Origin of the sequence: Pseudomonas sp. HAR-UPW-AIA-41, from assembly GCF_002304225.1 — a bacterium.
GTDB lineage: Bacteria > Pseudomonadota > Gammaproteobacteria > Pseudomonadales > Pseudomonadaceae > Aquipseudomonas.
On sequence record NZ_NSLB01000008.1, the window covers coordinates 1 to 55,930 of the forward strand.

A 55,930-nucleotide genomic window follows, 5' to 3' on the forward strand; every position below is an offset into this window, starting at 1 on the left:
CGCCCACGGCGCTGCCGGCAGCGCCGCCGACGCCGGCGCCGATGGCAGCGCCCGTGCTGCCGCCGATCTGCTCACCAACCACGCTGCCGAGCACGCCACCCAGGGCGCCACCGACGGCAGCTTCGGTATTGCTGCCGGCCAGCGCCAGACCGGGAGCCAGGACCAGGGACAGGGAGAGCGGCATAAGCAGTGCAGCGAGTTTCATGGTTCACCTTGCGGGGGGATTAATGACGCGCATGCTGCAGAGTCAGTCGGGCTAGCTCAAGCGGTAATTGCCGGGTCTGCGAGGGGCTTCACGCCCTCGATATCAGGCGCCGCCGACGCGGAACTCGCGGTGTGACGCGCAGTCGGTTCAGTGCCTGAGCCACGCCGGGCTGGTCGTTGCCGGCAAGCCGACAGCGGAGGGGTAGTCGAGGTGGATCAGTTGCCGCCGCTGTAATCCGGCGCGTTCGGCGATGGTCCCGAAATGTCGCTGGAACAGCGCGGCAAAGCTGCCATCAGCCTGAATCAGGCGCAGCCCTTCTTCGAAACGCTGCCTGAGGGCCTGATCCTGCCGGTTGAAGGTGAAGTACACGGGCATTGGGTAAGTCAGCGCCAGGCGCGGTTCAACCATCAGGTTCGGGTACTCGGGGTGGTGTTCCAGATCACCCCAGGCCTCGTGCAGGCCGCGGTGGTAATAGTCGAAACGGCCCTGACTGAGCATGGCCAGCAGGTTGTTCGGGTTGGCCATACCGACCACCGGCAGGCCATTGGCGGCAAACACGCTGAAGTCGCTCCACTGGCTGCCGAAGCCGCCGCGCAGCTGGCGCAGATCCTCCAACGTTTTTACCCGGGCGAAGCGCTCGGCCTGGTCGCGGCGGATCAGCAACAGGCGATAGCCGAGCATGCCCTGGTGCAGGTCCACGGGAATCACGGCAAAGTCGCGCAGTCGTTCAGCGGTCGGCGGGACGAAGGCGACATCCACCTGCTGACTCTGCAGCAGATGCAGGCAGCGCTCCTGCGGTGGGTCGGCCTGCTCGGGGCGGGCAATCTGACGGGCGCCGAAGGTGGCGGCGGTGCGCGCCAGAATCAGTTCGGTCAGCTCCAGACGGTAAGCGTACTTTTCCGGCGCATGCTGGCACAGACGCAGGTCGGCGGCCTGGCTGAGGCAGGAGCAGAGCAACAGCAGCGTTAGCCAGCAGGACTTGAACATGGCGGGTTTCAGCAGGAGCTGCGCAGTTGGCTGACCAGTTCAAGATAGTCCACCACCGCAGCAAACTCCTCGGTTTCCTTGGCCGGTTTGCGGCTGTCCGGCTGCTCGACCGCCAGCAGGTGGGCGACGCCGAACTGCCGGGCGCTGCGCAGAATCGGCAGGCTGTCGTCGATGAACAGCGTGCGTGCCGGGTCGAAGGGAAACTCCTGCTGCAGGGCGAACCAGAACTGTTGGTCTTCCTTGGGGAAGCCATAGTCATGGGAGCTGATCAGGCGGTCGAACCAGGGCGCCAGCTCGACCTTCTCCAGCTTCAGCGAGAGCGAGCCGCGGTGGGCGTTGGTGATCAGAGCCACGCGCTTGCCGGCGCTGCGCAGGGCGGCGAGGAAGGTGTCGGCGTGCGGGCGCAGTTGAATCAGGTGGTCCACTTCGCGCTTGAGCCGGGCGACATCCAGGCCCAGCTCGGCACTCCAGAAGTCCAGGCAGTACCACGTCAACTGCCCGGCGTGTTCGTGGAACAGCGGCAGCAGCTCGGCCTCGGCCTGTGCACGGTTGATGCCGTGGTGCGCGGCGTAGCGCTCGGGCAGGTGTTCGAGCCAGAAGTGGTTGTCGAAGTGCAGGTCGAGCAGGGTGCCGTCCATGTCGAGCAGGACGGTGTCGATGGCGGACCAGGGTAGCGTCGGCATGTGCGCAGTTCTTTGGCGGGCAGTCAGGCGCGCTATGATAGCGCGTCATTCAGGGAGAGCCCCATGCGCCAGAAGCCAACCGTGCTGGCCAGCGAAATCGTTGCCAGCAGCCGCCTGTTCCGCGTCGAGCAATTGCAATTGCGTTTCTCCAACGGCGTGGAGCGCACCTACGAGCGCCTGGCCAGCCGTGGTCACGGCCATGGCGCGGTGATGGTGGTGGCCATGGCCGACGCCGAGCATGCCGTGCTGGTGGAGGAATACTGCGCCGGCACCGACGACTACCAGCTGTCGCTGCCCAAGGGCCTGGTCGAGCCGGGTGAGGACGTGCTGCTGGCGGCCGATCGTGAGCTGAAGGAAGAAGCCGGTTTCGGCGCCCGCCAGCTGGAGCTGATCACCGAGCTGAGTCTGTCGCCCGGCTACATGAGCCAGAAGATTCAGGTGGTGCTGGCCCGCGACCTCTACGAGGAGCGCCTGCCCGGCGATGAACCGGAGCCGATGCGCGTCGACCGGGTCAGCCTGCGCGAGCTCTCCAGCCTGATCCAGCACCCGCAGTTTTCCGAGGGTCGCGCCCTCGCCGCGCTCTATCTGGTGCGCGACCTGCTGATGCAACGAGGAGAATTTCCGGCATGAGCCAGCAACTGTTTCCCGCCCTGATCGATCTGGTGCGCCGCGCCGGTGAGGCCACCCTGCCGTTCTGGCGCAACGACGTGGCGGTGACCGAAAAGTCCGATGCATCGCCGGTGACGGCCGCCGACCTGGCCGCCCATACCATTCTCGATGCCGGGCTGCGTGCCCTGGCGCCCGAGCTGCCGGTGCTTTCCGAAGAGGCCGCCGACATTGCCCTGAGCGAGCGGGCGGCATGGACCCACTGGTGGCTGGTCGATCCGCTGGACGGCACCAAGGAGTTCATCGCCGGCAGCGAAGAGTTCACCGTCAATGTCGCTCTGGTCGAGCAGGGCCGGGTGCTGCTCGGCGTGGTCGGCATTCCGGCCAGTGGCCGCGTCTACTACGGTGGCGCCGGTCTGGGCGCCTGGCGGGTTGATCCGGGGCAGGAGGCCGAGCGTCTCACGGTGCGTCTGAGCCCGGCCGAGGCCTTCACCGTGGTCGCCAGCCGGCGTCATTCCAGCCCGGCGCAGGAGCGCCTGCTGGCCGGTCTCAGTGAGCAGTTCGGTGATCTCGATCTGGTCAGCGTCGGCAGCTCGCTGAAGTTCTGCCAGCTGGCCGAAGGCAGCGCCGACTGTTACCCGCGTCTGGCGCCGACCTCGCAGTGGGACACCGCTGCGGCTCAGGGTGTGCTGGAAGGGGCGGGTGGCGAAGTGCTTGATCTCAAGGGCCAGGCCCTGACCTACGAGGCCCGCGAGAGTTTCCTCAACCCTTCGTTCCTCGCTTTGCCGCAGGCGGCTGCCTGGCGTGACGAGCTGATTCAGCTGGCGCGGGCGCTGGACTGATGAGCACGCCCGCCGAGTCTTTGCAGGCCCTGCTGTACGAGGAGATTCCCCTGTGCCGCGCGATGCAGGTTCGGGTTGAGCGCTGGCAGGACCATCAGCTGTGCCTGGGCCTGCCACTGGCAGCCAATGGCAACCCGCACGGTACCCAGTTTGGCGGCAGTCTCTATTGCGCCGCCCTGCTGGCCGGCTGGGGCTGGCTGCACCTGCGGCTGGCGGATAGCGGTCTGGCTGGCGCGGTGGTCATTCGCAACGCGCAGATCAGCTATCTGCTGCCACTGGAGGGGGATGCGCTGTCGCGTTGCAGTGCTCCCGCTGCCGAAGAGTGGCAGCGCTTTGTCGCGCTGTTTCAGCGTCGCGGCGTGGCCCGGCTGACCCTCAACAGCGAGGTGCTGGATGCTCAGGGGCGGGTGGCCGTGCAGTTCAGCGGGGAATACGTGCTGCAGCGCTGAGTGGTCAGAGGACCAGCTTGTAACCGATGAAGCCTAGCATGGTGGCCAGGCAGGGGCGCAGTACCAGATCAGGAATGCGTCCCGACAGGTGGCTGCCCAGGTAGATGCCGGGCAGCGAGCCCATCAGCAGGTAGCCCAGCAGTTGCCAGTCCATGTTGCCCATGCTGGCGTGGCCGAGGCCGGCAATCAGGGTCAGCGGCACGGCGTGGGCGATTTCGGTGCCGACCAGACGCTTGGTCACCAGGTACGGGTAGAGCAGAAAGAGTGCCACCGTGCCCAGCGCGCCGGCGCCAATCGAGGTGAGGGTAACCATAACGCCGAGCAGAATGCCGGTGCCCACGGTCAGGGCATTGAGGGTGCGGTCGCTGAGGTGGTAGTGATCGCCGGCATGGCGTTTGGCAAAGTCCAGCAGGCGTTGCTTGAACAGGATGGCCAGCGCGGTCAGCAGCAGCACATAGCCCAGGGCATGCTTGATCACCGCGTTCAGCGCTTCGGTATCGCTGTGCAGCGTGCTCAGCAGCCACAGGGTCAGTGCGGCTGCCGGCACGCTGCCCAGGGTCAGCCAACCGGTGATGCTCCAGTCGATGTTGCGGTTGCGATGATGGACAACAATGCCGCCGGACTTGGTGATGGCGGCATACAGCAGGTCGGTACCCACGGCCGTGGCCGGGTTGATGCCGAACCAGAGCAGGATCGGAGTCATCAGCGAGCCACCGCCCACGCCGGTCATGCCGACGATAAAGCCCACCACCAGGCCGGCGACGACGAAGCCGAGAAATCCGAAGTCCATGCTGCTCTACCTGCCGTTGCGGGGCTCGATGAGAAAGGCCGGCATCTTAGCAACGCTTGTTATGCGTTTTTAGACTGATTTGTTTTGTAACTATTCCTTAATCGTCTTTGCTGGTGTTCTGTGCCGGGCTGCCCGCTCCATCCCGGCGATCGTTCAGCTCTGGCTCAGGTCCGCATAGCCCGGGTTGGCGCTGAACTGAATCGGCTGGGCAAAGCCCGGTACACGGATCTGCTGCTGATCGATGGCCAGTTCGTGTTCGTCGATCAGTGCTTCGCCGAAGCGGTAGAGAATGCCCAAATCCCCTTGCAGGGCGCGCTGGTCATAGGCAGCGGCCTCGGCGCGGGTCTGCTCGCGGCGCTGGCGCCAGGCGGCCAGCGTGTCTTCGCCGTGACGGCGTTGCAGCAACTGCTCGACCAGGCACGGCGCCAGCACGGCGGCGCTGGCGTTGTTGCCGCCAAAGCCCTTGGAGTTGAGGAAGGCCACCTGCAGCGGCTGCTGGCGGTCGGCGGTGACGATCTCCAGGTGCTGGCGGTGCACATCGTCGGCTACCCGGTCGATGGTCTTGATCCCCGGCAGAATGCCGCTGGCGAAGGTTCCCAGCGCCGCGATCAGCTGGTCGGCACTGGCGGCGGCCAGGCTGTGGCCGACGTAGGCCTTGACCGCGGTGACCGGCCAGGACTCGATGGCGAACGCGCCGGCAATGCGGTCGAGCAGCTCGGACTCGGTCACGCGGTTGGCCGGGGTGCTGGAGCCGTGGGCATGCACGAAGCTGTGCTGGCGCACGGTTTCCGTGCCGACCAGCGCCATGGTGCTGGCCACGGCCTTGGCCAGGGTCAGGTAGTTGCCCGGGCCGGGGGCGGAAATCGACTTCTTGAAGCCGTCGGCATTGATGAACACATCCGGCACCGCACCGTGGATGTCGGCGCCCAGCTGCAGGGCCAGCTCGTCGTCCATCAGCACCACGTACTGGGTCGACTCGGCCAGGGTGAAGCCGCAGTTGTCGCCGAACGGGCGGCTGGCGCGGCGCAGGTCGACGGTCTCGCTGTCATCGCCGCTGCGCTGCTGGATCTGGCGCAGGGCATCTTCGGTGGCCAGCGCGCCCATGGCGCCGTAGCCGTCGATACACTCGGTGGTGATCGGCGCCTCACTGTTGCCGACGATGGCCACGCGGGTGCGTCCGCTCTGGATGCTCTCCACGGCTTTCTGCAGGTTGTAGAGGAAGGTGGCGCAGGCGCCGGTGACGCTGCCGGTGCTGCCGACGCTGCCCAGCACGTAGGCGTTGATGAAGTCCGCCGGCATGGTGTTGAGCCCCAGCGGCAGCTGCTTGGCGGTCACCCGGCCGCCCTTGAGACGCGACTGCAGCAGGCCGCCGTAGCCGTTCTCGTCGAGCTGGCTCATCACGCTGCCGGAGTATACGGCGATCTCGTCCGGGGCCACGGCGGCGCTGATGGTCGCCCACGGCAGGCCGATGGAGTGCAGGGCGTCGCTGGCGCCGACGATCGCCAGTTGCAGGCCACGCGGGTGGAAGCGCGAGGGGTAGAGCGCGGCGGGGTCGAAGCCGCTGGGCAACTGGCCGGCGGATTTCACCGGCAGGGCACGGAAGCTGTCGACCTTGATGTCGCAGCCGTCGTACAGGGTGACCTGCACCTCGGTGTCGTTGAGCGGCTCGACTATCCAGTCGCTGGGCAGCGGCTCGGGTAACTGCTTGCGCAGGGTGATGAAGACCAGCGGTTTGCCGGCGGTGCCGGTGACGGTGAGGTTCTTCTGCCAGTGCACCGCGTCGACATCCAGGTACTGCCTGTCGATGCGGCGGATCAGGGTGCCGGCGCGGATCTGCTCGCCGAAGCGGCTCTCCAGGGTGGCCAGGTCCAGTGGCTGGCCTTCGCCGTCGTGGTACTGACCGTCACGGTACACCACCAGACCCATCAGCACCGCCAGACCTGCCAGGGTCTGCTGACGCTGGTCGGCAGCGAGGCTGTCCAGAACGTAACGGCGGAAGCCGTGATGGAAGGAACTGCGACCGGCGGCGTTATAGCCCCCAAAGCCGACGATCACCGGTAGACGCGACATCAGACAACCACTCCCAGGCAAAACGGGCAGACGGCCGCGCGGGCGGCCGGTTAAGTGCCTAACCTGACGCAGGCCGTGACTGCAGAGTCACGCCCGCGACCAAGGTCGTACAGCCGCTGCGGCAGGCTTTTGCTAGGGTCGCACGCTGCGCAGATACCGCATCGGAGAGCCCGTGATGACCCCCTACAACCCCTATGAACTCGGCATGCCGCCGGTGGCCGCGAACTTTCAGGCGCTCAGCCCGCTGACCTTTCTCGAGCGCGCCGGCACCGTCTATCCGGAACGTCTGGCTCTGATCAACGGGCCGCTGCGACAGACCTGGGGGGAGACCTATGCGCGCTGTCGCCGGCTGGGTTCGGCGCTGGCGGCGCGGGGCATCGGGCTCGGTGATACCGTGGCGGTTCTGGCGCCCAACGGCCCGGCGATGTTCGAGGCGCACTTTGGCGTGCCCATGTGCGGCGCGGTGCTCAATGCCATCAACACCCGTCTGGATGCCGAAGCCATCGGTTTCATCCTGCAGCACGGCGAGGCCCGCGTGCTGCTGGTGGACAAGGAGTTCGGCGAGCTGGCGCTGCGCGCCGCCAGCCATATGGCTAAGCCGCCGCTGCTGATCGGCATCGACGATCCGACCTATGCCGAGGGCAAGCTGATCGGTCAGCTGGAATACGAGCAACTGCTCGCCGAAGGCGATCCCGAGGCGCCCTGGAGCCTGCCGGAGGACGAGTGGCAGGCCATCGCCCTGAACTACACCTCCGGCACCACCGGCAATCCCAAGGGCGTGGTCTACCACCACCGTGGCGCGCACCTGAACGCGCTGTCCAACATGATCAGCTGGGAGATGGGCCGTTTCCCTGTGTACCTGTGGACCCTGCCGATGTTCCACTGCAACGGCTGGTGTTTCCCCTGGGCCCTGGCCGCTGCGGTCGGCACCAGTGTGGCGTTGCGTCACGTGCGCGCCGAGGCCATCTACCCGGCGCTGGCCGAGCATGGCGTCGATCATTTCTGCGGCGCGCCCATCGTGCTGAACATGCTGGCCAATGCCAGTGACGAGCTGAAGGCGCTGAAGACCCGCCCGGTCAAGGCGATGACCGCCGGCGCGGCGCCGCCCGCGGCGGTGATCGAGGCCATGGAGGCGCTGGATTTCCGCGTCACCCACGTCTACGGCCTGACCGAAACCTATGGCCCCAGCGTGGTCTGTGCCTGGCAGGACGAGTGGGATGCGGCGCCGGCCGAGCAGCGTGCCCGGCTGAAGGCCCGTCAGGGTGTGCGCCAGTTGCTGCTCGACGGCCTGATGGTGGCCGACCCGGATACCCTGCAGCCGGTGCCCAAGGATGGTCAGACCCTCGGCGAGATCATGATGCGCGGCAATCTGGTGATGAAGGGCTACCTGAAGAACCCCAGCGCCACGGCCGAGGCTTTCGACGGCGGCTGGTTCCATTCCGGCGATCTGGCCGTGTGGCACCCCGATGGCTACGTGGAAATCCGCGACCGCAGCAAGGACATCATCATCTCCGGTGGCGAGAACATCTCCTCCATCGAGGTGGAGGATGCCCTCTACCGCCATCCGCTGATCCTCGAAGCTGCCGTGGTGGCCATGCCGCATGCCAAGTGGGGCGAGACCCCCTGTGCCTTCGTCACCCTGCGTGATGGTGCCAGCCTCTCGGCCGAGGAAGTGATCACCTGGTGCCAGCAGCACCTGGCGCGCTTCAAGGTGCCGGGGCAGGTGGTGTTCGCCAGCCTGCCCAAGACTTCCACCGGCAAGGTGCAGAAGTTCCTCCTGCGAGAACAGGCCAGGGCCATGGCTGCGGAGTTGGCGGTGGCCTGAGTCGTTGCTTTACCGGCGGGCGCTGGTGCAGTTGATCAGCGCCTGCTGGGCAAACTCGACGAACGCTGCCTCGTGCTGGCTCCAGTGCCAGTTGTCCAGACGCGGGCCCAGCAGTTGGCGGAAACCGCACAGGTCACTCTGCAGGCTCTGGTGCCAGCCGGGGTCATCGGGGAAGGCATCGAAGATCTGTTCGGCACTGAACAGGTAGAAGCTGAACAGGTTGTCCTGGCCAGCCTCGCGTGCCGGGCCTGAGGTCGAGCCGGGGAGGTCGGGTTCGGCCAGCTCGGGCTTCTCGATCACCAGCTTGAGGTATTCCTTGTAGGCGTCGCGGGCCGAGGCTTCGCGCTGGCTGGCCTCGCTGGCTCGTATCTGCCAGACCGCCACCAGCAAGCCGCCAATGGCCAGCAGCGCAGTGGCGATGGTGCTCAGGTGGGCGAGATGGCGCAGCAGTGCTCGGTCCATAGGGAGGCCTCGGTGATCACGTATCCACTGAGCCTAGTCGAGCCTGCTGTGGGCGGCCGCCCGAGGGCATCGGGCGGCCGCAGGGGATCAGGCCTCGGCCTGGGTGGCGGCGCGCTGGCCGGAGAGCAGGGCGCCGTGCACGGTGGCGAACATTTGCTTGTGGGTCGCCTCACCGGCGAAGAACACGCGGTTTGAGATAGGCGCGGCCAGGTCGTCGCGCATCGCCGGTTTGGAGCCCAGTTTGTAGAAGGAGTAGGCCCCGTAGCTGAACGGATCCTGGCTCCAGCGGGTGATCTGGAAACCGATTGGGTCGGGGATGCCGCTGCCGAACATCTGTTTCAGTCGCGTCATGGCGCCGGCGACGATCTGCGCATCGCTCCACGCCTCGATCTGCCCGCCGAAGTCGCCGGCGTTGAAGCCCAGCAGGATCGGCTGGCCGGTCAGCCGGGCCAGGTTCAGCCACTGGCTCCACTGGCCGTGCTGGGACAGCGGCGGGATATATTCCAGCCAGTCTTCCTGCGGCCAGAACTGGGTCGGGAAACGCAGGTAGCATTTGTTGAAGTTACCCATGCCGAGTTTGCTGATGGCGGTGGTCTTCTTGGTTGGCAGGGCCGGAGTGAATTTGATCGAGCCTTTCTTGAGTACGCCCAGCGGCACGGTAACGATGACGCGATCGGCGCTGAAGCTGCCCTTGTTGGTGGTGACCTTGACTGCAGCGGTGCTGGAGTCGATGGCGCTGACAACCTGCCCCAGTTGCACGTTGAGGCCGCGCGCCAGGTAGTTGACCAGGGTGCGGTAACCGTCGGCGAATACGGCGTCTTCGCCGTTGTAACCGCCCATGCTGTCGAACCAGTAGGTGGAGAGGTCATTGCGGCTGCCCGCGTACTCCTGCTCCACGGTGCTGTTGGTGATGAACGCCAGGAGCTGTTGGTCGCCTGTATCGAGGCTGGCCCAGTCCAGCTGGCTTTCTATGGTGTTGCGCACCGAGCGGTCGATGTCATCGTTCTGGCCCTGACCGATGGCCCACTCATGTTCGTCCTTGAGCGCGGCCAGGCGCGAGGCGCGGGTAGCGTTGATCGGTTTGCCGTCGACGTCATAGTCCACCACGCTGTCGTAGCTGGTGGTAATCAGTTGCGCACCGGCACTGCGGGCCAGTGGGGTGAGTGGATTGCCGTCCATTTCATGAATCCAGGAGGCCCCGAGATCGACAGGAGCGTCTGCCCAGGCGGCGCTGGTCCAGGTGCGGCCGCCTAGACGGTTGCGCGCTTCGAGCACGGTAACCTGATGGCCGCGCCCGGCCAGCTGGCTGGCCGCGGCCAGACCGGCGATGCCGGCGCCGATCACGATGACCCGCTTCGGGCTGGTGGTGGCGCCCAGAGTAGTCCGGCTGGCGGTTGCAGCTGCTGCCATGGCAGCTGCCAATCCGGCGTTTTTCAGCAAAGTGCGACGATTCATCGGGTAACGCTCCTGTCTTGTGCTTGTTGTCGGGGTTACTGCTGCGTGGCCGGGAAGGCCTCGTCATCGGGGTAGGGGAACCATTCCGGGTCGTCGATGGCCTGCGGGGCGATCATCACCATCTTCGAGCGGCGGAATTGCTCCAGCCCCTCGATGCCCAGTTCACGGCCCTGGCCGGTCATCTTGCGGCCGCCGAAGGGCACGCAATCGTTGTCGTTGAGCGGGGTGTTGACCCAGACGATGCCGGACTCGATCTCGTTCACCGCACGCATGGCTTCGGCGAGGTTCTCGGTGTAGATGTTGGCGCCCAGGCCGAATTCAGAGTCGTTGGCCAGGGCGATGGCCTCGTCCAGGCTGCGTACCTTGCACACCGGCGCCAGCGGGCCGAAGCACTCGCCGTGCATGATGTCCATCGCGTGGCTGACCTCCAGCACCGTGGGTTCGAAGAACCAGCCCTGCTCGCGGTCTGCCGGGCGCTTGCCGCCGCAGACGATGCGCGCGCCCTGTTCCACGGCACGGGCCACGATGTTCTCTACCCGCGCCCGCTCACGGGCCGACGCCAGCGGGCCGATGTCCACGCACTCCAGACCGTTGCCGATGCGCAGCTTGCGGGCCTCGGCCGCCAAGGCGCTGACGAAGCGGTCGTAGACATCTTCATGCACATAGAAGCGCTCGGCCGAGGTGCACACCTGACCGCAGTTGAGGAAGGCGGCGAAGGCGGCACCACGGGCGACGATCTCCACCGGCGACGAGGGCATGACGATGAACGGGTCGTTGCCGGAGGCTTCGATCAGCACCGGCTTGAAGCGCAGCGCGGCGCTCTGCGCCACTGCCTGACCGGCCGGCACGCTGCCGGTGAAGGCCACGGCATGGGTGTGTGGGTGCGCCACCAGATGGCGGCCGACGTTGGCACCACCGGTCAGGCACTGCACCAGCCCGGCTGGCAGATGATCGAAGGCCTGCATGACCAGCAGCAGGGTCAGCGAGGTCAGCTCCGACGGTTTGACGATGATGGCGTTGCCGGCGGCCAGCGAGGCTGCGGCCTGCCAGCCGAACAGCAGCACCGGGAAGTTGTAGGGCACGATGGAAACCACGGTGCCCAGCGGCTCCTTGATGGTCATGTGCAGCTGACCGGCGATGGCCGGGCCGGCCACGCGGCCGTGTTCCTGACGGGCCAGTTCGGCGTAGTAGCGGAAGGCCGAGGCCGAGGCGCCAGCCTCCCACTCGGCCTCGCGGTAGGGTTTGCCCATCTCGCGGGTCAGGCATTCGCCCACCTGGGCGCTGAGTTCGCCGAGACGGTCGGCGACCCGGTGCAGGGCGTCGGCGCGCTCCAGAGCGCTGAGCGCCCACCAGCCCTTCTGGGCCTGATTGGCCAAGGCAATGGCCTGTTCCATCTCGGCCTCGGTGGCCTCGGCATAGCTGCCGATTTCGGCTTCGGTAGCCGGGTCGATGATGGCCACGCGGGCGCCGTTACCGGGCAGGTACTGGCCATCGACGAAATGTTGGGCGGAGCGTTCGAGCATCAGGGTGGCTGTGGGTGTCATGTGGGGACTTCTCTCTTGTTGTGGGGATCAGGCCAGGCGGTCTTGCAGGCCGTAGTGCAGGTAAGCCAGTTGCAGGCCCAGGCGCTGCTGCCAGGCCCGGCCGGGCAGGCGCCCCGGCAGGTTGCGGAACACCGCGCACTGCTCGCGGGTGCTGAGTGGCTGGCCGGCGATGGCGCGGGCCAGGGTGCGGCCCATCCAGGGCATGGTGTTGACCCCGGAGCCGAAGCAGCCCAGGGTGAACAGCACGCTGGGATCGTCATCCAGGCGGCCCCAGCTGGGCACCAGCTTGCGGGTCACGGACACCAGGCCACGCCAGAAATAGTCCACCGGCAGCGGACCGGCGTCCGGAAACTTGCGTGCGATCAGGGCGTGCAGGGCCGCCTGCATGCGCGCATCGCGCTGCGGGTCGCCCCAGGTGTCGCTGCGCGCGCCGAGCAGCAGGCGGTTGTCCGGCAGGCGCCGGTAGTAGGTCACCAACATGCGGGTGTCGGACATCGGGCTCAGGTTGTTCAGGCCGATGGCCTGCCATTGCGCCTCGCTCAGCGGAGCCGTGACGAGAATGTTGGAAATGGCCGGGAGGGCTCGATGGCGGAGTCCGGCGGGCTCCTCGCCATCGCGATAGCCGTTGGTGGCGACCACCACCTGACGGGCGCGGACCTGTCCCTGCGGCGTCTGCAGAACGTGCCAGGCACCATCCTTGCGCCACTGCTGCATGGGGCTGCGGGCATACAGGCTGGCGCCATGGCGACGGGCGGCCGTGGCCAGTCCCAGGGTCAGCTGCATGGGATCGATGCCGCCGCCCTCGGTCATGTGCAGGGCGCCGAACTGATCAGGGCCGTCGTGACCTATCTCGGCAAAGGCCTCGCGACTGAGGGTCTGGCAGGGAATGCCGGCCTGGCGCAGCCAGCGGCCTTCTTCATCCAGTTCAGCCAGCGCACCGCGCGAGTGTGCGACCTGGAAAATGCCTCTGCCGCAGGCATCCAGCTCAAACTGCTCGCTCTGCGCCAGTTCATAGACCAGGGCCTGCCCTTCACGCTGGGCTTCGAAGAAGGCGCGGGCTTCGGCTTCCGGCCAACGGCGGAATACCTCGGCGGCCGCCAGCTTGCAGGCGGGCAGGGTGTTGAAGCCGGCATTGCGCCCACTGGCGCCCCAGCCGATATCGCCGGCCTCCAGCACCGTTGTGTCGAGTCCGTGGTCGCGGCTCAAGTGCAGCGCACAGGAGAGGCCTGTATAGCCGCCACCGATGATGGCGACGTCGGTCTGGATATCAGCCTGCAGGGCCTCCAGATGGGGCGCTGGGTTCTGTGCCGCCCAGTAGCTGGTGTGGTACTGGCGGCGGTCGTACAGGCTGGGGTGGAAAATCATGGCGCTCATAGGGTCTCCGCGCTGGCGGTACTGCGTGGGGGCAGCATGCGAGTCGCTCCTCGGGGCTACAACCTGTGTTTTCTGTGCTAGGTTGTTAAAAAAACTAATAGCTGGAGAGCAGCATGGCTGTGCACCGCTTGCCACCCCTGAATGCCGTGCGTGCCTTTGAGGCCGCTGCCCGTCTGGGTAGCTACGTGGCCGCCGCGCAGGAGCTGCATGTCACCCAGCCGGCTATCGGCAGGCATGTGAAGGCGCTGGAAGAGCGTCTGCAGACGCAGCTGTTTCAGCGCACGCCGCGTGGCGTGGTGCTGACCGAGGACGGCTGGCGTTACTTCGAACAGGTCAGCGCCGCGCTGACGCAGATCGCCGAGGCTTCCTACGAGCTGACCTCCCGCGCCCAGCAGCGTTGGTTGCGCCTGCTGGTAGTGCCGGGGTTCGCCGGGCGCTGGTTACGGCATCACCTGGCCGAGTTTCGTGCGTTGCACCCCGGCATCCGCATCGCCCTGGAGCCGAATCCATCCTTCCGCGAGGTGACGGCTGAGCGTGCCGATCTGGGCGTCGCGTTTGGCGATGGCGAGGAGTTTGCTGGTCCACGGGAGGTATTGGTGCAGCCGCAGATCTTTCCGGTCTGTTCACCGGCGTTTCTGCTTGAACACGGGCCGCTGACGAGGGTTGAAGACCTGCTGCGTCTGCCTCTGCTGCACGAGGACGACGGCTACTGGTGGGGCGCCTGGCTGCAGAGCCAGGGGCTGCGTGCGCGGCTGAGCAGCGAGATGTCCTATGTCAGTGCCGATCAGGTGATCGACCTGGCGCTGGCCGGTGCCGGGGTGGCGCTGACCAATGGCCTGCTGGTCGAGGAGGAGCTGGCCAGCGGCCGGCTGGTGCGTCCGCTGGCTAATCAGGCGGTGCTGGAAGGCTACCTGTTGCTGAGCCCCGTGGGAGGCCTGAAACCGGAAGCCAAGCTGTTCCGTCAGTGGCTGTTCGATAAGCTGGCCAATCTCCAGGTATGACTTTTTCTAATAGCCAGGTACCCTAATCGCGTGTTGTGGCGAAGGGGATCGCTCTCCTAATGTCTGGCTGTCCCGACCCCATCGCGAGAGCCTCCATGAAGTCACGATCCTCCGCCCTTTGCCGTGCGTTTCTGGCCAGTGCCCTGTCTCTGGGTGTGCTGAGCGCTCAGGCTGCTTCACAGTCACTGAATGTCCTCAACTGGTCGGAGCTGATCCCGGTCGAGGTGCAGAAGGCCTATGCCCAGCAGACTTCAACCGAGATGACCTACGACATTCTCGACAGCGATGACACGCTGGAGAGCAAGCTCTTGACCGGTAACTCGGGTTACGACGTGGTTTATCCGTCCTCCTCCTACATGGCCAAGCAGATCAAGGCCGGGGCTTACGAGCCGCTGGACTGGTCGAAGATTCCCAACCGTGTGCACCTGGACCCGGTGTTGCTGAAGAAGGTCGAACTGCATGACCTGGGTAACCGCTACGGTGTGCCCTTTCTCTGGGGCACCAACGGCATTCTGGTCAACGTCAAACAGGTGCGGGCCATCCTCGGCGAGGACTTTGACCTGAACACCCAGGCTCTGCTGTTCGATCCGCTGGTGGTGAGCAAGCTGGCCAAGTGCGGCGTGTCTTTCCTCGATTCGCCACAGGATGTGTTCACCATGGTGCTGGCGTATCTGGGGCGTGATCCCAACAGCAACGATATCGAGGACTACAAGGCCGCTTACATGCAGCTGCAGCGCGTCTGGCCGCATATCAAGCAGGTAAACTCGACCTATCGGGATCAGATCACCCGTGGTGACATCTGTGTGGCCATGGCCTGGAGTGGTGATGCCGGGGTGGTCAATCGCATCGTCCGCGAGAACAAGCTGGACATGGATATCCGTTACATCACGCCCAAGGGCCAGACGCCCATCTGGTTCACCATGATGGGGATTCCCAAGGATGCGCGGAACAAAGACGCGGCCTATCAGTGGATCAACTATCTGCTCGATCCCAAGGTGGCGACCCAGGTGACCGAGTACAACAGTTACCCGAGTTCGGTGCAGGAGGCGCAGGAAGCCAGCCGCGCGATTCAGGACGGTCGTTATGCGCCTAGTGAAGCCGAGATCCGCAGCTTCTATGTTTCGGGCACGATCGGGCCGAAAACGATCAAAGTGATGACCAAATACTGGCGGCGCCTGTACAGCAACTAATCTGTGTGTGGGAGTGTTCCAAAGCAGCTTGCCCCGCCTTGTGCGGGGCTTTTTTGCGAGGGTGGTATGACGATCAAACGACGTGATTTCCTCAACGGTGCGGCCCTGGCGGTGGGCGCCGGTCTGCTGCCCTGGCAACTGGTCCGGGCCGCGCAGACGCAGCAGGCCGGCTATCCGCCGGCGCTGACCGGTTTGCGCGGCAGCCATCCCGGCAGCTTCGAGGTGGCTCACCAGATGGGCTGGGAAAAGAAGGTGTTCGACACCGACAAACTGCCCATACAGGAGGAGTACGACCTGGTGGTGGTCGGCGCCGGTATCAGCGGTCTGGCCGCGGCCTGGTTCTACCGCGAGCGGCACCCGCAGGCGCGCATCCTGCTGCTGGACAATCACGATGACTTCGGTGGGCATGCCAAGCGCAACGAGTTTCGTGCCGGAGGCCGGCTGATTCTGGGCTATGGCGGCAGCGAATCGCTGGACTCACCCAAAGCCAATTTCAGCGATCAGGTATACCGCCTGTTGCAGGCGCTGGGTGTGCGTCTGGATCGTTTCGATCAGGCCTATCAGCACCGGCTGTATGAGGAACTGGACAGCGCGGTGTTCTTCGACCAGCAGACTTTTGGTGAAGACCGGCTGGTGGTGGGTGAGCCCGATGCGGAGGCTGAGGATGAACCGGACTGGGCGGGTTTTATCGGGCGCTTTCCGCTGGCGGAGGCTGATCGCGAGGCGTTGCGGGCGCTATACGAGGACGAGGAAGACTACCTCGCAAAGATGCCCGCCGATGAGCGTGAGGATTACCTGGCCAGCCTGAGCTACCGCGACTATCTCAAGCGGCACGTGGGGCTGTCGGAAACGGCCATTGCCTATTTCCAGCAACGCTCCAGTGATGAGTACGGCTATCGCATCGACTTTCTTCCTGCCAGTTATGCCCGGTATGCCGGGTACCCCGGATTTGCCGGGCTGGGGCTGGAGGAGGATGAAGGCGAGGAGGAGCCCTATATCTACCACTTCCCCGATGGCAACGCCGGCGTGGCGCGCCTGCTGGTGCGTGACCTGATTCCGGGCGTGGCGCCAGGGAGCGGCATGGACGATGTGGTGCTCGCTGTCTTCGACTACGGCCGACTGGATGTGCCCGGGCAGGCGGTGCGGTTGCGGTTGTCGAGCACCGCCGTCAGCGTGCGCAACCGTGACGAGGGGGTGGATGTCGGCTACAGCCGCGGCGGGCAGCTCTACCGTGTGCGCGGGCGTCACTGCGTGCTGGCCTGCTACAACATGCTGATTCCCTACATCCTGCGCGACTTGCCGGCGGCGCAGGCCAAGGCGTTGAGCCAGAACGTCAAGCTGCCATTGGTGTACGCCAATGTGGTGATTCGTGACTGGACCAGCTGGACCAAGCTGGGCATGCAGGAGGTCTATTCACCGGGGATGCCATTCTCGGTGGTCAAGCTCGACTACCCGGTAGACCTCGGTGGGTACCGCGCGCCGCGCGATCCGCAGCAGCCGATCTGCCTGCACATGGTGCAGGTGCCGCATGCGGCGGGCGTCGGACCAGACCTGCGCACCCAGGCACGGGCAGCGCGCATGCAGATCTATACCACCAGCTTCGAGCAGTACGAGGCGCAGATCCGCGACCAGTTGCAACGCCTGCTGGGCAAAGCCGGTTTCGACAGCCAGCGCGATATCCTGGCCATCACCGTCAACCGCTGGCCCCATGGCTATTCCTACTACACCAACTCGTTGTTTGACGGTCCGGACGGCGGCGAAGCGGTGATGAAAGCCGCCCGCCAGCCGCTGGGCCGCGTGGCCATCGCCAACTCCGATGCGGGATGGGACCCGTACCTGCACGGTGCCGTCGATCAGGCGTGGCGTGCGGTGGGCGAGCTGGGCTGATGGCGGAACCCGGGGCCGCCAGGCCCCGGGACAGCGTTATTCCGGTCTCTGGAACAGCTGCAGGACTTGCCGGCCCGGTTCTCCGGGCTGCCCGAAGTAGCGCGCGTACAGCGCCTGTCCGGCTTCGTTGCGCTGCACGCGGCTCAGGGCACGGTCCACGGCCAGTTGCCAGTCGGCATCACCGCGCGCCAGTGGCAGGGCCACCGGCAGCACCTCGAAGAGCTTCTCGGGGATCACCAGCTCCCGGCCATGCTCGCTTTCAGCCTGATAGTTGAGCAGTACCAGACGGTCGGCGAAGAAGGCATCGACCTGCCCCTGCGCCACCATGGCTAGCCCCTCGGCATTGCTCTGCACCTCGCGTAGCTCAGACTGCAGTCCCAGCGCACGGATCCGCGCCCGGGCCCAGTCGAGGCTGACGCTGTCCTTGAGCACCGCGAAGCTATGGCGGTTGAGCCCCTGCCGCAGCGTGGCGCGCCATACCGGGCCGCGCTCCTGCGTACCTTCAAGCAGCGGCGCCAGCAGGCTGGCCGGTGCATCGCGGCGGACCACCACGCCCAGGCCGGCGGCAAAGTAGGGCAGGGAGAAACTCACCTGCTCGCGGCGCGTCAGGGTGTCGCCCACCGCGCTGCACACCGTATCGACCTTGCCGCTGGCCACGGCGGGGAACATTTCGCCCACCGTCAGCGCCTGATAACGGAGTTTGAGGTCGGGCAGGCCGAGGTCCTGGCGCAGTTGAGCGGCCAGCAGATTGCAAAGCTCGATGGCGTAACCGGCTGGCTGTTCGGCTGTGCCGGCGGAGAAGGGCGCGTCGCCGGGAACGAAGCCAAAGGTCAGGGTCTGGCTGGCGCGGACGCGTTGCAGGGTGTCGTCGGCATAGGCTGGCAGCAGCGCTGCTGCCAGCAGAAGTGCGGTGGCGCCACGCAGGAGAGGCTGGAAGGCGATCATTGGGCGCGCTCCTAGGACGATTGCAGGGTATCCAGTTCGGCGATCAGGCGTTTGGCGATGATGCCGAACAGCAGGTAGCCGACCACCATCACCAGCGCCGCGCCGAACACCGCCTCCAGGCCCGAGGCGTACAGGGCGTAGAAGCAGTAGAACATGCCGATCAGCAGGATCAGGCTGTTGCGGCGGAAGGTGGGGAGATCCACCCCGGCCTTGTACATGATCACCAGCAGGCCCGACAGCGCGGTGACGTAGGGGATCAGGTTGCTCACCGCCGCCAGATTGACCAGCTTGCCGAACTGCTCGCTGACGTTGGGCGAGATGGTCGACAGGGCGATCAGGCTCTGCATCAGGGCGCAGCAGATCAGCCCCAGCAGCGGCGCGTCGAAGCGGTTGAGGCGGGCGAAGAAGCGCGGGAACAGGCCCTGATCGGCTGTGACCTTGGCGGTCTGCGCCAGGGTGAACTGCCAGCCCAGCAGCGAGCCGACGCAGGCCAGCACGGCCAGGCCCATGACGATGTCGCCGATGCCGTCGTTGAACATCTGTGCGTAGACCAGGGCGAAGGGCGCGCTGGAGTTGGCCAGTTCGGCGTTGGGCACGATGCCCTGGATCACGCTGGTCGACAGCACGTAGACCACGGCGGCACCGAGGGTGCCGAGCAGGCAGGCCAGCGGCACGTTGCGCTTGGGGTTGTCCACGGCATCGGAGTTCTGCGCCGCCGACTCCATGCCGAGGAAGGCCCAGAGGGTCAGTGGGATGCTCTGGGTGATGGCGTCGCTGACCTTCAGCTCGTTGGGGTTCCAGGCGGCGGCGAACACGGCGGGATCAAACCAGAACCAGCCGATCACACAGAGGCCGGCCACGGGGATGATGATGCCCCAGACGGTGATCGAGCCCAGCCGGCCGGTCAGGCTGGGGCCGCCGAAGTTGGCCACCGTGGTCAGCCAGATCATGCACAGGGTGCCGGCGAACAGCGGCATGGAGCCTTCGCCCAGCCAGGGCACGAAGGGCGTCAGGTAGCCGACGGCGGCGATGCTGATGGCCACGTTGCTGACCACCAGCGAGAGGAAATACAGGTAGGAGCAGAGGAAGAAGGCCGACTTGCCGTGGGCTTCCTCGCTGTAGGCCGACATACCGCCGGACTTGTTGCAGTAGATGCCGCACTGGGCAAAGCACCAGGCGATGGCCATGGAGCCGATGGCGGTGACGATCCACGACAGCAGCGACACGGCGCCGAGCTGGGCCATGCTCGAGGGCAGCAGGATGATGCCCGAGCCCATCATGTTGACTGTGACCAGGGTGGTCAGGCCGATCAGTCCCATCTTCTTGTTATCAGCCATGTTGGCTTCCTTCCAGGGCAGACAAGGCAAAGGCCCGGAGGCAAACCTGCGGGCCTTTGTATAGCGGCGACCTGTTAACGGTAGGTCAGTCCGGGTTTTTGCGTGCTGATGCGGGTGCCGGCGGTGCCTTTGACGATGGCCTCGATGTCCGGCAGCGAGCCGATCACCGCGACCTTGCCGGTATTGCGGGCGAACTCGCAGGCAGCCTGCACCTTGGGACCCATGGAACCTGCGGCAAAACCCAGACGCTCCAGCTCATCGGGGTGGGCTTCGGCGATGGCCTTCTGGGTCGGTTTGCCCCAGTCGATGTAGGCGGCATCCACGTCGGTGGCGATTACCAGCAGGTCGGCTTCCAGTTCGGTGGCGAGGAAGGCCGAGCAGAGGTCCTTGTCGATCACCGCCTCAACGCCGACCAGCTTGCCGTCCTTGTACATGGTGGGGATGCCACCACCGCCGGCGGCGATGACAATGGTGCCTTTCTCCAGCAGCCATTTCAGCGGGCGGATCTCGAAGATGCGCTTGGGCCGGGGGCTGGCCACCACGCGGCGGAACTTGTCGCCGTCGGGGGCGATGGTCCAGCCCTTTTCGGCGGCCAGGCGCTCGGCTTCGGCCTTGGGATAGACCGGGCCGATCGGCTTGGTCATGTGCTGGAAGGCCGGGTCCGTCGGGTCGACTTCCACCTGGGTGAGCAGGGTGGCGAAAGGCACCTCGAACGGCAGCAGGTTGCCCAGCTCCTGTTCGATCATGTAGCCGATCATGCCTTCGGTTTCGGCGCCCAGCACATCCAGCGGATAGGGGTTGGCCGGGTCGTAGGCGTTGCCCTGCAGGGCCAGCAGGCCGACCTGCGGGCCGTTGCCGTGGGCCACTACCAGCTCGTTGCCGGACGCCACCTTGGCGATCTGCTCGCAGGCGATGCGCACGTTGTCGCGCTGGTTTTCTGCGGTCATGGCTTCGCCGCGACGAAGCAGGGCGTTGCCGCCCAAAGCGATCACGAGTCGCATGTTGATCTCCTGAATCAAAACGGGTGGAGAAGCGCTTTACGCTTTTCCACCCAGATGAATTTCTGTGCGAGGCGTTGGCTGTACCTCCGCCTCGCTGGCAACGGCGGTTACACGTTGCCGAGGGTGGCGACCATCACCGCTTTAATGGTGTGCATGCGGTTTTCCGCCTGCTCGAACGCGATACAGGCCGGCGACTCGAACACTTCTTCGGTCACTTCGATGCCGCCCGCCAGATGCGGGTACTGCTCGGCAATCTGCTTGCCCACCTTGGTGTCGGTGTTGTGGAAGGCCGGCAGACAGTGCATGAACTTGGTCCGCGGCGTGCCGGAGGCCTTCATCATCTCGGCGTTGACCTGATACGGCAGCAGCAGCTTGATGCGCTCGCCCCAGGCCTCGACCGGCTCGCCCATGGAGACCCAGACGTCGGTGTGGATGAAGTCCACGCCCTTGACGGCTTCTTTCGGGTCTTCGGTGAGGGTGATGCGCGCGCCGCTTTCGGCGGCGAAGGCCTTGCACTGGGCGACGAAATCATCGTGCGGCCAGAGGGCTTTCGGACCGGCGATGCGCACATCCATACCCAGCTTGGCGCCGACCAGCAGCAGCGAGTTGCCCATGTTGTTGCGGGCGTCACCCAAGTAGGCGTAGCTGATGTCGTGCAGCGGTTTGTCGCTGTTTTCCAGCATGGTCAGCACGTCGGCCAGCATCTGGGTCGGGTGGTATTCGTCGGTCAGGCCGTTGAACACCGGTACGCCGGCGAACTTGGCCAGCTCCTCGACGATCTCCTGCTTGAAGCCGCGGTACTCGATGGCGTCGTACATGCGGCCGAGCACGCGGGCGGTGTCCTTCATGGTCTCCTTGTGGCCGATCTGCGAGGAGGTCGGATCGATATAGGTGACGTTGGCGCCCTGGTCATAGGAGGCCACTTCGAAGGCGCAGCGGGTACGGGTCGAGGTCTTTTCGAAGATCAGGGCGATGTTCTTGCCCTTGAGGTGCTGGACCTCGGTGCCGCTGTACTTGGCGCGCTTGAGGTCGCGGGACAGGTCCAGCAGGAATTTCAGCTCGCGGGTGCTGTGGTGCATCAGGCTGAGCAGGTTGCGGTTGTGCATGTTGAAAGCCATGACAGTTTTCCTCTTGAGAAATACGGGTCGTACCGGCGCCACTTAGGCTCCGGCGGAAAGCGGCGACCGGGTAGGCCGCCGCCGGGGCGGTTAGTAATCGATCGGGTCGCGGATAATCGGGCAGGTCATGCAGTGGCCGCCGCCGCGGCCGCGGCCGAGTTCGCTGGCACTGATGGTCACCACCTCGACACCGGCCTTGCGCAGCAGGGTGTTGGTGTAGGTGTTGCGGTCGTAGCCGACCACCACGCCCGGCTCCAGGCAGACCACGTTGTTGCCGTCATCCCACTGCTCGCGCTCGGCCTCGAAGCTGTCGCCGCCGGTTTCCACCACGCGCAGCTTCTTCAGGTTGAGCGATTCGGCGACCACGTTGATGAAGGATTTCTCCTCGCGGCGCACGTCGATGCCGCCCGGCTTGCTTTCGTCCGGACGCAACACGAAGGGCACAATGTTGTAGGCCACTTCCGGGAAGACGGTGACCAGATCGCGGTCGCAGAAGCTGAACACGGTATCCAGGTGCATGGCCGCGCGGGATTTGCCCAGGCCGGCCACCACCACCTTGTCGGCGGCGCCCTTGTCGAACAGGGCCTTGGCCACCTGACCGATGGCCTGGTGCGAGCTGCGTTCGCCCATGCCGATCAGCACGGTGCCGTTGCCGATCGGCATCACGTCGCCGCCTTCCAGGGTGGCGGAACCGTGATCCTGGTCCGGGTCGCCGTACCAGATTTCGAACTCTTCGTTGATGAAGTCCGGGTGGAATTTGTAGATAGCGGTGGTCAGCAGGGTTTCCTGACGACGGGCCGGCCAGTACATGGGGTTCAGGGTGACGCCGCCGTAGATCCAGCAGGTGGTGTCACGGGTGAACTGGGTGTTGGGCAGCGGCGGGAAGAGGAAGCTGGATTCACCCTGGTAGGCGCAGAACATCTTCGCCACCTCGGATTCCTTGTACTTGACCAGATCGGCTCCGGACACGCCGCCGATGAGGAACTCAGCGATGCGCCGCGATTCCAGGCTCTCGATGAAGCTGCGCACTTCGCTCTGCAGGCCGAGACCGACACTGTTGGCGGTGATCTTGCGGTCGAGAATCCACTTCAGGGCTTCAGGGTTCTTGATCGTTTCTTCCAGTAGGTTGTGCATCTCCACCACGTCGATGCCGCGTTCGCGCATCTTGGTCATGAAGTCGAAGTGGTCGCGCTTGGCCTGGGACACCCAGATCACGTCGTCGAACAGCAGTTCGTCGCAGTTGTTCGGGGTCAGGCGCAGATGCGCCAGGCCCGGCGAGCAGACCATCACCTTGTGCAGTTTGCCGGCTTCGGAATGCACGCCGAGTTTCTTCTTGCTCATTTTCGAACTCCTTCTCTTAGAGGCTGAGGAAGCCAGCGTAGAGAGCGTAGGCGGCAATGCCGGCGCCGATCAGTACGCCGATGAAAATCACTTTCTCGATGTTGGTGAACACCGCCTGGCCCAGCTCGCGCTTGGCCTTGGCGAACAGGATGGCGCCCGGTGCGTAGAGCAGCGCGGACAGCAGCAGGTACTGCACGCCCGCGGCGTACACCAGCCAGACGGCATAGAGGGTGGCAACCAAGGCGATGAACAGGTCCTTGTTACGTTGACCGGCATCGCCTTCATAAGTTTCGCCACGCACAGCCAGCAGCAGGGCATAGGCACCGGACCAGAAGTACGGCACCAGAATCATCGAGGTGGCCAGGTACAGCAGGCTCAGGTAGGTCGAGCTGTTGAACAGGGTGATGATCAGGAACAGCTGGATCAGGCCGTTGGTCAGCCACAGTGCATTGGCCGGCACATGGTTGGCGTTCTCCTTGCGCAGGAACTCCGGCATGGTGTGGTCCTTGGCCGAGGAGAAAATGATCTCCGCGCACAGCAGGGTCCACGACAGCAGGGCTCCGGCCAGCGACACCAGCAGACCGATGCTGATCAGTTGGGCGCCCCACGGGCCGACCACCTGTTCCAGCACGGCAGCCATCGACGGGTTCTTCAGGCCGGCCAGCTGGGCCTGAGCCATGATGCCCTGCGACAGCACGTTGACCAGAACCAGCAGCAACAGCACGCCGATGAAACCGATCACGGTGGCCTTGCCCACATCACTGCGCTTCTCGGCGCGGGCGGAGAAGATGCTGGCGCCTTCGATGCCGATGAACACCCAGACGGTGACCAGCATCATGTTGCGCACCTGATCCATCACGCTGCCCAGCTCGGTGTTGCCCGCGCCCCAGAAGTCGCTGGTGAACACGTCCATCTTGAAGGCGATGGCGGCAATCACGATGAACAGCGCCAGCGGCAGCATCTTGGCGATGGTGGTGATGGTGTTGATAAAGGCGGCTTCCTTGATGCCACGCAGCACCAGGAAGTGCAGTAGCCACAGCAGCACCGAGGCGCAGATGATGGCTGCCGGGGTGTTGCCTTCGCCGAACACCGGGAAGAAATAACCGAGGGTGGAGAACAGCAGCACCATGTAGCTGACGTTGCCGATCCAGGCGCTGATCCAGTAGCCCCAGGCCGAGGAGAAGCCCATGTAGTCGCCGAAACCGGCCTTGGCGTAGGCGTAGACCCCGCCGTCGAGTTCCGGCTTGCGGTTGGCCAGGGTCTGGAAGACGAAGGCCAGGGTCAGCATGCCCACGCCGGTGATCAGCCAGCCGATGAGGGTGGCGCCGGCGCTGGCGCTGGCGGCGATGTTCTGCGGCAGCGAGAAGATCCCGCCGCCCACCATGGAACCGACCACCAGCGCGATCAGCGCGCCGAGGCGGAGTTTATTGGTGGAGTCCGACATGTTGTTCCCCTTGGGTCGTGGGCGATGTTGTTATGGAACGCCGCAACGCGAGGGGGAGTGCTGACCTGAATCAAGAAGCGCCACTGCATTACCCCTAGGAACAAATCCTGTAACACGTTTACGGCGACTGAGCGTTTGCGGTCAGCGGGCTGACAACTTCCTGCACAAACGGTCAGGTCATGAACATAGCTCCAAAACTATGACGCTGCCATGTCAGAGCGCTGCGCCAGATCAAGGTTGCAGCAGATTGCCGGCCCGGTTGACGCTGGCCGTGGCCTGCGGCACCGTGCCGGCTGGCAAAAGGAAGCGCAGTCATGGCCCATATCCTCATCGTCGAAGACGAAGCGGCAATCGCCGATACCCTGATCTATGCCCTGCAGGGCGAGGGCTTCACGACCCGCTGGCTCACTCTGGCCGGCGAGGCGCTGGCGCTGCAGGCGCGTGAACCGGCCGATCTGTGGATTCTCGATGTGGGCCTGCCGGACATGAGCGGGTTCGAGGCGTGCAAGCAACTGCGCCGAAGCAGCGAGGTGCCGGTGCTGTTTCTTACCGCTCGCGACAGCGAGATCGACCGGGTGGTGGGGCTGGAGATCGGCGCCGACGATTACGTGAGCAAGCCGTTCAGCCCGCGCGAGGTGGCGGCGCGGGTCAAGGCCATCCTCAAACGCCTGCAGCCACGAGTGCCGCCAGCTGCCGAGCCGCCTGCGGCCGGGCCATTCCGTTTCGACGAGCTGCGTCAGCAGATCCACTATCACGGCCAGCTGTTGCCGCTGACTCGGCATGAACTCAAGTTGCTGGCGGTACTGCTGAGCCAGCCCGAGCGGGTTTTCTCCCGCGAGCAACTGCTCGATGCCACCGGGGTTTCTGCCGAGGCCGGTTATGAACGCACGGTGGACAGTCATATCCGCAGCCTGCGCGCCAAGCTGCGCGAGGTGCGCGCAGACAGCGAGGCGATCCAGACCCATCGCGGGCTGGGTTACAGCCTGAGGCTGCTGTGATGCCGCTCGGGGTTCGCATCTTTCTGGTGTATTTCCTGTTTGTCGGCTTGTCCGGCTGGTTCGTCATGAACACGGTGATGGACGAGATTCGCCCCGGTGTGCGCCAGTCCACCGAGGAAACCCTGGTGGATACGGCCAACCTGCTGGCCGAACTGCTGCGTGATGACCTGCGCAGCGGGCGCCTTGAGCAGAGCCGCTGGCAGGAGTTGTTCCGCGCCTATGGCCTGCGCCAGCCGCAGGCGCAGATCTGGGATGTGCAGAAGAACAGCGTCAGTCACCGCATCTATGTCACCGATTCGGCCGGACGCGTGCTGCTCGACTCCGGTGGCAAAGCGGTGGGGCAGGACTATTCGCGCTGGAACGATGTCTACCTGACCCTGCGCGGCCAGTACGGCGCGCGCTCCAGCCGCGAGGACGCTGCCGATCCGGAGTCTTCGGTGATGTACGTGGCTGCGCCGATCAAAGATCAGGGGCAGATCATCGGCGTGGTTTCGGTGAGCAAACCCAGCCGCACCCTGCAGCCCTATATCGAACGTTCGCAAACCCGGCTGGCCTGGATCGGTGCCGGCCTGATCGGCCTCGGCTTGCTGGTTGGTGCGCTGCTCTCCTGGTGGCTCAGCGCCTCGCTGCGCCGGCTGACCGATTATGCCCGTCAGGTGGCGGCCGGTGAGCGGGTCAGCCTGCCGGCACTGCGCGGTGGTGAGCTGGCGCAGCTGGGTCAGGCGCTGCAGCAGATGCGTGAGCAACTGGAGGGCAAGGCCTATGTCGAGCGCTATGTGCACACCCTGACCCATGAGCTGAAGAGCCCGCTGGCGGCCATTCGTGGCGCCGCCGAGTTGCTTGAGGGCGAGATGCCGGCGGAGCAGCGGGCGCGCTTTGTCGGCAATATCCAGAACGAAAGCGCGCGCCTGCAGCAACTGATCGAGCGCCTGTTGCACCTGGCGCTGGTCGAGCAGCGTCAGGGCCTGGAGGAGCGCGAGCCGGTGCCGCTGCGGGCGCTGTTCGAGGAGCTGCTGACCAGTCAGGCCGCCCGCATCACGGCCGGGCAGATCGAGGTCGAGAATCTGCTGGATGATGAACTGTGCGTTATCGGCGAGCGCTTTCTGCTGCAACAGGCGCTGGCCAACCTGCTCGACAATGCGGTGGACTTCACCCCTCCGGGTGGCTTGATCCGCTGCTCGGCCGAACGCGATGGCGAGTTACTGACCTTCTCCCTGTTCAATCAGGGGGAGCCCATCCCGGACTATGCCCTGCCGCGCCTGACCGAGCGTTTCTACTCCCTGCCGCGCCCGAGCAGCGGGCGCAAGAGCACCGGCCTGGGCCTGAACTTCGTTGAGGAGGTCGCGGCCCTGCATGGCGGCAGCCTAAAACTGGTCAATGTTCCGGGGGGTGTCGAGGCACGGCTGAGTCTGCCGTTGGAGGCTCCAGGCAAATGATCTGGCAGTACTACTTGAAGCAGGCAAGGGCTTGGCTCGGAGAACATTGGCCTTACTGTTTGGTATTAGGCTGTGGCGCTGCCCTTCTGCTGAAGGGGGCTGCAATCGGCTGGGGTTTTTCAAGTCGCCTGATGCATTCCGGACCAGGACAAGATTGGGGCATTCTCCCGCAGCGGGCACTGGGAGTAGTACTGATTGCGTTTGCCTGCACAAAAACACTACGCCGCCGACCCTGAACCAGTCATTCGGCCATTTGCGCAGTGTGCCGACTTGAACTGTTATTAGCCGGCGGGCGCATTTGTCGCAGGGTGCTGTCGGGCGTATCCATGCCAGACTTTTGCGACAGTGATGAACGTATGGTCGGTGGCGTTACTCACCGCTCTGCCCTGATTTGGTGCTTGGCCGGTCAGTTGCTTGGCAAGCGGGCCTTCTGCGCGGGGGCTGGCCGAGTTGGCAAAAAATCTGCAGTTCATATTGCGCTGCTAAACAACAAGAAAGCCCAGTAGTAGTGGGCACGGCCCAGGAGTTCTGCATGAAAAGCGTATCTGAGATCCTCAATAAGAAGGTGCTGCACACCAGTATCGTTAGTGTCACCCCGGAGACCAGTGTTTTAGAGGCCGTGACCATCATGGCCGACAGCGATATCAGCGCGCTGATGGTGATGTCGGGCGATACCGTCGAGGGCATCATCACCGAACGCGACTTTGTCCGCCGCGTTGCCCGTCTTGAGCGTTCGGCCTACGCCACTACCGTGGGTGAGGTGATGACCAGCAGCCTGATCACTGTAGGGCCCCAGGATCGCACCCGCTACTGCATGCAGCTGATGATCGAGCGCAACCTGCGCCACCTGCCGGTGTTGGATAACGGCAAGCTGGTCGGTCTTCTGTCCATCCGTGACCTGGTCAAGGATGTGGTGGCCGAGCAGGAAGGCCTGATCCAGCATCTGGAGCAGTACATCCGCGGCGAATAGCTGTAGTGGTGAACGGCTTCGCCGCTTCACCTGTTCTGCACAGAATCTCCATGCTCGCTGCATAAAGCCTGCACGCCCGGACTGCACGCTCTCCCTATCGGCCCTGGGGCCACCCACAAGGAGAGCGAAGATGAACCGAAACTTGGGCATCAAACTGGGCGCTGTCGGCCTGTTGATTCTGTTGCTGATGATTCCGCTGCTGATGATCGACGGCATGGTCAGCGAGCGGCAGCGCCTGCGCGAGGGGGTGCTGGAAGATATCGCCAGCAGTTCCAGCCGCGCACAGCAGATCACCGGGCCGATTCTGGTGGTGCCTTACCGCAAGACCGTGCGCGAGTGGAAAACCCACGAGAAGACTGGCCAGCGCTATCTGGAAGAGCGCGAATACCGCGACCGCCTGTATTTCCTCCCGGAACGTTTTGCCGTTGATGGTGCTGTCAGCAGCGAGGCCCGCAGCCGCGGTATCTACCAGGCGCGCCTGTACCACAGCGACAGCCAGGTCAGCGGGCATTTCCAGGTGCCGGCGCAGTACGGCATCAGTGAAGATTTTGCCGATTACCGCTTCGATCCGGCGTTCCTCAGCATTGGCATCAGCGATATCCGTGGCATCGAGAATGATCTGCGCCTGCGCCTGAACGGCGCCGAGTTGCCCTTTGCCGCCGGCACCGCCGACAACCTGCTGAGCAATGGCGTGCATGCCCCGCTGCCGGCGCTGGATGTGGCCAGCGGCCAGCGTCTGGACTTTGCCTTCCACCTCAAGCTGCAGGGCACCGGATCGCTGTCGGTGACTCCGGTGGGCCGCGATACGCAGGTGCAGCTGCGCTCCGACTGGCCGCATCCGAGCTTTGTCGGCGAGTTTCTGCCACAGCAGCGCGAGATCACCGCGCAAGGCTTCAGCGCACACTGGCAGACCAGCTTCTTCGCCACCAATCTGGAGGAAGTGCTGGCTGACTGCGTGAGCCGCGAACGCTGCCAGACCTTCGAACAGCGCTATTTCGGGGTCAGTTTTGTCGACCCGGTTGATCAGTACCTGAAGACCGAGCGGGCGATCAAATATGCCCTGCTTTTCATCGCCCTGACCTTCGCCGGCTTCTTCCTCTTCGAGGTACTCAAGCGTCTGGCGGTGCACCCGGTGCAGTACGGTCTGGTGGGGCTGGCGCTGGCGCTGTTCTACCTGCTGCTGTTGTCGCTCTCCGAGCACCTGCCGTTTGCCCTGGCCTATGGCCTGTCCTCGGGCGCCTGCGTGCTGCTGCTGGCCATTTATCTGAGTGCCGTGCTGCACAGTGCCCTGCGCGGCGGGCTGTTCGGCCTGGCTCTGAGCCTGCTCTACGCGCTGCTTTACGGCCTGCTCAGTGCCGAGGATTACGCCCTGCTGATGGGCTCGCTGCTGGTCTTTGCCTTGCTCGCCGGGGTGATGCTGCTGACCCGCAAGCTGGACTGGTACGCGCTGGGCAAGAGCCCGGCCTGATCCCCCTTTCACCTGTTGCGGGTGTGGCCGGCTGGCCACACCCCGGGAGCCTGTCATGTGGTTATTCCTGCGATTTTCCGCCTGTTATGCCCTGGCCCTGATTCTGGCGCTGGCGCTGCTGGTAACGCTGATGTTCTTCGCCCAGAACGACTGGATGCAGCTGCTGATTGGCAGCGGCAAGCCGCTTGCCCATCTGCTGCTGCAGGTTCTGCCCGAGGCCTTCTGGCACAGCCTGACCGGCCTGGAGGGGGCGGCCGGGCACCCCGCCGTGCGTTCGTTCCTGCAGCTGTGTGTGGCTCTGGCTCAGCTGGCGCTGTTGCCGGCGCTGGGCTTTTACCGCCTGTGGTACCGGGCATGAGCGGGCATATCGGTTTGCGCGAGGACGCACGGGTTGGTGCACGGTTGGCGGCGCGCATCGCCCGGCTGTTTGCCCCAAGGGTGCAAAGCCGTCCTCTGCCGGGGGTGAAGTCATGAGCCGGTTTGGCAGCGGATTGCAGGGGGCTTTTCTGGGACTGAATGCCGCCTACCTGCTGACATTGCTGCTCGGCGTCTGGCTGCGTGGCTGGCCGCTGAATCCGTTCTTCGCCGGCGTGGCTCTGCTGGGGCTGGGTTTGCAGCGGCTGAGTTGGCCACTGCTGCTGCCTTCCCGGCGCGGGGGCTACCGGGTGTCAGCGCTGATCACCGGATCGCTGGTGCTGCTGGCCTGGGGGTTGTATGGCTATTTCTGATCGCGGCAGGCGCCTGCTGCGCGGCATTGCACGGGGCCTGCTGTACAGCCTGCAGACGCTGCTCGCGCTGCTGCTGGTGTTCTATCTGCTGTTCAAGGGATTCGAGCGGGAGCATTTCCGTCAGGCGCTGCCGGCGCAGATCGAGCCGGCCGGGCTGATCCTGATCGATGGCATGAGCGGTTTCCGCGAAGGCTGTGGCGTGGCGGTCTGGCGCCTGAGCGAAAAAACGGCGGCCGGTTTGCAGCAGCAGGGTCTGGGTTATCTGCAGTCGGCGCGGCAGGCACGGGGCTATGCGGAGCCCTACTACCGCTACGGGCCCTGGCGGGCAACGCCGCTGTCCGAGGCGCAAAGTATGGATGGCTGGTTGCCGCTGGGTTGTGCCGATGCGCCGGCGGCATTGCAGGAGCAGATCCTGCGCGGAGCACAGGGCGGGCAGGGCTATTACAGCGAGAAGGACGAGGCTGTGCTGCTGGTGTTGCCTGCAGCGCGTCTGATTGTCTTTGCCTACAACGGCTGACGCTCTGCTGCGGGCGTTCCAGGCCGCGCTGGATTATCCTAGGCAGACCAGCTGGCCATTGGCCAGCGAATGATTCGGTACAGGACAACGGCGAAATGGCGCTCAAACGCATTCCGGTCAGCGAAGCGGCGGTGGGCATGTTTGTTCACGAGCTGTGCGGCTCGTGGATGGATCATCCCTTCTGGACGCCGCGCTTTCTGCTCAAGGACGAACGCGACCTCGGCCGCCTGCAGGGCAGCGCGGTGCGGGAGCTGTGGATCGACACCGACAAGGGGCTGGACGTCGAGGGCGGACAGAGTGTCGAGGAGGTCGAGGCCGATACAGAGGCGGTGCTGCTGGCGGCCGCCCAGCCGTTGCCGGCACCACCCAAGCCGGGGATGGACGAAGAAATCGGCCGTGCCCTGAAGTTTTGTGGCTATGCCCGCGAGCAGCTCGACGAACTGTTCGATACCGTGCGTCAGGGGGGCGCGCTGGACAAGACCGCAGCGCTGGAGCTGGTGGATGAGGTCAGCGCCTCGCTGGATCGCCATCCCCATGCCCTGATCAGTCTGGCGCGGCTGCGCACGGCCAGCGAGTACTCGGCCATGCATGCCCTGGCGGTGAGTGCGCTGATGGTGGCGCTGGCCCGTCAGCTCGGGCTGGCCGAGAAGCTGGTGCGCGAAGCCGGGCTGGCCGGCCTGCTGCACGACATCGGCGAGATCATCATGCCGCCGGAGCTGCTGAACAATCCGGGCAAGCTGAGCAAGATCGATATCAGCATGCTTCGCGATCATCCCCGTGCCGGGGTAGACCTGCTCAAACAGATGCCGGGTATCAGTGCCGCGGTGCTGGATGTCTGTCTGCACCACCACGAGCGTCAGGACGGCAGCGGCTATCCCGATGCGCTCAAGGGCGACAAGACCGGCCTGCTGGCCAAGATGTGTGCGGTGTGTGACGTGTATGACGCCATCAGCTCCGACCGCCCGTACCAGAAGGGCCTGGGACCGGCCGAGTCGATCCGCAAGATGGCCGAGTGGAGCAAACTGCAGTTTGACGAGCGTGTGTTTCAGGCCTTCGTCAAGGCGCTTGGCATCTACCCGGTGGGCTCGCTGGTGCGCCTGGAAAGCGGACGCCTGGCGGTGGTGCTGGAGCAGGACGAGCAGTCGCTGCTCACACCCAAGGTCAAGGTGTTCTTCTCCGCCCGCTCGAAGACCCCGCTGCCGCAGGTGGTGCTGGAGCTGGCCAAGCTGGGCGGGCAGGAGAAGATCGTCGGCCGCGAGTCGGTGGAGGAGTGGGGCTTCAACAACTTCGACGAGCTGTGGTCGGGTGAGCGCAAGGGCACTCTGTCGCTTTTCTCGTAATCGCCTTACCAGGCCGACTGTTGCTGACGGCGCTTCCAGCGCGCCAGGGCGTCGCTTAAGGCGTAGGCGCTGTCGAGGCCTTGGCGGCGGGCGCGGCTGAACAGGATCAGGGCCAGCTCGGCGGTGGCCAGAGCGTCGGCATAGGCATTATGCCGTTGCAGGTTGGCCAGGCCGAAGAAGCTCATCCAGTCGTCCAGGCCGCCTTTGCTCAGCCCGGCCTGCGGGCACAGCATCGGGGCCAGATCCGCCAGGTCGAGAAAGGGATGGCGCAGCTTGTAGTTGAATTCTTCCTTGAGTGCGCGGGCGAGCATCTGCTGGTCGAAGGGCGCATGGAAGGCCAGCAGCGGCCGCTCGCCCAGGTATTCCATGAAGGCCAGCAGGGCCTCGGCCGGTGTCAGTCCCGCCGCCAGTTCGCTGGGCGAGATGCCGTGCAGCAGCACGCTGTCGCCCAGGTGCTGCTGGTCGCGGTTGAGGGTGCAGGTAAAGCCATCGGCCAGGCCGATGCTGTTGCCCTCGATGGCAACGGCGCCGATCGACAGCAGCAGATCGCGCTGCAGGTTGAGCCCGGTGCTTTCCACATCCAGTACGACCCATTGCTGCTGGCTCAGTGGTTGCTGGCTCAGCTCGGCAGCGGCCGGCAGGGCCTGCAGACGGGCCATCAGGGCCCCGTCGGTCCGGGCCTTGCCCCAGGCAAACAGGCGCTTCATAGCTGGTAGCGCAGCGCCAGGCTGCTCTGCAGGCGCTGCGCCTGGCGGAAGGATTCACGCAGGATGCGGCGGTCGAGGTGGTTCAGTTCATCAGGATCGAGGCGATTGCTGAAGTCCTGCTCCGCACGCGCCTGCAACTGGTGCTGGTGCAGTCGGGTGAGCTGGATGAACTGGTAGGCCTCGTCGAAGGCCGCGCCATCCTGAGCGTCGATCACGCCGCGTTCGATCAGTCCGCGCAGTCGCTCCAGGGTGTTGCAGGCAGCTACGCCATGGCTCAGGGCGAGCAGGCGGGCACCGTCGACGAAGGGGGTCAGGCCCTGCACCTTGAGATCGAGGGTGTGCTTGGCCTCGCCATGCCTGGCCAGCGCGAAGTCACGCAGCAGGCCACCCAGTGGCGGCTTCTGGCGCAGTGCGCTCTCGGCCAGCAGACGCTGGAAGATGCTGTTGTCGGCGACCTCGGCGAGGATCTGCTGGCGCAGGGCTTCGGCACCGCTGTCGTCGCCCCAGACCGCGCGCAGGTCGAAATAGATGGTCGAGCCGAGCAGGCTGTCCGGGGTCGCCTCGCGGATAAAGGCGGAGAAGCGCCGCGACCATTCCTGGCGGGACAGACACAGCTGCGGATTGCTGGCCATGACATTGCCCTTGCACAGGCTGAAGCCACAGTCGGCCAGGGCCTGATTGATCCGTCCTGCCAGCGGTAGCAGGCGGGTGCGGATCTGTGCCGCCTCGGCGTCGTCTCTGGCGTCGAACAGCAGGCCGTTGTCCTGGTCGGTGTGCAGGGTCTGTTCGCCGCGTGCTTCGCTGCCGAACACCAGCCAGGTGAAGGGAATGCCGGGATCGCCGGCTTCCTCCAGCACCAGTTCGATGACCCGTTTGACCGTGTGGTCGTTGAGCAGGGTGATCAGGCGGGTGATCTGCATGGCGGTGGCGCCGTGCGCCAGCATGCGCTCGACCAGCTGACGGATGTCCTCGCGCAGAGCCGCCAGGGTTTCCAGGCGGCCGGCATGGCGGATGGTGCGGGCCAGGTGCACCAGATCGACACGCTGCAGGGAAAACAGGTCGCGCTCGGACAAGACCCCTGTCAGGCGGCCGTCACGTACAAGGCATATGTGCGCAATATGCCGCTCGGTCATCGCCAGAGCGGCGTCGAAGGCTGTGGCATCGGGCGGCAGGTGGAAGGGCGACTGGGTCATCAGTTCGGCGATTGGCCGGTCCAGTTCGCTTTGCTGGCCAGCATCGAGATTGGCGATCAGGCGGCGCAGGTCGCGCAGGGTGAAGATGCCGTGGGGACGCGCCTCGGCATCGACAATCACGATGCTGCCGACCTGCTGTTCGTGCATCAGTTTCACGGCCTGCCGCAGCGGCAGATCACCCTGGCAACTGATCGGCTGGCGCGGTGCCAGTTCGTCCAGACGGGCATCCAGCGAGTACTGAGCACCAAGATTCTCGGCGGCTCTCAGTTGTAGCTGTTGGTTGACTTGGTCGAGCAGGCCACTAACGCCTCGAAGCGCAAAATTACGAAATGGCACGGAGAGAGCAAAGAGACGGGCGAAGGCAGCTTTGTCGAGCTGCAGGAAGAAAGAGTCTTCTGCGGCGATGTGCGCGGTGCGCGTCGCCCGCTCACCAAGCAGGGCGGCCAGTGGGAAGCATTCGCCGGTGCTGATCTCGAAGGTGTTTTCCTCGGCGACACCCTGTTGCCGGGCGCCGACCACACGGCCCTGTTTGACGATATGGAAGTGGCTGACCGGGCCCTGCTCTGGGCTGACGATAACCTCGCCGGCGGCATGGAAAACCAGTCGGGCCTGTTCCAGCAAAAAAGCCAGGTGGGCAGTGTCCATCTGGTTGAAAGGGGGATATTTGCGCAGGAACTCCAGGTGACCCTGCAGATTCTGCTGCACGGCCAGTTTGCCGAGGGGGGAAGTCTGCGTCGCCATGCTCAAGGCCTCTTGCCGGTTCCTTCCAGCATCAACCGTGGCCTCTGAGAGTGCTATTGAACTTTGGTCGCAGGCTGATTCTGTCCGGCCCATAAATGAACAAGCCGCCCGTAGGCGGCCTGTCCAGTGGGGCGCGGTCAGGGCAGGGTGAACAGCACCTTGACCGCCGGAGTAACCGATGCGGCATCGACATAACCGATGGCATCGGCCTCGGCGCCGACCTTGGCAACCACGGCGGCATCATCGGCCACGGTGGGCAGCGGTTGGCCCTTGCCGGTGAAGACCAGCCCGGACCAGTAGGCCTTGAGCTGGGCTTCGTTCTTGCTGGTGACAGCGGTGTAGAACTTGTCCTTGGTCGGGGTCCAGTCCTTGATGTCGACGCCTTTGAGGGACTTGTCCTTACCCAGGAAGATGTTGGCCACATCGGCCTGGGAGGGCGCGGCGCTGGCGCCGGCATTGACGATCACGGCGACTTCCGCCTGGGCCAGCGAGGCGCAGCCCAGCAGAGCGAGAGCACTAAGCAGCTTGTTCATTCAGGCTCTCCTTAGAAAATGAAGTCGACGCCGACACTGATGATGTCGCCGTCGGGGGTGCCGTACGAGGTACCCAGCACTCCGTTGTTGAAGGCTTGCTGGGCATTGCCCTGGAATACGCCTACGGCATCTGGCCCTTGCGAGGTATCAACGCGTTTGTACTCACCCTTGAGCGTCACGGTCGGGCTGAAACTGTAGTTCAGGCCATAGGTCATCGAGACCTGACGGCCTGCAGGCTCATCCAGCTGGCCATAGGTGACGTGGGCCAGGTAGTCGCCAAAGCGGCGGCCGCCCATAACGTAAAAAGCGTTGGTTTCAGCTTCCTCGTTGTTTTCAATTTGCAGTTTCACCGCTTCAGCTGCGCTGACCCAGGTGCCATTGTCGTACTGGTGGCCAATGGAGCTGAACTTGCCTTTTTGGCCGTCCAGTTCAACGAGGGCCACGTTACGCTGCCCAAGGACCGGAATAGTTACCACATCATCCACCGTGATCTTCAGATCAGCTTCTGCGTAGCCAACGCGGAAGGTACCGAAATTATCGGTGGACAGTGCCAGGCTGGTGGCAAAGACATCGCGGTAGTCGATGTCATGCATGTCATCCAGAGCATATTGCTCACGGCCAATGGCGTTGCCGCCAGACAGCTGGAAGCTCATAGCACCCAGTGCGGTGCTGCGGTTGTAGAGGATGTCTGCCCCGTCATGGCTGGTCAGCTGCACCAGGCTGTAGACCTCTTCCGGCAGGCGCAGCCAAGGGTACGAGAAACCGACGTTGAGGGTTTCCGAGTACATATAGACCGGCGTGCCAATACGGCCGCCGCGCAGGGTCAGGTTATCGTTGGCCTGCCAGGCCAGATAGATATTGCCCGGGCCGACCTTCCAGCTGTCCTGCTGCGGTTTGCTCGCCAGTTGGCCGGTGAGGCTCAGGGTATCGGTAATGCCGTACTGGCCCTGAACGGCAAACTTGCTGAGTTGGTCGCCGCGCCAGCCATCGTTGGTCTGGCCCTGAATGCCGTAATCGAGGTCATCTTCACCGCCCAGGTGGGTGATGCCGACGGTGCCGAAGCCGTGGTAAACGAATTCGCCCTGCTCGACGGCATAGGCAGTGGAACTGGCCAGGGCAATGGCCAGGGGCAGCAGGTGGACTTTTCTCATCAGGAGTAGCTCCTTGTTTCTGGTTATTAAACGCGGAACTGGGCAGTTGCCGCGCGTAGCTGGTCGCCGGTACTGACCAGTTGTTCACCCAGGCGAGCTGTCGCTTCAGCGCCGCTGGCGGTGGCCTGGGCGTCGTGTTGCAGCACCTGGGTGTCTTCCTGGATGGAACTGGAAAGACCTATCTGTTCGTGGGTGTATTGGGCAATACCGGCGTTGAGTTCGTCAATTTGACGCACGGCCTGGGCGATGGCTGCCAGAACCTGTGTGGCCTCAACAGAGCGCTGGATGCTGGCCTGAGCCTTCTCACCGTTGGCGGTCATGACGTTCAGCACACCATTGGCGCTGTTCTGCAGGCGTTGAATGATTTGCTGGATCTCGGCGGTGGAGGCTGCGGTCTTCTGCGCCAGGTTGCGCACTTCATCAGCAACCACGGCAAACCCTCGGCCCTGTTCGCCGGCGCGGGCGGCTTCAATAGCAGCGTTGAGAGCCAGCAGGTTGGTCTGCTCGGCGATTGAACGGATCACAGTGAGTACCGAGCCGACCTGTTGAGTTTCTTCTTCCAGTTGTTCCATCGCCTGTACGGCGCCCATCACGCTGCTGCCCAGATCGCTGATGCTGGAGGACAGGCTGTCGATGTTCTGCCTGGCAGTTTCTGCCTGACGAGAGGCAGCGCCGGCTTCCTGCGAGGCTTGCTGGGAGCGCTGTGCCACTTCTTGGATGCTGCCGGTCATGGTCTGGATGTCGCGGCTGATGGAGTCGGTATGGCCTTGCTGCGAGCGCGCATTGTCTTCGGCGCCCTGAGTCAGGCGATACAGCTCCTGAGACATCTGCCCCAGCGGGCTGGCCGAGTCGATGATCTGGCGGATGGTGCTCTGCAGCTTGTCGAGAAAGCCGTTGAACAGCTCGATCATCGCGCCGATTTCGTCATTGGCGTCGACGTTGACACGTTGGGTCAGATCACCATCGCCGCGGGCGATACCTTTCAGTGAACGGATTACGCCGTACACGTTGCCCATGATGCCGCGGATGATGACGGTTGCACCAATGCTGACCAGCGCTACCAGCACCAGAGTCAGGCCAATCCCCACGCTGATGGTAGCGCGGTTGTCGGTGCGGATTTCTTCAAGCTGCTGCTGGAATTCCTCGTAAGCGTTAGTGCGGAACTCGCTGGCCAGCTTTTGCGCCTGTTGCAGATCGCTGCTCATGCGGTCGAGGTTAGGCCGCAGGTCATCAAAGGTAGCGCTGCCCTTGATCAGTCGTTCAGAGGAGTTCAAGGCATTACCGCTGTACTTTTCTACGGCGCTCTGCCATTGGCTGACCTGCGCATTCAGCTCTGGGTCATCCTGAGTCAAGCTGAGCATGGCCTGCTGCAGTGTGCTGATCTCCCCCAGGACAGAGCGTGCTTTATCCAGTTCGGCTACTTCACTGGCGGCGACGGCACCGTTGAGCAGGCCGGGCAGCAGAGAAAACTGAAAGATTGCTGCGTCGGCTTTCTCCAGAGTTGGATAGCTTCGACTTTCCAGCAACACCAGGCGCTCATCATTCGTCGAGAGTTGCTTGTAGGTGAAACCAACAAACAGCAGCAGGCCAATGATGGCAACAGCTGGCAGCAAGGCCAGTTTGAAGGTCAACGACATGTTCTTGAGCATCTGGGGCTCCCCTCAGGAGTACTGCTGTGGCGTCGATATAAATCGCGCTCACCTATTATTCAGGCGTCTATCCCGGACTTTTCCGCCGAGCCTTGGCTAGGCGGTTATCGGCATATTGTCTCTTTGCTATAGACCGATTTGGCGTGAATTGCACTTTTTTGAACGCAATTGCCCTCTGACGGTGCGCTGCTGACAGCAGCGACTAAGCTTGCCGCTACTGGAGTTGCCGACGATGGAGTGCGGCATGCGTGCAAGTGCTTGTCTTTTGCTGCTCATGTTTCAGCTGCCCGTGCTGTTCGCGGCCGAGCCGCTGGAGCAGGCCATGGACGAGTTGCAGCCCAGTTCTCTCTCGGTTGAGCGGCAGCGCGATGAGTTGCTGTGGTTTATCGAGGCCGCCCGACCCTTTCGGGGTATGACTGTGCGAGTGGTTTCGGAAAACATTCACACTCACTGGTACGAGGCAAACGTGCTGGCGCCGTTGTTCAGCCAGCTGACTGGCATCCGCGTGGTACACGAGATCACCGGCGAAGACGACGTGGTCAACAAGCTGCATACGCAGAGTGAGCTGGCATTACCCCTGTATGACGGCTATATCAGCGACAGCGATTTGATCGGCCAGCACTTTCGTGAAGGCAAGGTGCTCGCGTTGAGCGATTTCATGGCCGGGGAGGGCCGTTCAGTAACTCTGCCGACGCTCGACCTGAAGGATTTCCTTGGCCTTAACTTCACGACGGCCCCGGACGGCAAGCTGTACCAGCTCCCCGATCAGCAGTTCGCCAACCTGTATTGGTACCGGCATGACTGGTTTGCCCGCCCAGAGCTCAAAGAAGCATTTCGCCAGCACTACGGCTATGAGCTGGCGGTGCCGCAGAATTGGTCGGCCTACGAGGATATCGCGGAGTTTTTCAGTGAGCGGGTGCGTGAGATAGATGGGCAGCGAGTCTATGGCCACATGGACTATGGTGCCCATGACCCTTCGTTGGGCTGGCGATTGTCAGATGCATGGTTGGGTATGGCGGGTGTGGCTGACACTGGCTTGCCCAACGGTCTCCCAGTGGACGACTGGGGCATTCGGGTAGAGAACTGTCGTCCCGCCGGAGCCAGCTCTCGCCGTGGTGGTGCACTGGATAGTCCGGCAGCGGTGTATGCCCTGCAGACATACATTGATTGGCTGAAACGTTATGCGCCACCCGAGGCGCAGCAGATGACCTTCAACCAAGCTGGTAATGTGGCGGCGCAAGGCTACGTGGCGCAGCAGGTCTTCTGGTATACCGCCTTCACCGCCGACTACACCCGCCCTGGCAGCCCGATGCTGGACGAGCGCGGCTTGCCGCGTTGGCGAGTGGCCCCTTCGCCGCGAGGGGCTTACTGGCAGGATGGTATGAAGTCCGGTTATCAGGATGTGGGAGCCTGGACCTTTCTCAGGGGTACGCCGTTGCCGAGGCTCAAGGCTGCCTGGTTGTACGCTCAGTTCACCGTCTCAAAGAGCGTATCGCTCCGCAAGACGCTAGTTGGCCTGACGCCTATTCGGCAGTCAGACCTTGATACTCCCGCCATGCTGGAGGCGGCGCCCCGTTTAGGTGGACTGGTGGAGTTTTATCGTAGTCGTGCGGCCCGGCGTTGGACGCCGACGGGCGCCAATGTTCCGGATTACGCTGGTATGGCCAGCTTGTGGTGGCGCCACGCCTATCCGGCATTGGCTGGTCAAGTCAGTGCTCGTCAGGCGTTACAGCAGCTGGCGGAGGCTTTTGATCAGCATCTGGCGATGTTGGGGAGTCGTCAGCAGCATGCCTGCGCGCCACGGCTTAATGCTGAAGCCGGCGAGCAGCGCTGGCTGAATGCTCCTGGCGCGCCTTATCCAGCCTTGCCCGATGAGAAACCGCCTGGTCGTACGTTGCCGTATGAGGAGGCGCTACATGCCTGGGATTAGAGCTCTGTTGGCACTGTTGCTCGGTCTATGCGGTATTGCAGCGCAGGCCGAGGTGCGTCTTCTGGCCTGGGAGCGGCCACCCTTAAGTAGTGCCAGCGAAGCGGGTGCTACAGGGCTGGTGGTGGATCTGGCTGGGCAGATGTTCCGTCGTGCCAGCGTGGATTATCGGATTGTGTTTGTGCCCCTGCAGCGTGCGTTGATGGCTGCGCAACGGGATGTCGACAGTTGCGTGTTGTTGGTCGAGCGTCGGCAGGAGCGTGAATCCAGCTTTGCCTGGGTTGGCCCATTGTTGATCTCGCGCCTGGGGCTGTATGCCTTGCCGAGCAATGCTCTGCAGCTAGACAGCCTCGAGCAGGCGCGGGGCTTGCGCATCCTCAGCCATCAAGGCTCTGGCGGTGGTGAGTACCTGAAAGCACAAGGATTCCGTGTCGAGTTTTCCAATAAGGAAACGCTGAGCTACGCCATGTTGCAGGGGGGGCGAGCGCCATTGTGGGCGGCCAGCCCTTTGGTAGTGAATTCATTGGTGCGTAAAGGCGAGACTGCGCCACGCGAGGTTCTGCCCTTTCTGACCTTGATGGAGGACATGGCTTGTCATCCGCAGATGGATGCAGCGGTTTTATCCAGCCTACGGCAGGCGCTGATTGCCCTGTATGCGGAGGGCGAGGTGGCTCGTCTGTATGAGCGCTACGGGGTGAGCCTGGAGTAGGGCACGGTAGGCATAAAAAAACCGCCCCGGAGGGCGGTTTTTTCACAGCGGCGAATTACTGGGCGTTTTTGACCTTGAATTCGCGGCGGCGGCGGTGCAGAACCGGCTCGGTGTAGCCGTTCGGCTGCTTGGTGCCTTCGACCACCAGCTCCAGGGCAGCCTGGAAGGCGATGTTGTCGTCGAAGTTCGGCGCCAGCGGACGGTACAGCGGGTCGTTGGCGTTCTGACGGTCAACCACCGGCGCCATGCGCTTGAGGCTCTCGACGATCTGCGCTTCGGTAACGATGCCATGACGCAGCCAGTTGGCCAGCAGCTGGCTGGAGATGCGCAGGGTAGCGCGGTCTTCCATCAGGCCGACGTCGTTGATGTCCGGCACCTTGGAGCAACCCACGCCCTGGTCGATCCAGCGCACCACGTAACCGAGGATGCCCTGAGAGTTGTTGTCCAGTTCGTTCTGGATTTCCTCAGCGGACCAGTTGGTGTCCTTGGCCAGCGGGATGGTCAGGATATCGTCCACGGAGGCGCGCTCGCGCTTGGCCAGCTCGGCCTGGCGGGCGAACACGTCGACCTTGTGGTAGTGCAGGGCGTGCAGGGTGGCGGCGGTCGGCGACGGTACCCAGGCGGTGTTGGCACCGGCCATCGGGTGCATGATCTTCTGCTCAACCATGCCGGCCATCAGGTCGGGCATGGCCCACATGCCCTTACCGATCTGGGCACGACCCTGCAGGCCGGTGGCCAGGCCGATGTCGACGTTCCAGTTCTCGTAGGCGCTGATCCACTTCTCGGCCTTCATGGCGGCCTTGCGCACCATGGCGCCGGCTTCCATGGAAGTGTGGATTTCGTCACCGGTGCGGTCGAGGAAGCCGGTGTTGATGAACACTACGCGCTCGCTCGCGGCCTTGATGCAGGCTTTCAGGTTGACGGTGGTGCGGCGCTCTTCGTCCATGATGCCGACCTTGAGGGTGTTGCGGGCCATGCCCAGTACATCCTCGATACGGCCGAACAGCTCGGTGGTGAAGGCGACTTCTTCCGGGCCGTGCATCTTCGGCTTCACGATGTACACGGAGCCGGTGCGGGTGTTCTTGCGGGTGGTGTTGCCCTTCAGGTTGTGCAGGGCGATCAGGCTGGTCACCAGACCATCCATGATGCCTTCCGGCACTTCGAAGCCGTCTTTGTCGACGATCGCATCGATGGTCATCAGGTGGCCAACGTTACGCACGAACAGCAGGCTGCGACCATGCAGGGTCAGGGTGGAGCCGTCGATCTTGGTGTAGGTGCGGTCCGGGTTCATGGTGCGGGTGAAGGTGGTGCCGCCCTTGGCCACTTCTTCGGCCAGGTCGCCCTTCATCAGGCCGAGCCAGTTCTTGTAGACCACAACCTTGTCTTCGGCATCGACAGCGGCAACGGAGTCTTCGCAGTCCATGATGGTGGTCAGGGCGGCTTCCATCAGCACGTCCTTCACTCCGGCGGCATCGGTCTGGCCGACCGGGGTACTGGCGTCGATCTGGATTTCGAAGTGCAGGCCGTTGTGCTTGAGCAGCACGGCGGTCGGCGCCGCGGCATCGCCCTGGAAACCGATCAGCTGGGCGTCGTCGCGCAGGCCGGTGTTGCTGCCGCCTTTCAGGCTGACGACCAGCTTGCCGTCAACGATCTTGTAGGCGGTGGAGTCGACGTGGGAACCGGCAGCCAGCGGCGCGGCTTCGTCGAGGAAGGCGCGGGCGAAGGCGATGACCTTGTCGCCGCGGACCTTGTTGTAACCCTTGCCTTTCTCGGCGCCATTTTCTTCGCTGATTACGTCGGTGCCGTAGAGGGCATCGTACAGCGAGCCCCAGCGGGCGTTGGAGGCGTTCAGGGCGAAACGGGCGTTCATTACCGGCACTACCAGCTGCGGGCCGGCCATGCGGGCGATTTCTTCGTCGACGTTCTGGGTGGTGGCCTGGAAGTCAGCCGGCTCAGGCAGCAGGTAACCGATTTCCTGCAGGAAGGCCTTGTAGGCCACTGCGTCGTGGGCCTGGCCTTTGCGGGCCTGGTGCCAGGCATCGATCTTGGCCTGGATCTCGTCGCGCTTGGCCAGCAGAGCGCGGTTCTTCGGCGCCAGGTCATGGATGACCGCATCGGCACCGGCCCAGAACTGCTCGGCGCTGATGCCGGTTCCGGGAATGGCTTCGTTGTTGACGAAGTCCAACAGGACTTTGGCGACCTGCAGGCCACCGACTTGTACGCGCTCAGTCATTGCTTGCCTCAACTCTGTTACGGAACGGCTCTGGGCTTTGGACGGTTCGCAATACCCGGCGCCAGGGCCTTGTAGTGCGAGGCGGGGAATACTACAGGATGCTGCGGGAAAAATCAGGGGGCGGGCGTCTGCAAATGACTGCAAGGCGATTCCCGGTCATGCCTATACTCGCTGAATAGCCACAGGAGGTAGTTATGCCGGTACACCTTGCCAGTCTGAATGATCTGGATGAACTGACCCCGTTGTTTGCCGCCTATCTGGCGTTCTATGAGGTGCCGCGCAGCTTGCCCGAGGTGCGCGCCTTTCTGGCTCAGCGCCTCGATCAGAGCGACTCGGTGCTGCTGCTGGCGCGGGATGCTGCCGGCGAGGCGCAGGGTTTTATCCAGCTGTATCCCATCTTCAATTCGCTGGAGCTGCAGCCGTCCTACCTGCTCAATGACCTTTTCGTCAGCCCGCAGGCGCGCCGCCAGGGTATCGCCGAGGCACTGATGAATGCTGCTCGGGCGCATGCCGAGTCCACCGGCGCCTGTGGCTTGCAGCTGGAAACGGCGAAAACCAATCTGGTCGGGCAGGCACTGTACGAAAAGCTTGGCTACGTGCGTGACCAGGTGTTTTATACCTACTGGCTCAGCCTTAAGCCCTGAACAAGGAGTTGTCTGTGGATCATCTCGTCCTTACCGTCATTGCCCCGGATCAGCCGGGATTGGTGGAACGCATCGCCCAGGTTGTCGCCGGGCATGGTGGAAACTGGCTGGAGAGCCGCATGTCGCGCATGGCCGGGCAGTTTGCCGGCATACTGCGGGTGGCGGTGCCGGCCGAGGCGCATGACGAACTGGTGGAAAGCCTGCAGGAGCTCAAGGCCTTCGACATCCGCGTGCTGGTGGCGCACAGCGGCATCGAGCCATCGTGCAACTGGAAGCCGATTCACCTCGACCTGGTTGGCAATGACCGCCCCGGCATCATGCGTGACATCAGTCGCCAGCTGGCCGATCTGGGCGTCAACGTCGAGCGCCTGACCACCGAAGTGCTGCCGGCTCCCATGAGCAGCGAGCCGCTGTTCCATGCCGAGGCCCTGCTGGCGCTGCCGCTGCCCCTGTCGCTGGATACCCTGCAGAGCAAACTGGAAAGCCTGGCCGATGACCTGATGGTCGAGCTGGTGCTGCGCCCCGAGGACTGATCCCCAGTTACCGGGGGCAAGGCTGTGGATAAGCTGGGGAGCTCTCTCCCCAGCCCAGGCCTGTCGCCGGATCCCTGTCGCCGGTCAAAAAACGTGCAGATTCAATCGGTTGTGCACAGTCGCTGGGGATGGTGCTGTGGATAAGCGCGGGACAATAGCGCTCAGCCCGCTCCCCGCGTGGCCTGGCGCCTGTTGCGCAGAATCTGATCAGTCGTAACGCCGGCTGTGTCGCCAGGCATCCCAGCTGTAGAGCGCCAATGCCAGCCAGATGCAGGCAAAGGCCAGCAGCTTGCTCGCGGGCAGTGGTTCTTCATAGAGCAGTACTGCCTGCAGCAGGACCAGAGTCGGCGCGAGGTACTGCAGAAAACCCAGGGTGGCGTAGGGCAACTGGCGGGCGGCGGCGTTGAAGCACAGCAGCGGCACCAGGGTAATCGGGCCGGTAAGCAGCAGCCAGGCAGCTGAGGATGTACTCCAGAAGTCGGTCTGGGTGGTCAGGGCGCTGTCATGCCAGAGCAGCCAGCCGAGCGCCAGCGGCAGCAGTAGCCAGGTTTCCACCACCAGTCCGGGCAGCGCCGCGACCGGCGCCTGCTTGCGGATGATCCCGTAGAAACCGAAAGACAGTGCCAGCACCAGTGATATCCACGGCAGGTGGCCGAGCTGCCAGACCTGCTGTGCAACGCCCAGTGCTGCCAGCCCGACAGCCAGCCACTGCAGCCGGCGCAGGCGCTCGCCGAGCAGCAACAGAGCCAGCACCACATTGATCAGCGGATTGATGTAGTAGCCGAGGCTGGCATCGAGCATGCGCTCATGGTTGACCGCCCAGACGTAGACCAGCCAGTTGATGGCGATGAGCGCGCCCGAGGCTGCCAGGATGGCAAAACGCCAGGGGTTGTCGGTCAGTTCACGCCACCAGCCGCGATGGCGCCACAACGCCAGCAGGGCCGCACCACAGAGCGCCGACCAGAGCACGCGGTGGACGATGATCTCCAGCGCCGGAATGGCGGCCAGGGTCTTGAAGTAGAGCGGGAAGAGGCCCCAGATGAAATAGGCGCACAGGCCGAGAAGCAGGCCCTGGCGGGAAGAGGTAGGCATGGCAGACCACGACAGACAGATCAGGGCGTCATTCTAGGCACCCTGCGGGTCTTTGTCTGTCCGTCCGGTCAGATTTCAGCGGGGGTCAGTCGTCGCCTTCGTCGTCATCGCCGCCGTCGACCTTCATGCCCAGCTCCTTGATCTTGCGCGTCAGGGTATTGCGACCCCAGCCAAGCAGCACGGCGGCATCGCGCCGGCGGCCGGCGGTGTGCTTGAGGGCGGTCTCGATCATGATCTTCTCGAAGGCCGGCACGGCGCTGTCGAGCAGGCTGGACTGACCGCGGGCCAGAGCCTGATCGGCCCACAGGCGCAGGGCCTGTTCCCAGTTGGTGACCGGGGCGCTTTCCTGCGGCTGGCTGAGCAGCTCCGGCGGCAGGTCGTCGATATGCACCTCGCGACCGGAGGCCATGACGGTGATCCAGCGGCAGGTGTTTTCCATCTGCCGCACGTTGCCCGGCCAGGGCAGATTCTTCAGGTAATCCTCGGTTTCCGGCTTGAGCAACTTGGGCTCTACAGCCAGCTCCTGGGCGGCGCGGGCGAGGAAGTGACGGGCCAGTGCCGGGATATCCTCGCGGCGGTCGGCCAGGCGCGGAATATGGATGCGGATGACGTTGAGGCGGTGGAACAGGTCTTCGCGGAACTTGCCGGCCTGCACCAGGTTTTCCAGATTCTGGTGGGTGGCGGCGATGATGCGCACGTCGACCTTGACCGGCGTATGCCCGCCGACCCGGTAGAACTCGCCGTCGGCCAGCACGCGCAGCAGGCGGGTCTGGGTATCGGCCGGCATGTCACCGATCTCATCGAGGAACAGAGTGCCGCCGTCGGCTTGCTCGAAGCGGCCGCGACGCTGGTTGGCAGCCCCGGTGAATGCGCCCTTCTCATGGCCGAACAGCTCGGACTCCATCAGATCCTTGGGGATAGCCGCCATGTTCAGTGCGATGAATGGCGAGGCCGCGCGCGGACTGTGGCGGTGCAGGGCATGGGCGACCAGCTCCTTGCCGGTACCGGATTCGCCGTTGATCAGCACGGTGATATTGGAGTGCGACAGGCGACCGATGGCGCGGAACACCTCCTGCATCGCCGGTGCTTCGCCGATGATTTCCGGGGTACGCGCCAGTTCGGCGGGAGCGGCCTGAGCCAGTTGCTCCTGGGCGTGCTGTGCCGCGCGCTTGACCAGCGAGACGGCTTCATCGACGTCGAACGGCTTGGGCAGGTACTCGAAGGCGCCACCCTGATAGGAGGCCACCGCACTTTCCAGATCGGAATGGGCGGTCATGATGATTACCGGCAGGCGTGGGAACTGCTCGCGCAGCTGGGCCAGCAGGTCGAGACCGCTGGCGCCGGGCATGCGGATGTCCGAGATGATCACGTCCGGCTGCTGGCGGGCCAGGCGGCTGAGCACGCTGTCGGCACTGTCGAAGCTCTGGGTGCTCATGCCCTCCTGTTGCAGGGCCTTTTCCAGCACCCAGCGGATGGAACGGTCATCGTCGACAATCCAGACAGTTTCGCTACGGCTCATCGCAATCAAACTCCTTGTTCCAGCGGCAGGAAGAGGGCGAATACGGTATGCCCGGGATGGCTCTCGCATTCGATCAGCCCCTGGTGCTGGCTAATGATGTTCTGGGTAATGGCCAGGCCCAGCCCTGTGCCATCGGCACGTCCGCTGACCATGGGGTAGAAGATGGTGTCCTGCAGCTCCGGCGGAATGCCCGGACCGTTGTCGATGATCTCCACCTTGCACACCAGCCGGTGGCGGGTGTGGCCGATGGTGAACTGGCGCAGGGTGCGGGTGCGCAGGGTAATGCGGCCCAGGTGCAGGTCGCTCTGGCTGGCCAGCGCCTGCATGGCATTGCGCACGATATTGAGCACCGCCTGAATCATCTGCTCGCGGTCGATCAGTACGTCCGGGATGCTCGGGTCGTAGTCGCGCACCAAAGTGATGCATCCCTGGCTTTCCAAATCGACCAGGCTGCACACGCGCTCCAGCACTTCGTGGATATTGGTCATGGCCAGCGACGGCAGCTTGTTGGAGCCGAGCATGCGGTCGACCAGATTTCGCAGGCGGTCGGCCTCCTCGATGATCACGTCGGTGTAATCCCTGAGGGAGGGCTCGTGCAGCTCGCGTGACAGCAGCTGGGCGGCGCCACGGATGCCGCCCAGGGGATTCTTGATCTCGTGGGCCAGACCGCGCACCAGCAGCTTGGTGGTTTCCTGTTTGGACAGCTGCGCTTCTTCCTTGGTGATGCGCAGCAGGCGGTCGCGCGGGTGAATTTCCAGCAGCAGCAGGGTTTCGCGGCGCGCGGGAATCGGCGTGACGGCGTAATCCACGGTCAGGCTGTGGCCGTTCAGCGAGGTAAGGGTGGCTTCGCGCTTGGTGAAGGGATGCGCCTGGCTCACGGCCTGGCGCAGTGCGGCCAGGGCTTCGGCGGACTCGGTGAACAGTTCACTGATGAACTGGCCGTGATTGCGCTGGCCGCTGACGGCCAGCAGCATTTCCGCAGCCGGATTCATGTACTGCAGGCGCAACTCTGCATCGAGCAGAAGCACGGCAGTGGTCAGGTTATCCAGCAGCAGTCGGTGCAAGGCGTCGTTCATCATGGTTTGGGCATCCCGGCGATGGGCAGGAAAATGCAAGAAGCAAACCAAGGCCCCGAAAAGACGCAAAAACCTCAGCAGGCCTTGCCGTTAGCGGGCAATCGGCGCACCGGGTGGCGTGCCGACGAGCGAGAAGTGTGCAAAGTGTAGGATGTGGTGCGTTTGCGTGCACCACTATGGTGCCTTGCTAGATGAAGGGCACCAGCGGGATGTCTTTCGGTTCCTTCGGTTTGTCTGCCAGAGGGCATTCCGGGCGCACGCCCCAGTCCTTCTTCTTGCAGGGATTGGCCTGACGTTTCATGTCCAGGCTGGTGCGCTTCATGTGGAAGGGCTGGCTGGGGGTGCGCTCCACGGTGATGCCCTGCGCGTCGATGATTTCCACCGCCAGTTGGTGGGTGCCGCGGTCGATGTTTTCCAGTGGAAATACGGCGCTGCGGCTTGGCTCGCCAAGGGGCTGGCCGTTGAGGAGCAGGCGGTAGCTGTCGCTGGGGCGCAGTGTCGGCTCGCTGTTGACGGTCACCAGCAGGTTGCCGGCATTGTCGCTGATGGTGCTGTCCGGCTCGGGCAGGAGAATGCGCAGCAACTGATAGGCCGGCGGTGCCGGTGGTTGCCCGGGCTGAACGGCCGGCACCGGCTTGTTCATGTGTGGCGCGGTGAACGCATTGCTCGGCGCCAGCTGGATGCGCTCGGCATTGCCCCGTGGCGGGCTGTCGGTGAACACGCGGTTGCCCTCGGCGTCTATGTAGGTATAGACCTCGGCGAACGCCTTCAGGCAGCAGAGCAGGCTGAGCAGCAGGGTGGCGACTAGTTTCATGTGGCGGGCTTGGGTGTCGGCTTCGGTCTCAGAGCGGGGCTCTGGGTGTTGACGCGCTGCACGGTGAAGGTCACCGGGCTGCTCTGCTGAATGGACTGCCCGCCGCTGAGTACCTCGACGGCGAGGCTGTGCTCGCCGCGGTCAATATTGGTGAGCTGCAGGCGGGTGCTGTTGCTGGCCTGGCCGTAGGGTTTGCCATCGAGGAGCAGGCGCAGACGATGGCCCGCTGCCAGCTTGGGCGTGATCTCTACCCGAACGCTGAAGGTGCCATTGTTGGCGCGCAGGGCTTCATCGCTGGGGAGGTCCGTCAGGGCGAGAGTGGCGTAGTGCGCGCCGCTGGCCTGCTCGGTCGGAGCGGTGGATTCGCTGGTTTTGGGTGTGCTCATCTCGACGCTGTTGGTCGGCGGCAACTGGACCTGTTCGGCATCCTGCCCCTGAGGGGGCTGGTTGGTGTACACCGTGTTGCCGTTGGCGTCCTTGTACTGATAGATCTGCGCGCTGACGGGCAGGGTGAGGCTGAGCAGCAGGCTGGTGACGAGCAGGCGCATGATGATCTCCGCAATCATTCCTGCCGCAAGCCTTGCACTGACGCCGGCGATGCGCAAGTGCGCCGCGCCATGGTCGTGTCCTGGCGCAAGGAATTTGTCGGGGCACAAAAAAAGAGGCCTCCCGAAGGAGGCCTCTTTTGATCACGCTGCTTGCGCAGGTGCTGCTGGCTTAGACGCTGTAGTACAGGTCGTATTCCAGCGGGTGTACGAAGGTGCGTACCTTGATTTCTTCTTCGGACTTCAGCTCGATGTAGGCATCGATGAAGTCGTCGGAGAATACGCCGCCCTTGGTCAGGAAGGCGCGGCCCTTGTCCAGCTCTTCCAGGGCTTCCTTCAGGCTGCCGCAAACCTGCGGGATGTTGGCAGCTTCTTCCGGCGGCAGGTCGTACAGGTTCTTGTCGGCAGCATCGCCAGGGTGGATCTTGTTCTGGATACCGTCGATACCCGCCATCAGCAGGGCAGCGAAGCACAGGTACGGGTTGGCTGCCGGATCCGGGAAGCGCGCTTCGATACGGCGGGCTTTCGGGCTGGAAACGTACGGGATACGGATCGAGGCGGAACGGTTACGGGCCGAGTAGGCCAGCATGACCGGAGCTTCGAAGCCCGGAACCAGACGCTTGTAGGAGTTGGTCGACGGGTTGGTGAAGCCGTTCAGGGCCTTACCGTGCTTGATGATACCGCCGATGAAGTACAGGGCGGTTTCGGACAGGCCGGCATAGCCTTCGCCAGCGAAGGTGTTCTTGCCATCTTTGGAGATGGACATGTGAACGTGCATGCCCGAACCGTTGTCGCCGTACAGCGGCTTCGGCATGAAGGTAGCGGTCTTGCCGTAGGCATCGGCTACGTTGTGTACGCAGTACTTCAGGGTCTGAACTTCGTCAGCCTTGGCGACCAGAGTGTTGAACTTCACACCGATTTCGTTCTGGCCGGCAGTGGCCACTTCGTGGTGGTGGACTTCAACAACCAGACCCATGTCTTCCATGGCGTTACACATGGCAGTACGGATTTCGTGGTCGTGGTCGCACGGCGGAACCGGGAAATAGCCGCCTTTGACAGCCGGACGGTGGCCTTTGTTGCCGCCTTCGATGTCAGCGTCGGTGTTCCAGGAGCCCTGCTCGGAGAAGATCTTGAACATGGAGCCGGAGATGTCGGACTTGAACTTCACTTCGTCGAAGATGAAGAACTCAGGCTCCGGACCTACGAATACGGTGTCACCGATGCCGGTGGTTTTCAGGAACTCTTCAGCGCGCTTGGCGATGGAGCGCGGGTCGCGGTCGTAGCCTTGCATGGTGCTCGGCTCGATGATGTCGCAAACCAGGATCAGGGTCGGCTCTTCGGTGAACGGATCCAGTACGGCGGTGTCGTCAACCGGCATCAGGATCATGTCGGAGGCTTCGATGCCTTTCCAGCCATGGATGGAAGAGCCGTCGAACATCTTGCCGTGCTCGAAGAAGTCTTCGTCCAGAGCGTCACGGGCCGGCATGGTCACGTGATGTTGCTTGCCCTTGGTATCGGTGAAGCGCAGATCTACCCACTTCACGTCGTGTTCTTTAATCAGTTGAATCGACTTCGACATGCTGTCCTCCAGTTGGAAAGAGGCGGGCGTAGAGCTGCCTCTGAATCGGTTAGAAGCCGGGCGGCATATTCCGCTACGGCGACCTGCCTCACAAGGGAGCAATTAGCATGCCAGTGCACTCGGATAGCCCGGATGCCCGAAAATCAGGCTTGGCGCGGGTTGTGCGGCTTTTTTTACGGCTTTTGCGCACTTATGTGGTGCGCATTTAAAGCTTGCCGCACCAACATGGTGCTCTGCATGCATTGGATGCAGTTTTTGGTCAAAGCTTGAGCAATTTCCGCTATACTCCGCGCCCCTCTTTTTGGCCGCTCCGCCCGCGCGGTGTTTTTCATGAAGCTCATCGTCAAAGTATTTCCGGAAATCACCATCAAAAGCCGGCCGGTGCGCAAGCAGTTCATCCGCCAGCTGGCGAAGAACATCCGCACCGTGCTCAAGGATCTCGATCCGGTGCTGGACGTGCAGGGTGAGTGGGACAATCTGGAAGTACAGACGGGCCTGAGCGACGGCAAGCTGCTGCGGGAAATGATCGAGCGCATGCGCTGCATTCCGGGTATTGCCCACTTCCTCGAGGTGCACGAGTACCCGCTCGGCGATTTTGATGATGTGCTCGACAAGTGCCGCCAGCATTTCGGCAGCCAGTTGCCCGGCAAGATCTTTGCGGTGCGCTGCAAGCGCGGCGGCAAGCACGCCTTTACCTCGATGGAAGTCGAGCGCTACGTGGGCAGCCGCCTGCGCAGTGAGTTCGGTGCCGCCGGCATCGACCTGAAGAATCCCGAGGTGGAAGTCCGCTTCGAGATTCGCCACGAGCGCCTGTACATCATCCACCGTCAGCACGAAGGCATTGGCGGTTACCCGCTGGGCTCGCTGGACCAGACCCTGGTGCTGATGTCCGGTGGTTTCGATTCTACCGTGGCGGCCTACCAGATCATGCGGCGCGGCATGCTCAGTCACTTCTGCTTCTTCAACCTCGGTGGTCGCGCCCATGAGCTGGGCGTGATGGAAGTGGCGCACTTCCTCTGGCAGAAATACGGCAGCTCGCACCGCGTGCTCTTCATCAGCGTGCCGTTCGAAGAGGTAGTCGGCGAGATTCTCGGTAAGGTCGACAACAGCCATATGGGCGTGGTGCTCAAACGCATGATGCTGCGCGCGGCGACCCGGATTGCCGAGGGCCTGCATATCGATGCGCTGGTCACCGGTGAGGCCATTTCCCAGGTGTCGAGCCAGACGCTGACCAATCTCAAGGTGATCGACTCGGCCACCGACATGCTGGTGCTGCGGCCGCTGGTCGCCAGCCACAAGCAGGACATCATCGACTGTGCCACGCAGATCGGCACCGCCGAGTTTGCCAAGCACATGCCCGAATATTGCGGCGTGATCTCGGTGAACCCGACCACCCGCGCGAAGCAGCAGCGGGTCGAATATGAGGAAAGCCATTTCGACATGGCTGTTCTCGAGCGGGCCATCGACAATGCCAGGCGTCTGACCGTAGACCGGGTGATCGATGAGCTGGGGCAGGACCTGCAGGTGGAGATCGTCGCCGAAGCCCTGCCGGGGCAGATCATCCTCGATATCCGTCATCCCGATGCCACCGAGGATGAGCCGCTGACCGTAGAGGGTGTGGAAGTCCGGACGTTGCCGTTCTATGCCCTGAATAACCGCTTCAAGGAACTGGATGAGACCCGCCAGTACCTGCTGTATTGCGACAAAGGCGTAATGAGTCGCCTGCATGCCCATCACCTGCTATCCGAGGGGCATGCCAATGTGCGCGTTTATCGTCCGGCATAGGTTGCCGGGGCTGAATGGCGGCAGTATCCGCCATCGCCCCCCCGACCTGTGTCAGCTGTAACTGCCGTTTCATCCGGGCCGCGCAAGCTGCGTGGCCATGACAGACCGAATCCCTTAGTGAGACATTATCGTGATCGAAAAACTGCGTAATATCGCCATCATCGCCCACGTCGACCATGGCAAAACCACCCTGGTAGACAAACTGCTGAAGCTCTCCGGCACCCTCGACCGCAAAGAAGCGGAATCCGAGCGCGTGATGGACTCCAACGACCAGGAAAAAGAGCGCGGCATTACCATTCTGGCGAAGAACACCGCCATCAAGTGGAACGGCTACAACATCAACATCGTCGACACCCCCGGCCACGCCGACTTCGGTGGCGAGGTGGAGCGCGTGATGTCGATGGTCGACTCCGTGCTGCTGGTGGTCGACGCTCAGGACGGCCCGATGCCGCAAACCCGTTTCGTGACCCAGAAGGCGTTCAAGGCCGGTCTGCGTCCGATCGTGGTGGTGAACAAGGTTGACCGTCCGGGCGCGCGTCCTGACTGGGTCATCGACCAGATCTTCGACCTGTTCGACAACCTCGGTGCCACCGATGAGCAGCTGGACTTTCCGATCGTTTACGCCTCGGCCCTGAACGGCATCGCCGGTCTGGACCACGAGAAGATGGACGACAACATGGACGCCCTGTTCCAGGCGATCATCGACCACGTGCCGGCCCCGCAGGTCGACACCGAAGGTCCGTTCCAGATGCAGATCTCCCAGCTGGACTACAACAGCTTCCTCGGTGTGATCGGTATCGGCCGTATCGCCCGTGGTAAGATCAAGACCAACACCCCGGTGGTGGCCATCAGCGACGACGGCACCAAGCGCAACGGCCGCGTGCTGAAGATCATGGGCCACTCCGGCCTGCAGCGCGTGGAAGTGGCCGAAGCCGAAGCCGGCGACATCGTCTGCGTTTCCGGCATGGACTCGCTGTTCATCTCCGACACCCTGTGCGACCCGGCCTGTGTTGAAGCACGTCCGCCGCTGACCGTCGACCAGCCGACCGTGAGCATGACCTTCCAGGTCAACGACTCGCCGTTCGCCGGTAAAGAAGGCAAGTTCGTCACCAGCCGCAACATCAAGGACCGTCTGGACAAGGAACTGCTGCACAACGTGGCTCTGCGCGTCGAGCCGGGCGATTCCGCCGAGAAGTTCAAGGTCTCCGGCCGTGGTGAACTGCACCTCTCCGTACTGATCGAAACCATGCGCCGTGAAGGCTTCGAGCTGGCCGTAGGCCGTCCGGAAGTGGTGATCATCGAGAAGGACGGCGAGAAGCAGGAGCCGTACGAGAACGTCACCATCGACATCGAAGAACAACACCAGGGTCCGGTGATGGAGCAGATGGGCATGCGCAAAGGCGACATGACCAACATGATCCCCGACGGCAAGGGTCGTATCCGTCTGGAATACATCATCCCGGCGCGTGGCCTGATCGGCTTCCGTAACGCCTTCCTGACCATGACCTCGGGCACCGGCATCCTGACCTCGACCTTCGACCATTACGGTCCGGTCAAGGCCGGTGACGTGGCTCACCGCCAGAACGGCGTGCTGGTCTCCATGGCCACCGGTACTGCGCTGACCTACTCCCTGGAAACCCTGCAGGACCGCGGCAAGCTGTTCCTGAGCCCGGGGGATGAAGTCTACGAAGGCCAGCTGGCCGGCATCCACAGCCGCGACAACGACCTGGTGATCAACCCGACCAAGGCCAAGAAGCTCGACAACATGCGCGCTTCCGGCAAGGACGAGACCATCCAGCTGACCCCGGCGCTGAAGTTCACCCTGGAACAGGCGCTGGAGTTCATCGACGAAGACGAGCTGGTGGAAGTGACGCCGAAGTCGATCCGTCTGCGCAAGAAAATGCTCAACGAGAACGACCGCAAGCGCTACGAGCGCAGCAAGGTCTAACTCGAACTGAGTAAAGAAAAGCCCCCGTAGGTGTAAGCCTGCGGGGGCTTTTTCGTATTGGCCTGTTCAGTGTTTGTCCAGGCTCAAGCTGCGCTTCAGACGGCGCATGCTCAGCCACACCACGCCAATGCAGAAGGGCACGGCGATGCCGGTGGCCAGGTGGCTGTCGCTGATCAGTCCGAGGCTTTCGGCCGATTCCGCCAGGTATTTGCACAGGCCGACCAGGTAGTAACTGATCGCCGCCACCGACAGGCCCTCTACGGTCTGCTGCAGGCGCAGCTGGATATTGCTGCGTCTGTCCATGGCCAGCATCAGTTGCTGGTTCTGCGTTTCGATGGTCAGGTCGATGCGCGTGCGCAGCAGCTCGCTGGCGCGGTCGATGCGCAGGGCCAGATCGTCAAGGCCGCGTTCGCTCGCTTCGCAGGTGCGCCAGGCCGGTGTCAGGCGGCGCTGGAGGAACTCGCTGAAGGTCTGCAGGCCCGGGTATTCCTGCTCGCGCAGTTCGGCCAGGCGGTTGAGGATCAGCTCGTGGTAGGCGCGGGCGGCCGAGAAGCGGAAGTTATGCGCGGCGATCAGCTGTTCGACCCGGGCGGCCAGATTGCCCAGCTCACCCAGCAGGCGGCGTTCATCAATGAGGTTCTGGATCTGGTTGATCTGGCCAATCGCGCCGGCCAGCTTTTGCTCCATGTCCTGCACCTGAGGGGAGATGCTCTTGGCCTGTGGCAGGGCCAGCAGCAGCATCATGCGGTAGTTCTCCATTTCCAGCAGGGTGCGCACCAGACGGCCGGTCTGGCAGGGATTGAGATCCTGATTGTGAATCAGCAGACGTCCGCAGCCATCACTGTGAATGCGATAGGCACTCCACAGGCGGGCCTGGCCGGCACTGACGTGGGAGCTGATCAGGCGCTGCCCTTCAAAGTACTGGCGCATGTCGTCCGGGCTGGGCGGCTGATCCGGTGCGGCGACGATGGCCACATGGTTGCTGCTGATCAGTTGTCCCGGCAGGGCGTTCAGCCAGTTTTCAGGCAGCAGGCTGAGCGCGGTCTGGGTGAAAGGCTCGCCTCCGGCATCCTTACTCACCAGGGTGTAGGTGGAGAATTCGGTATGCCGTTCCCAGCGCAGTTCGAAGCCGCCGAAGTCCTGGTAATAGCAGGACGACTGCGGGCTGGGCGGCAGCACGGCATGCCGTTCGCAGAGTTTCAGCAGGTGCTCATATTCCGCCCCAGGCTGCTGCGGGTCGGGTAGCAGGACCAGTTGCGAGAGGTTCGCCGGGGTGGGCAGCACCGGGAAGGGGCGGGCATGCAGCTCGTTGAACAGCGCTTCGCGTTCGGGATGAAAACGCAGGCGCTGGCTGGTATCGCTGGCAGTGGCTGGGGATTGCGGGAGGAGCTGATTCATGGCGAAGGATCTGTGGTCGGCGGCCGTTCATCTGGTGTTGAGCCGCAAAGTGCTGAGTTGCCTGTGTGACGACGGCGATGCCGGCCTCGCCACACTTGGCGCAAACAATGGGCTGAGGAGCTTATGCGCGGCCACGCCGAC

At 63.7% G+C, this 55,930-nt stretch carries 49 protein-coding genes and 1 pseudogene (1 of these 50 cut by a window edge); 22 read left to right on the top strand and 28 right to left on the bottom strand.

What is annotated here, in order from left to right; all coding sequences use genetic code 11:
* The 3 genes and pseudogenes from CK486_RS14455 to yrfG all read right to left on the bottom strand — a co-directional run.
* A pseudogene (locus tag CK486_RS14455) lies at nucleotides 1-205 on the bottom strand (hypothetical protein); the annotation flags it as partial.
* 147 nt (nucleotides 206-352) lie between these two features.
* Nucleotides 353-1,192 carry an ABC transporter substrate-binding protein gene (locus CK486_RS14460; protein ID WP_095941019.1) on the bottom strand — a complete coding sequence of 280 codons (840 nt, stop codon included), beginning with the start codon at nucleotides 1,190-1,192 and terminating at the stop codon, nucleotides 353-355.
* 8 nt (nucleotides 1,193-1,200) lie between these two features.
* Nucleotides 1,201-1,875, bottom strand: coding sequence for a GMP/IMP nucleotidase (gene yrfG, locus CK486_RS14465; RefSeq protein ID WP_095941020.1), 675 nt, complete (start codon nucleotides 1,873-1,875; stop codon nucleotides 1,201-1,203).
* Between the two features lie 63 nt (nucleotides 1,876-1,938).
* Here yrfG and nudE point away from each other — a divergent pair, with 63 nt between their 5' ends.
* From nudE to CK486_RS14480, 3 genes are read left to right on the top strand one after another with little or no spacing between them, the layout of a single operon-like run.
* Nucleotides 1,939-2,505, top strand: coding sequence for an ADP compounds hydrolase NudE (nudE, locus tag CK486_RS14470; RefSeq protein WP_095941021.1), 567 nt, complete (start codon nucleotides 1,939-1,941; stop codon nucleotides 2,503-2,505).
* A complete protein-coding gene (gene cysQ, locus CK486_RS14475; protein WP_095941022.1) occupies nucleotides 2,502-3,323 on the top strand; it encodes a 3'(2'),5'-bisphosphate nucleotidase CysQ in 822 nt (273 codons plus the stop codon). The genes nudE and cysQ overlap by 4 nt, the downstream gene beginning before the upstream one ends.
* The gene (locus tag CK486_RS14480) at nucleotides 3,323-3,772 is read left to right on the top strand and encodes a YiiD C-terminal domain-containing protein (protein WP_095941023.1); all 450 of its coding nucleotides are present in this window, start codon (nucleotides 3,323-3,325) and stop codon (nucleotides 3,770-3,772) included. Before cysQ ends, CK486_RS14480 begins: the two co-directional genes overlap by 1 nt.
* A gap of 4 nt (nucleotides 3,773-3,776) precedes the next feature.
* Here CK486_RS14480 and CK486_RS14485 read toward each other — a convergent pair whose 3' ends face one another.
* Both CK486_RS14485 and CK486_RS14490 read right to left on the bottom strand, forming a co-directional pair.
* Complete coding sequence (locus tag CK486_RS14485; protein ID WP_095941024.1) at nucleotides 3,777-4,562, bottom strand: sulfite exporter TauE/SafE family protein; 786 nt, start codon at nucleotides 4,560-4,562, stop codon at nucleotides 3,777-3,779.
* A gap of 153 nt (nucleotides 4,563-4,715) precedes the next feature.
* Complete coding sequence (locus tag CK486_RS14490; RefSeq protein ID WP_095941025.1) at nucleotides 4,716-6,632, bottom strand: beta-ketoacyl synthase; 1,917 nt, start codon at nucleotides 6,630-6,632, stop codon at nucleotides 4,716-4,718.
* 175 nt (nucleotides 6,633-6,807) lie between these two features.
* On the opposite strand from CK486_RS14490, the gene CK486_RS14495 reads away from it, so the two are divergent.
* Nucleotides 6,808-8,457 carry an acyl-CoA synthetase gene (locus CK486_RS14495; protein WP_095941026.1) on the top strand — a complete coding sequence of 550 codons (1,650 nt, stop codon included), beginning with the start codon at nucleotides 6,808-6,810 and terminating at the stop codon, nucleotides 8,455-8,457.
* A 9-nt stretch (nucleotides 8,458-8,466) separates the two neighbouring features.
* Here CK486_RS14495 and CK486_RS14500 read toward each other — a convergent pair whose 3' ends face one another.
* The 4 genes from CK486_RS14500 to CK486_RS14515 form a co-directional block, all read right to left on the bottom strand.
* Nucleotides 8,467-8,919 carry a hypothetical protein gene (locus CK486_RS14500; protein WP_095941027.1) on the bottom strand — a complete coding sequence of 151 codons (453 nt, stop codon included), beginning with the start codon at nucleotides 8,917-8,919 and terminating at the stop codon, nucleotides 8,467-8,469.
* Between the two features lie 87 nt (nucleotides 8,920-9,006).
* A complete protein-coding gene (locus tag CK486_RS14505; protein ID WP_095941028.1) occupies nucleotides 9,007-10,374 on the bottom strand; it encodes an NAD(P)/FAD-dependent oxidoreductase in 1,368 nt (455 codons plus the stop codon).
* Nucleotides 10,375-10,409: 35 nt separating this feature from the next.
* On the bottom strand, nucleotides 10,410-11,918 hold the full coding sequence (locus CK486_RS14510) for an aldehyde dehydrogenase (protein WP_095941029.1): 1,509 nt from the start codon (nucleotides 11,916-11,918) through the stop codon (nucleotides 10,410-10,412).
* Nucleotides 11,919-11,945: 27 nt separating this feature from the next.
* A complete protein-coding gene (locus tag CK486_RS14515; RefSeq protein ID WP_095941030.1) occupies nucleotides 11,946-13,292 on the bottom strand; it encodes an FAD-binding oxidoreductase in 1,347 nt (448 codons plus the stop codon).
* Nucleotides 13,293-13,405: 113 nt separating this feature from the next.
* Between CK486_RS14515 and CK486_RS14520 the strand changes: the two genes are divergently transcribed.
* The 3 genes from CK486_RS14520 to CK486_RS14530 all read left to right on the top strand — a co-directional run bounded on the left by CK486_RS14520 (nucleotide 13,406) and on the right by CK486_RS14530 (nucleotide 17,370).
* A complete protein-coding gene (locus CK486_RS14520) occupies nucleotides 13,406-14,293 on the top strand; it encodes a LysR substrate-binding domain-containing protein (RefSeq protein WP_095941031.1) in 888 nt (295 codons plus the stop codon).
* Nucleotides 14,294-14,388: 95 nt separating this feature from the next.
* Entirely contained in the window at nucleotides 14,389-15,483 is a 1,095-nt protein-coding gene (locus CK486_RS14525) for an extracellular solute-binding protein (protein WP_176481720.1), read from the top strand.
* Between the two features lie 66 nt (nucleotides 15,484-15,549).
* Nucleotides 15,550-17,370 carry an NAD(P)/FAD-dependent oxidoreductase gene (locus CK486_RS14530; RefSeq protein WP_095941033.1) on the top strand — a complete coding sequence of 607 codons (1,821 nt, stop codon included), beginning with the start codon at nucleotides 15,550-15,552 and terminating at the stop codon, nucleotides 17,368-17,370.
* A gap of 36 nt (nucleotides 17,371-17,406) precedes the next feature.
* Here the strand turns inward: CK486_RS14530 and CK486_RS14535 are convergent, their stop codons facing one another.
* From CK486_RS14535 to arcD, 6 genes are all read right to left on the bottom strand, one after another.
* Nucleotides 17,407-18,315, bottom strand: a complete 909-nt coding sequence (locus CK486_RS14535; protein WP_095941034.1) for an amino acid ABC transporter substrate-binding protein — start codon at nucleotides 18,313-18,315, stop codon at nucleotides 17,407-17,409.
* A gap of 11 nt (nucleotides 18,316-18,326) precedes the next feature.
* Nucleotides 18,327-19,652 (bottom strand): putrescine-ornithine antiporter, encoded by a 1,326-nt coding sequence (potE, locus tag CK486_RS14540; RefSeq protein ID WP_095941035.1) that lies wholly within the window; start codon nucleotides 19,650-19,652, stop codon nucleotides 18,327-18,329.
* A gap of 74 nt (nucleotides 19,653-19,726) precedes the next feature.
* Nucleotides 19,727-20,653 (bottom strand): carbamate kinase, encoded by a 927-nt coding sequence (gene arcC, locus CK486_RS14545; RefSeq protein WP_095941036.1) that lies wholly within the window; start codon nucleotides 20,651-20,653, stop codon nucleotides 19,727-19,729.
* A gap of 107 nt (nucleotides 20,654-20,760) precedes the next feature.
* Nucleotides 20,761-21,771, bottom strand: a complete 1,011-nt coding sequence (locus tag CK486_RS14550; RefSeq protein ID WP_076582431.1) for an ornithine carbamoyltransferase — start codon at nucleotides 21,769-21,771, stop codon at nucleotides 20,761-20,763.
* A 90-nt stretch (nucleotides 21,772-21,861) separates the two neighbouring features.
* The gene (arcA, locus tag CK486_RS14555) at nucleotides 21,862-23,112 is read right to left on the bottom strand and encodes an arginine deiminase (protein WP_095941037.1); all 1,251 of its coding nucleotides are present in this window, start codon (nucleotides 23,110-23,112) and stop codon (nucleotides 21,862-21,864) included.
* A gap of 16 nt (nucleotides 23,113-23,128) precedes the next feature.
* Nucleotides 23,129-24,556, bottom strand: a complete 1,428-nt coding sequence (gene arcD / locus CK486_RS14560; protein ID WP_095941038.1) for an arginine-ornithine antiporter — start codon at nucleotides 24,554-24,556, stop codon at nucleotides 23,129-23,131.
* Nucleotides 24,557-24,870: 314 nt separating this feature from the next.
* On the opposite strand from arcD, the gene creB reads away from it, so the two are divergent.
* The 8 genes from creB (at nucleotide 24,871) to CK486_RS14600 (ending at nucleotide 32,013) form a co-directional block, all read left to right on the top strand.
* Nucleotides 24,871-25,554 (top strand): two-component system response regulator CreB, encoded by a 684-nt coding sequence (gene creB / locus CK486_RS14565; protein ID WP_095941039.1) that lies wholly within the window; start codon nucleotides 24,871-24,873, stop codon nucleotides 25,552-25,554.
* Nucleotides 25,554-26,990, top strand: coding sequence for a two-component system sensor histidine kinase CreC (creC, locus tag CK486_RS14570; RefSeq protein ID WP_095941040.1), 1,437 nt, complete (start codon nucleotides 25,554-25,556; stop codon nucleotides 26,988-26,990). Before creB ends, creC begins: the two co-directional genes overlap by 1 nt.
* A gap of 532 nt (nucleotides 26,991-27,522) precedes the next feature.
* Nucleotides 27,523-27,960, top strand: coding sequence for a CBS domain-containing protein (locus CK486_RS14575; protein ID WP_095941041.1), 438 nt, complete (start codon nucleotides 27,523-27,525; stop codon nucleotides 27,958-27,960).
* 130 nt (nucleotides 27,961-28,090) lie between these two features.
* The gene (creD, locus tag CK486_RS14580) at nucleotides 28,091-29,428 is read left to right on the top strand and encodes a cell envelope integrity protein CreD (RefSeq protein WP_095941042.1); all 1,338 of its coding nucleotides are present in this window, start codon (nucleotides 28,091-28,093) and stop codon (nucleotides 29,426-29,428) included.
* Between the two features lie 55 nt (nucleotides 29,429-29,483).
* Entirely contained in the window at nucleotides 29,484-29,786 is a 303-nt protein-coding gene (locus CK486_RS14585) for a hypothetical protein (RefSeq protein WP_095941043.1), read from the top strand.
* Between the two features lie 112 nt (nucleotides 29,787-29,898).
* Nucleotides 29,899-30,156, top strand: coding sequence for a hypothetical protein (locus CK486_RS14590; protein WP_095941044.1), 258 nt, complete (start codon nucleotides 29,899-29,901; stop codon nucleotides 30,154-30,156).
* On the top strand, nucleotides 30,143-30,673 hold the full coding sequence (locus CK486_RS14595) for a hypothetical protein (RefSeq protein WP_095941045.1): 531 nt from the start codon (nucleotides 30,143-30,145) through the stop codon (nucleotides 30,671-30,673). Before CK486_RS14590 ends, CK486_RS14595 begins: the two co-directional genes overlap by 14 nt.
* Nucleotides 30,674-30,768: 95 nt before the next feature.
* A complete protein-coding gene (locus tag CK486_RS14600) occupies nucleotides 30,769-32,013 on the top strand; it encodes an HD-GYP domain-containing protein (RefSeq protein ID WP_095941046.1) in 1,245 nt (414 codons plus the stop codon).
* Nucleotides 32,014-32,018: 5 nt separating this feature from the next.
* On the opposite strand, the gene CK486_RS14605 is transcribed toward CK486_RS14600, so the two are convergent.
* The 5 genes from CK486_RS14605 to CK486_RS14625 form a co-directional block, all read right to left on the bottom strand.
* Nucleotides 32,019-32,720, bottom strand: coding sequence for a PolC-type DNA polymerase III (locus tag CK486_RS14605; protein ID WP_095941047.1), 702 nt, complete (start codon nucleotides 32,718-32,720; stop codon nucleotides 32,019-32,021).
* Complete coding sequence (locus CK486_RS14610) at nucleotides 32,717-34,654, bottom strand: DUF294 nucleotidyltransferase-like domain-containing protein (protein ID WP_095941048.1); 1,938 nt, start codon at nucleotides 34,652-34,654, stop codon at nucleotides 32,717-32,719. The genes CK486_RS14605 and CK486_RS14610 overlap by 4 nt, the downstream gene beginning before the upstream one ends.
* Nucleotides 34,655-34,791: 137 nt before the next feature.
* Nucleotides 34,792-35,187 carry a phosphate ABC transporter substrate-binding protein gene (locus CK486_RS14615; RefSeq protein WP_095941049.1) on the bottom strand — a complete coding sequence of 132 codons (396 nt, stop codon included), beginning with the start codon at nucleotides 35,185-35,187 and terminating at the stop codon, nucleotides 34,792-34,794.
* 11 nt (nucleotides 35,188-35,198) lie between these two features.
* On the bottom strand, nucleotides 35,199-36,338 hold the full coding sequence (locus CK486_RS14620) for a hypothetical protein (RefSeq protein ID WP_095941050.1): 1,140 nt from the start codon (nucleotides 36,336-36,338) through the stop codon (nucleotides 35,199-35,201).
* Nucleotides 36,339-36,364: 26 nt separating this feature from the next.
* A complete protein-coding gene (locus tag CK486_RS14625) occupies nucleotides 36,365-37,987 on the bottom strand; it encodes a methyl-accepting chemotaxis protein (protein ID WP_095941051.1) in 1,623 nt (540 codons plus the stop codon).
* Between the two features lie 274 nt (nucleotides 37,988-38,261).
* Between CK486_RS14625 and CK486_RS14630 the strand changes: the two genes are divergently transcribed.
* Both CK486_RS14630 and CK486_RS14635 read left to right on the top strand, forming a co-directional pair.
* Nucleotides 38,262-39,917, top strand: a complete 1,656-nt coding sequence (locus CK486_RS14630) for an ABC transporter substrate-binding protein (protein ID WP_095941126.1) — start codon at nucleotides 38,262-38,264, stop codon at nucleotides 39,915-39,917.
* Nucleotides 39,904-40,623, top strand: a complete 720-nt coding sequence (locus tag CK486_RS14635; RefSeq protein WP_176481721.1) for an ABC transporter substrate-binding protein — start codon at nucleotides 39,904-39,906, stop codon at nucleotides 40,621-40,623. The genes CK486_RS14630 and CK486_RS14635 overlap by 14 nt, the downstream gene beginning before the upstream one ends.
* 55 nt (nucleotides 40,624-40,678) lie before the next feature.
* On the opposite strand, the gene CK486_RS14640 is transcribed toward CK486_RS14635, so the two are convergent.
* Complete coding sequence (locus tag CK486_RS14640) at nucleotides 40,679-42,856, bottom strand: malate synthase G (RefSeq protein ID WP_095941053.1); 2,178 nt, start codon at nucleotides 42,854-42,856, stop codon at nucleotides 40,679-40,681.
* 194 nt (nucleotides 42,857-43,050) lie between these two features.
* Here CK486_RS14640 and CK486_RS14645 point away from each other — a divergent pair, with 194 nt between their 5' ends.
* On the top strand, nucleotides 43,051-43,500 hold the full coding sequence (locus CK486_RS14645) for an N-acetyltransferase (protein ID WP_095941054.1): 450 nt from the start codon (nucleotides 43,051-43,053) through the stop codon (nucleotides 43,498-43,500).
* 14 nt (nucleotides 43,501-43,514) lie between these two features.
* Nucleotides 43,515-44,033, top strand: coding sequence for a glycine cleavage system protein R (locus CK486_RS14650; RefSeq protein WP_095941055.1), 519 nt, complete (start codon nucleotides 43,515-43,517; stop codon nucleotides 44,031-44,033).
* Between the two features lie 207 nt (nucleotides 44,034-44,240).
* Here the strand turns inward: CK486_RS14650 and rarD are convergent, their stop codons facing one another.
* The 6 genes from rarD to glnA all read right to left on the bottom strand — a co-directional run bounded on the left by rarD (nucleotide 44,241) and on the right by glnA (nucleotide 50,658).
* Nucleotides 44,241-45,125, bottom strand: a complete 885-nt coding sequence (gene rarD, locus CK486_RS14655; RefSeq protein ID WP_095941056.1) for an EamA family transporter RarD — start codon at nucleotides 45,123-45,125, stop codon at nucleotides 44,241-44,243.
* 85 nt (nucleotides 45,126-45,210) lie between these two features.
* Complete coding sequence (gene ntrC, locus CK486_RS14660; protein WP_095941057.1) at nucleotides 45,211-46,644, bottom strand: nitrogen regulation protein NR(I); 1,434 nt, start codon at nucleotides 46,642-46,644, stop codon at nucleotides 45,211-45,213.
* A gap of 5 nt (nucleotides 46,645-46,649) precedes the next feature.
* Nucleotides 46,650-47,723 (bottom strand): nitrogen regulation protein NR(II), encoded by a 1,074-nt coding sequence (gene glnL, locus CK486_RS14665; protein ID WP_095941058.1) that lies wholly within the window; start codon nucleotides 47,721-47,723, stop codon nucleotides 46,650-46,652.
* 184 nt (nucleotides 47,724-47,907) lie between these two features.
* Nucleotides 47,908-48,534, bottom strand: coding sequence for a DUF4124 domain-containing protein (locus tag CK486_RS14670; protein WP_095941059.1), 627 nt, complete (start codon nucleotides 48,532-48,534; stop codon nucleotides 47,908-47,910).
* Complete coding sequence (locus CK486_RS14675) at nucleotides 48,531-49,082, bottom strand: DUF4124 domain-containing protein (protein ID WP_095941127.1); 552 nt, start codon at nucleotides 49,080-49,082, stop codon at nucleotides 48,531-48,533. Before CK486_RS14675 ends, CK486_RS14670 begins: the two co-directional genes overlap by 4 nt.
* A gap of 169 nt (nucleotides 49,083-49,251) precedes the next feature.
* On the bottom strand, nucleotides 49,252-50,658 hold the full coding sequence (glnA, locus tag CK486_RS14680; RefSeq protein WP_095941060.1) for a glutamate--ammonia ligase: 1,407 nt from the start codon (nucleotides 50,656-50,658) through the stop codon (nucleotides 49,252-49,254).
* Between the two features lie 330 nt (nucleotides 50,659-50,988).
* On the opposite strand from glnA, the gene thiI reads away from it, so the two are divergent.
* On the top strand, nucleotides 50,989-52,443 hold the full coding sequence (gene thiI, locus CK486_RS14685; protein ID WP_095941061.1) for a tRNA uracil 4-sulfurtransferase ThiI: 1,455 nt from the start codon (nucleotides 50,989-50,991) through the stop codon (nucleotides 52,441-52,443).
* 130 nt (nucleotides 52,444-52,573) lie between these two features.
* On the top strand, nucleotides 52,574-54,391 hold the full coding sequence (typA, locus tag CK486_RS14690) for a translational GTPase TypA (RefSeq protein ID WP_095941062.1): 1,818 nt from the start codon (nucleotides 52,574-52,576) through the stop codon (nucleotides 54,389-54,391).
* A 66-nt stretch (nucleotides 54,392-54,457) separates the two neighbouring features.
* Here the strand turns inward: typA and CK486_RS14695 are convergent, their stop codons facing one another.
* Nucleotides 54,458-55,789, bottom strand: coding sequence for a DUF3422 family protein (locus tag CK486_RS14695; protein ID WP_095941063.1), 1,332 nt, complete (start codon nucleotides 55,787-55,789; stop codon nucleotides 54,458-54,460).
* Here CK486_RS14695 and CK486_RS18110 point away from each other — a divergent pair.
* Nucleotides 55,788-55,930: the 5' portion of a hypothetical protein gene (locus tag CK486_RS18110; RefSeq protein WP_176481722.1), read on the top strand. The gene runs 31 nt beyond the window's last position; only the first 143 of its 174 coding nucleotides appear in the window; its start codon is at nucleotides 55,788-55,790; its stop codon lies beyond the right edge, outside the window. The genes CK486_RS14695 and CK486_RS18110 overlap by 2 nt on opposite strands.

What these genes read in the sequence shown, in the direction of transcription:
- CK486_RS14635 (WP_176481721.1), top strand. Translation starts at nt 39,904, where the DNA reads ATGCCTGGGATTAGAGCTCTGTTGGCACTGTTGCTCGGTCTATGCGGT.
- CK486_RS14585 (WP_095941043.1), top strand. Translation starts at nt 29,484, where the DNA reads ATGTGGTTATTCCTGCGATTTTCCGCCTGTTATGCCCTGGCCCTGATT.
- CK486_RS14610 (WP_095941048.1), bottom strand. Translation starts at nt 34,654, where the DNA reads ATGGCGACGCAGACTTCCCCCCTCGGCAAACTGGCCGTGCAGCAGAAT.
- yrfG (WP_095941020.1), bottom strand. Translation starts at nt 1,875, where the DNA reads ATGCCGACGCTACCCTGGTCCGCCATCGACACCGTCCTGCTCGACATG.
- CK486_RS14595 (WP_095941045.1), top strand. Translation starts at nt 30,143, where the DNA reads ATGGCTATTTCTGATCGCGGCAGGCGCCTGCTGCGCGGCATTGCACGG.
- CK486_RS14695 (WP_095941063.1), bottom strand. Translation starts at nt 55,789, where the DNA reads ATGAATCAGCTCCTCCCGCAATCCCCAGCCACTGCCAGCGATACCAGC.
- CK486_RS14675 (WP_095941127.1), bottom strand. Translation starts at nt 49,082, where the DNA reads ATGCGCCTGCTCGTCACCAGCCTGCTGCTCAGCCTCACCCTGCCCGTC.
- CK486_RS14500 (WP_095941027.1), bottom strand. Translation starts at nt 8,919, where the DNA reads ATGGACCGAGCACTGCTGCGCCATCTCGCCCACCTGAGCACCATCGCC.
- creD (WP_095941042.1), top strand. Translation starts at nt 28,091, where the DNA reads ATGAACCGAAACTTGGGCATCAAACTGGGCGCTGTCGGCCTGTTGATT.
- CK486_RS14525 (WP_176481720.1), top strand. Translation starts at nt 14,389, where the DNA reads ATGAAGTCACGATCCTCCGCCCTTTGCCGTGCGTTTCTGGCCAGTGCC.
- arcC (WP_095941036.1), bottom strand. Translation starts at nt 20,653, where the DNA reads ATGCGACTCGTGATCGCTTTGGGCGGCAACGCCCTGCTTCGTCGCGGC.
- CK486_RS14645 (WP_095941054.1), top strand. Translation starts at nt 43,051, where the DNA reads ATGCCGGTACACCTTGCCAGTCTGAATGATCTGGATGAACTGACCCCG.
- ntrC (WP_095941057.1), bottom strand. Translation starts at nt 46,644, where the DNA reads ATGAGCCGTAGCGAAACTGTCTGGATTGTCGACGATGACCGTTCCATC.
- CK486_RS14515 (WP_095941030.1), bottom strand. Translation starts at nt 13,292, where the DNA reads ATGAGCGCCATGATTTTCCACCCCAGCCTGTACGACCGCCGCCAGTAC.
- cysQ (WP_095941022.1), top strand. Translation starts at nt 2,502, where the DNA reads ATGAGCCAGCAACTGTTTCCCGCCCTGATCGATCTGGTGCGCCGCGCC.
- nudE (WP_095941021.1), top strand. Translation starts at nt 1,939, where the DNA reads ATGCGCCAGAAGCCAACCGTGCTGGCCAGCGAAATCGTTGCCAGCAGC.
- CK486_RS14530 (WP_095941033.1), top strand. Translation starts at nt 15,550, where the DNA reads ATGACGATCAAACGACGTGATTTCCTCAACGGTGCGGCCCTGGCGGTG.
- glnL (WP_095941058.1), bottom strand. Translation starts at nt 47,723, where the DNA reads ATGATGAACGACGCCTTGCACCGACTGCTGCTGGATAACCTGACCACT.
- CK486_RS14620 (WP_095941050.1), bottom strand. Translation starts at nt 36,338, where the DNA reads ATGAGAAAAGTCCACCTGCTGCCCCTGGCCATTGCCCTGGCCAGTTCC.
- arcD (WP_095941038.1), bottom strand. Translation starts at nt 24,556, where the DNA reads ATGTCGGACTCCACCAATAAACTCCGCCTCGGCGCGCTGATCGCGCTG.
- CK486_RS14625 (WP_095941051.1), bottom strand. Translation starts at nt 37,987, where the DNA reads ATGCTCAAGAACATGTCGTTGACCTTCAAACTGGCCTTGCTGCCAGCT.
- CK486_RS14550 (WP_076582431.1), bottom strand. Translation starts at nt 21,771, where the DNA reads ATGGCTTTCAACATGCACAACCGCAACCTGCTCAGCCTGATGCACCAC.
- CK486_RS14600 (WP_095941046.1), top strand. Translation starts at nt 30,769, where the DNA reads ATGGCGCTCAAACGCATTCCGGTCAGCGAAGCGGCGGTGGGCATGTTT.
- CK486_RS14670 (WP_095941059.1), bottom strand. Translation starts at nt 48,534, where the DNA reads ATGAAACTAGTCGCCACCCTGCTGCTCAGCCTGCTCTGCTGCCTGAAG.
- CK486_RS14490 (WP_095941025.1), bottom strand. Translation starts at nt 6,632, where the DNA reads ATGTCGCGTCTACCGGTGATCGTCGGCTTTGGGGGCTATAACGCCGCC.
- CK486_RS14615 (WP_095941049.1), bottom strand. Translation starts at nt 35,187, where the DNA reads ATGAACAAGCTGCTTAGTGCTCTCGCTCTGCTGGGCTGCGCCTCGCTG.
- creB (WP_095941039.1), top strand. Translation starts at nt 24,871, where the DNA reads ATGGCCCATATCCTCATCGTCGAAGACGAAGCGGCAATCGCCGATACC.
- creC (WP_095941040.1), top strand. Translation starts at nt 25,554, where the DNA reads ATGCCGCTCGGGGTTCGCATCTTTCTGGTGTATTTCCTGTTTGTCGGC.
- CK486_RS14505 (WP_095941028.1), bottom strand. Translation starts at nt 10,374, where the DNA reads ATGAATCGTCGCACTTTGCTGAAAAACGCCGGATTGGCAGCTGCCATG.
- potE (WP_095941035.1), bottom strand. Translation starts at nt 19,652, where the DNA reads ATGGCTGATAACAAGAAGATGGGACTGATCGGCCTGACCACCCTGGTC.
- CK486_RS14495 (WP_095941026.1), top strand. Translation starts at nt 6,808, where the DNA reads ATGACCCCCTACAACCCCTATGAACTCGGCATGCCGCCGGTGGCCGCG.
- CK486_RS14640 (WP_095941053.1), bottom strand. Translation starts at nt 42,856, where the DNA reads ATGACTGAGCGCGTACAAGTCGGTGGCCTGCAGGTCGCCAAAGTCCTG.
- CK486_RS14590 (WP_095941044.1), top strand. Translation starts at nt 29,899, where the DNA reads ATGAGCCGGTTTGGCAGCGGATTGCAGGGGGCTTTTCTGGGACTGAAT.
- CK486_RS14605 (WP_095941047.1), bottom strand. Translation starts at nt 32,720, where the DNA reads ATGAAGCGCCTGTTTGCCTGGGGCAAGGCCCGGACCGACGGGGCCCTG.
- rarD (WP_095941056.1), bottom strand. Translation starts at nt 45,125, where the DNA reads ATGCCTACCTCTTCCCGCCAGGGCCTGCTTCTCGGCCTGTGCGCCTAT.
- CK486_RS14510 (WP_095941029.1), bottom strand. Translation starts at nt 11,918, where the DNA reads ATGACACCCACAGCCACCCTGATGCTCGAACGCTCCGCCCAACATTTC.
- CK486_RS14480 (WP_095941023.1), top strand. Translation starts at nt 3,323, where the DNA reads ATGAGCACGCCCGCCGAGTCTTTGCAGGCCCTGCTGTACGAGGAGATT.
- arcA (WP_095941037.1), bottom strand. Translation starts at nt 23,112, where the DNA reads ATGAGCAAGAAGAAACTCGGCGTGCATTCCGAAGCCGGCAAACTGCAC.
- CK486_RS14520 (WP_095941031.1), top strand. Translation starts at nt 13,406, where the DNA reads ATGGCTGTGCACCGCTTGCCACCCCTGAATGCCGTGCGTGCCTTTGAG.
- CK486_RS14575 (WP_095941041.1), top strand. Translation starts at nt 27,523, where the DNA reads ATGAAAAGCGTATCTGAGATCCTCAATAAGAAGGTGCTGCACACCAGT.
- CK486_RS14630 (WP_095941126.1), top strand. Translation starts at nt 38,262, where the DNA reads ATGTTTCAGCTGCCCGTGCTGTTCGCGGCCGAGCCGCTGGAGCAGGCC.
- CK486_RS14535 (WP_095941034.1), bottom strand. Translation starts at nt 18,315, where the DNA reads ATGATCGCCTTCCAGCCTCTCCTGCGTGGCGCCACCGCACTTCTGCTG.
- thiI (WP_095941061.1), top strand. Translation starts at nt 50,989, where the DNA reads ATGAAGCTCATCGTCAAAGTATTTCCGGAAATCACCATCAAAAGCCGG.
- CK486_RS14485 (WP_095941024.1), bottom strand. Translation starts at nt 4,562, where the DNA reads ATGGACTTCGGATTTCTCGGCTTCGTCGTCGCCGGCCTGGTGGTGGGC.
- glnA (WP_095941060.1), bottom strand. Translation starts at nt 50,658, where the DNA reads ATGTCGAAGTCGATTCAACTGATTAAAGAACACGACGTGAAGTGGGTA.
- CK486_RS14460 (WP_095941019.1), bottom strand. Translation starts at nt 1,192, where the DNA reads ATGTTCAAGTCCTGCTGGCTAACGCTGCTGTTGCTCTGCTCCTGCCTC.